The 51,126-nt window shown below is 68.2% G+C and carries 44 protein-coding genes, 1 tRNA gene and 1 pseudogene; 11 read left to right on the top strand and 35 right to left on the bottom strand.

The window, feature by feature from the left end:
- The 4 genes from ntrC to F1599_RS18680 form a co-directional block, all read right to left on the bottom strand.
- On the bottom strand, nt 1-1,316 hold a 1,316-nt coding region (ntrC, locus tag F1599_RS18695), incomplete at its 3' end, for a nitrogen regulation protein NR(I) (RefSeq protein ID WP_223819754.1).
- A 178-nt stretch (nt 1,317-1,494) separates the two neighbouring features.
- Nucleotides 1,495-2,646: a nitrogen regulation protein NR(II) gene (glnL, locus tag F1599_RS18690; protein ID WP_150084108.1), complete on the bottom strand. Its 1,152-nt coding sequence runs from the start codon at nt 2,644-2,646 to the stop codon at nt 1,495-1,497.
- A 10-nt stretch (nt 2,647-2,656) separates the two neighbouring features.
- Nucleotides 2,657-3,295 (bottom strand): DUF4124 domain-containing protein, encoded by a 639-nt coding sequence (locus F1599_RS18685; protein ID WP_317845755.1) that lies wholly within the window; start codon nt 3,293-3,295, stop codon nt 2,657-2,659.
- A gap of 138 nt (nt 3,296-3,433) precedes the next feature.
- Nucleotides 3,434-4,849: a 3-hydroxylaminophenol mutase gene (locus tag F1599_RS18680; protein WP_150084107.1), complete on the bottom strand. Its 1,416-nt coding sequence runs from the start codon at nt 4,847-4,849 to the stop codon at nt 3,434-3,436.
- Between the two features lie 531 nt (nt 4,850-5,380).
- Between F1599_RS18680 and F1599_RS18675 the strand changes: the two genes are divergently transcribed.
- Nucleotides 5,381-5,845, top strand: coding sequence for a rhodanese-like domain-containing protein (locus F1599_RS18675; protein WP_149319141.1), 465 nt, complete (start codon nt 5,381-5,383; stop codon nt 5,843-5,845).
- A gap of 108 nt (nt 5,846-5,953) precedes the next feature.
- On the opposite strand, the gene F1599_RS18670 is transcribed toward F1599_RS18675, so the two are convergent.
- From F1599_RS18670 to hrpA, 6 genes are all read right to left on the bottom strand, one after another.
- Nucleotides 5,954-6,778 (bottom strand): competence/damage-inducible protein A, encoded by an 825-nt coding sequence (locus tag F1599_RS18670; protein ID WP_149319142.1) that lies wholly within the window; start codon nt 6,776-6,778, stop codon nt 5,954-5,956.
- A 13-nt stretch (nt 6,779-6,791) separates the two neighbouring features.
- Nucleotides 6,792-7,664 (bottom strand): EI24 domain-containing protein, encoded by an 873-nt coding sequence (locus F1599_RS18665; RefSeq protein WP_006579613.1) that lies wholly within the window; start codon nt 7,662-7,664, stop codon nt 6,792-6,794.
- A gap of 345 nt (nt 7,665-8,009) precedes the next feature.
- Nucleotides 8,010-8,984 (bottom strand): sterol desaturase family protein, encoded by a 975-nt coding sequence (locus tag F1599_RS18660; protein WP_150084106.1) that lies wholly within the window; start codon nt 8,982-8,984, stop codon nt 8,010-8,012.
- Nucleotides 8,984-9,805 carry a polysaccharide deacetylase family protein gene (locus tag F1599_RS18655; RefSeq protein ID WP_395896405.1) on the bottom strand — a complete coding sequence of 274 codons (822 nt, stop codon included), beginning with the start codon at nt 9,803-9,805 and terminating at the stop codon, nt 8,984-8,986. Before F1599_RS18655 ends, F1599_RS18660 begins: the two co-directional genes overlap by 1 nt.
- 88 nt (nt 9,806-9,893) lie before the next feature.
- Nucleotides 9,894-10,874, bottom strand: coding sequence for a YVTN family beta-propeller repeat protein (locus tag F1599_RS18650; protein WP_149319146.1), 981 nt, complete (start codon nt 10,872-10,874; stop codon nt 9,894-9,896).
- A 257-nt stretch (nt 10,875-11,131) separates the two neighbouring features.
- On the bottom strand, nt 11,132-15,043 hold the full coding sequence (gene hrpA, locus F1599_RS18645) for an ATP-dependent RNA helicase HrpA (protein WP_395896402.1): 3,912 nt from the start codon (nt 15,041-15,043) through the stop codon (nt 11,132-11,134).
- 75 nt (nt 15,044-15,118) lie between these two features.
- Here hrpA and F1599_RS26295 point away from each other — a divergent pair, with 75 nt between their 5' ends.
- The 3 genes from F1599_RS26295 to F1599_RS18635 all read left to right on the top strand — a co-directional run bounded on the left by F1599_RS26295 (nt 15,119) and on the right by F1599_RS18635 (nt 17,429).
- Nucleotides 15,119-15,262 (top strand): hypothetical protein, encoded by a 144-nt coding sequence (locus F1599_RS26295; protein WP_223819758.1) that lies wholly within the window; start codon nt 15,119-15,121, stop codon nt 15,260-15,262.
- Between the two features lie 359 nt (nt 15,263-15,621).
- Nucleotides 15,622-16,971, top strand: coding sequence for an amino-acid N-acetyltransferase (gene argA, locus F1599_RS18640; protein WP_187829255.1), 1,350 nt, complete (start codon nt 15,622-15,624; stop codon nt 16,969-16,971).
- A gap of 185 nt (nt 16,972-17,156) precedes the next feature.
- Nucleotides 17,157-17,429 (top strand): oxidative damage protection protein, encoded by a 273-nt coding sequence (locus F1599_RS18635; RefSeq protein WP_149319148.1) that lies wholly within the window; start codon nt 17,157-17,159, stop codon nt 17,427-17,429.
- A gap of 124 nt (nt 17,430-17,553) precedes the next feature.
- Here F1599_RS18635 and rpiA read toward each other — a convergent pair whose 3' ends face one another.
- Complete coding sequence (gene rpiA, locus F1599_RS18630) at nt 17,554-18,240, bottom strand: ribose-5-phosphate isomerase RpiA (RefSeq protein ID WP_149319149.1); 687 nt, start codon at nt 18,238-18,240, stop codon at nt 17,554-17,556.
- A 262-nt stretch (nt 18,241-18,502) separates the two neighbouring features.
- On the opposite strand from rpiA, the gene tal reads away from it, so the two are divergent.
- Nucleotides 18,503-19,456: a transaldolase gene (gene tal / locus F1599_RS18625; RefSeq protein ID WP_149319150.1), complete on the top strand. Its 954-nt coding sequence runs from the start codon at nt 18,503-18,505 to the stop codon at nt 19,454-19,456.
- 121 nt (nt 19,457-19,577) lie between these two features.
- Here tal and F1599_RS18620 read toward each other — a convergent pair whose 3' ends face one another.
- The 3 genes from F1599_RS18620 to rnr form a co-directional block, all read right to left on the bottom strand.
- The gene (locus F1599_RS18620) at nt 19,578-20,321 is read right to left on the bottom strand and encodes an SIR2 family NAD-dependent protein deacylase (protein ID WP_150084103.1); all 744 of its coding nucleotides are present in this window, start codon (nt 20,319-20,321) and stop codon (nt 19,578-19,580) included.
- 26 nt (nt 20,322-20,347) lie between these two features.
- Nucleotides 20,348-21,094: a 23S rRNA (guanosine(2251)-2'-O)-methyltransferase RlmB gene (rlmB, locus tag F1599_RS18615; RefSeq protein WP_150084102.1), complete on the bottom strand. Its 747-nt coding sequence runs from the start codon at nt 21,092-21,094 to the stop codon at nt 20,348-20,350.
- A 110-nt stretch (nt 21,095-21,204) separates the two neighbouring features.
- Nucleotides 21,205-23,850 (bottom strand): ribonuclease R, encoded by a 2,646-nt coding sequence (gene rnr, locus F1599_RS18610; RefSeq protein WP_149319152.1) that lies wholly within the window; start codon nt 23,848-23,850, stop codon nt 21,205-21,207.
- Nucleotides 23,851-23,920: 70 nt separating this feature from the next.
- Between rnr and F1599_RS18605 the strand changes: the two genes are divergently transcribed.
- The 4 genes from F1599_RS18605 to F1599_RS18590 all read left to right on the top strand — a co-directional run bounded on the left by F1599_RS18605 (nt 23,921) and on the right by F1599_RS18590 (nt 25,795).
- Nucleotides 23,921-24,007, top strand: a tRNA-Leu gene (locus tag F1599_RS18605).
- Nucleotides 23,967-24,581, top strand: a complete 615-nt coding sequence (locus F1599_RS18600; RefSeq protein WP_150084101.1) for a hypothetical protein — start codon at nt 23,967-23,969, stop codon at nt 24,579-24,581. Before F1599_RS18605 ends, F1599_RS18600 begins: the two co-directional genes overlap by 41 nt.
- Before the next feature lie 49 nt (nt 24,582-24,630).
- Nucleotides 24,631-25,065, top strand: coding sequence for an Rrf2 family transcriptional regulator (locus F1599_RS18595; protein ID WP_149319153.1), 435 nt, complete (start codon nt 24,631-24,633; stop codon nt 25,063-25,065).
- A gap of 109 nt (nt 25,066-25,174) precedes the next feature.
- The gene (locus F1599_RS18590; RefSeq protein ID WP_150084100.1) at nt 25,175-25,795 is read left to right on the top strand and encodes an NAD(P)-dependent oxidoreductase; all 621 of its coding nucleotides are present in this window, start codon (nt 25,175-25,177) and stop codon (nt 25,793-25,795) included.
- A 172-nt stretch (nt 25,796-25,967) separates the two neighbouring features.
- Here F1599_RS18590 and F1599_RS18585 read toward each other — a convergent pair whose 3' ends face one another.
- The 16 genes and pseudogenes from F1599_RS18585 to ndk form a co-directional block, all read right to left on the bottom strand.
- Nucleotides 25,968-26,531 (bottom strand): phosphoribosyltransferase, encoded by a 564-nt coding sequence (locus F1599_RS18585; RefSeq protein ID WP_006577131.1) that lies wholly within the window; start codon nt 26,529-26,531, stop codon nt 25,968-25,970.
- A gap of 131 nt (nt 26,532-26,662) precedes the next feature.
- Complete coding sequence (locus F1599_RS18580; RefSeq protein WP_149319155.1) at nt 26,663-28,003, bottom strand: adenylosuccinate synthase; 1,341 nt, start codon at nt 28,001-28,003, stop codon at nt 26,663-26,665.
- Nucleotides 28,004-28,099: 96 nt separating this feature from the next.
- On the bottom strand, nt 28,100-29,251 hold the full coding sequence (locus F1599_RS18575; RefSeq protein WP_150084099.1) for an ATP phosphoribosyltransferase regulatory subunit: 1,152 nt from the start codon (nt 29,249-29,251) through the stop codon (nt 28,100-28,102).
- A 201-nt stretch (nt 29,252-29,452) separates the two neighbouring features.
- A complete protein-coding gene (hflC, locus tag F1599_RS18570) occupies nt 29,453-30,343 on the bottom strand; it encodes a protease modulator HflC (protein ID WP_149319157.1) in 891 nt (296 codons plus the stop codon).
- 13 nt (nt 30,344-30,356) lie between these two features.
- The gene (gene hflK, locus F1599_RS18565; protein ID WP_149319158.1) at nt 30,357-31,715 is read right to left on the bottom strand and encodes an FtsH protease activity modulator HflK; all 1,359 of its coding nucleotides are present in this window, start codon (nt 31,713-31,715) and stop codon (nt 30,357-30,359) included.
- 357 nt (nt 31,716-32,072) lie between these two features.
- A pseudogene (gene hflX, locus F1599_RS18560) lies at nt 32,073-33,242 on the bottom strand (GTPase HflX); the annotation flags it as partial.
- A gap of 173 nt (nt 33,243-33,415) precedes the next feature.
- Entirely contained in the window at nt 33,416-33,655 is a 240-nt protein-coding gene (hfq, locus tag F1599_RS18555) for an RNA chaperone Hfq (RefSeq protein WP_006577126.1), read from the bottom strand.
- 230 nt (nt 33,656-33,885) lie between these two features.
- Nucleotides 33,886-35,229 (bottom strand): ribosome biogenesis GTPase Der, encoded by a 1,344-nt coding sequence (der, locus tag F1599_RS18550; RefSeq protein ID WP_149319159.1) that lies wholly within the window; start codon nt 35,227-35,229, stop codon nt 33,886-33,888.
- A gap of 275 nt (nt 35,230-35,504) precedes the next feature.
- Complete coding sequence (gene bamB / locus F1599_RS18545; protein WP_370639584.1) at nt 35,505-36,674, bottom strand: outer membrane protein assembly factor BamB; 1,170 nt, start codon at nt 36,672-36,674, stop codon at nt 35,505-35,507.
- Between the two features lie 113 nt (nt 36,675-36,787).
- A complete protein-coding gene (locus tag F1599_RS18540; protein ID WP_150084098.1) occupies nt 36,788-37,420 on the bottom strand; it encodes a YfgM family protein in 633 nt (210 codons plus the stop codon).
- A gap of 65 nt (nt 37,421-37,485) precedes the next feature.
- Nucleotides 37,486-38,877, bottom strand: coding sequence for a histidine--tRNA ligase (gene hisS / locus F1599_RS18535; protein WP_149319162.1), 1,392 nt, complete (start codon nt 38,875-38,877; stop codon nt 37,486-37,488).
- 64 nt (nt 38,878-38,941) lie between these two features.
- Nucleotides 38,942-40,228: a flavodoxin-dependent (E)-4-hydroxy-3-methylbut-2-enyl-diphosphate synthase gene (gene ispG / locus F1599_RS18530; protein ID WP_150084097.1), complete on the bottom strand. Its 1,287-nt coding sequence runs from the start codon at nt 40,226-40,228 to the stop codon at nt 38,942-38,944.
- Between the two features lie 64 nt (nt 40,229-40,292).
- Nucleotides 40,293-41,312, bottom strand: coding sequence for a RodZ domain-containing protein (locus tag F1599_RS18525; RefSeq protein WP_150084096.1), 1,020 nt, complete (start codon nt 41,310-41,312; stop codon nt 40,293-40,295).
- A complete protein-coding gene (locus F1599_RS18520) occupies nt 41,305-42,168 on the bottom strand; it encodes a tetratricopeptide repeat protein (RefSeq protein ID WP_223819752.1) in 864 nt (287 codons plus the stop codon). The genes F1599_RS18525 and F1599_RS18520 overlap by 8 nt, the downstream gene beginning before the upstream one ends.
- Complete coding sequence (rlmN, locus tag F1599_RS18515; protein WP_150084095.1) at nt 42,165-43,313, bottom strand: 23S rRNA (adenine(2503)-C(2))-methyltransferase RlmN; 1,149 nt, start codon at nt 43,311-43,313, stop codon at nt 42,165-42,167. The genes F1599_RS18520 and rlmN overlap by 4 nt, the downstream gene beginning before the upstream one ends.
- Before the next feature lie 54 nt (nt 43,314-43,367).
- Nucleotides 43,368-43,793, bottom strand: coding sequence for a nucleoside-diphosphate kinase (gene ndk, locus F1599_RS18510; protein WP_149319166.1), 426 nt, complete (start codon nt 43,791-43,793; stop codon nt 43,368-43,370).
- 336 nt (nt 43,794-44,129) lie between these two features.
- Here ndk and F1599_RS18505 point away from each other — a divergent pair, with 336 nt between their 5' ends.
- Nucleotides 44,130-44,834 carry a Bax inhibitor-1/YccA family protein gene (locus tag F1599_RS18505; RefSeq protein WP_149319167.1) on the top strand — a complete coding sequence of 235 codons (705 nt, stop codon included), beginning with the start codon at nt 44,130-44,132 and terminating at the stop codon, nt 44,832-44,834.
- Nucleotides 44,835-45,027: 193 nt separating this feature from the next.
- On the opposite strand, the gene rlmD is transcribed toward F1599_RS18505, so the two are convergent.
- The gene (gene rlmD / locus F1599_RS18500) at nt 45,028-46,545 is read right to left on the bottom strand and encodes a 23S rRNA (uracil(1939)-C(5))-methyltransferase RlmD (protein WP_370639583.1); all 1,518 of its coding nucleotides are present in this window, start codon (nt 46,543-46,545) and stop codon (nt 45,028-45,030) included.
- A 70-nt stretch (nt 46,546-46,615) separates the two neighbouring features.
- Here rlmD and F1599_RS18495 point away from each other — a divergent pair, with 70 nt between their 5' ends.
- Nucleotides 46,616-47,476: an endonuclease/exonuclease/phosphatase family protein gene (locus F1599_RS18495; protein WP_150084093.1), complete on the top strand. Its 861-nt coding sequence runs from the start codon at nt 46,616-46,618 to the stop codon at nt 47,474-47,476.
- Nucleotides 47,477-47,539: 63 nt separating this feature from the next.
- Here the strand turns inward: F1599_RS18495 and F1599_RS18490 are convergent, their stop codons facing one another.
- From F1599_RS18490 to F1599_RS18475, 4 genes are all read right to left on the bottom strand, one after another.
- Complete coding sequence (locus F1599_RS18490) at nt 47,540-48,382, bottom strand: 3'-5' exonuclease (protein WP_150084092.1); 843 nt, start codon at nt 48,380-48,382, stop codon at nt 47,540-47,542.
- On the bottom strand, nt 48,379-49,545 hold the full coding sequence (rpoS, locus tag F1599_RS18485) for an RNA polymerase sigma factor RpoS (RefSeq protein WP_149319171.1): 1,167 nt from the start codon (nt 49,543-49,545) through the stop codon (nt 48,379-48,381). Before rpoS ends, F1599_RS18490 begins: the two co-directional genes overlap by 4 nt.
- A gap of 6 nt (nt 49,546-49,551) precedes the next feature.
- Nucleotides 49,552-50,412 carry a peptidoglycan DD-metalloendopeptidase family protein gene (locus F1599_RS18480; RefSeq protein WP_150084091.1) on the bottom strand — a complete coding sequence of 287 codons (861 nt, stop codon included), beginning with the start codon at nt 50,410-50,412 and terminating at the stop codon, nt 49,552-49,554.
- An 8-nt stretch (nt 50,413-50,420) separates the two neighbouring features.
- Nucleotides 50,421-51,126: protein-L-isoaspartate(D-aspartate) O-methyltransferase (locus F1599_RS18475; protein ID WP_150084090.1), on the bottom strand; the 706-nt coding region annotated here is incomplete at its 5' end.

The following is a 51,126-nucleotide window of genomic DNA, read 5'->3' as shown; positions in this document are numbered from 1 at the left end:
GCCGCGCCGTCGGCGGCAAACCCGCCCGGCCCCGCGGCGGCCATGCCACCGGCCATGCCGCCAGCCGACGCGCCAACCATGGCGCCCGCATCGGCCGCATCGCCGCCGGGCTCGGCGACGCGCGCGACGCTATAGTTCGCCATGCCGGCCTGCCCTTCCGGCGCGCCGCCGATCATCTCGCGCGGCAGGTCCTTGACCTCGATGGTCTGCGCGGGCGCCATCACGGTCAGCCAGTTGCACAGGTTTTCCAGCTGCCGCACGTTGCCCGGGAACGGCAGCGTGCTGACATAGGCCAGCGCCTCGTCGGACATGCGCTTCGGCTCCACGCCCAGTTCCTTGGCGCTCTTCTGCAGGAAATGCCGCGCCAGCAGCGTGATGTCCTCGGGCCGTTCACGCAGCGGCGGCAGCCGCAGCCGGATCACGTTCAGGCGGTGGAACAGGTCCTCGCGGAACAGCCCTTCCTTGACGCGCGTTTCGAGGTTCTGGTGGGTGGCGGCGATCACGCGCACATTGGCGCGCAGCGGGTTGTGGCCGCCGACGCGATAGAAGTTGCCGTCCGACAGCACGCGCAGCAGCCGCGTCTGCAGGTCGAACGGCATGTCGCCGATTTCGTCGAGGAACAGCGTGCCGCCCTCGGCCTGCTCGAAGCGGCCGCGGCGCATGGTCTGCGCGCCGGTGAAGGCGCCCCGCTCGTGGCCGAACAGTTCGGACTCGAGCAGGTCCTTCGGAATCGCCGCGGTATTGAGCGCGATGAAGGGGCCGTTGGCGCGCGGGCTGTGCTTGTGCAGCGCGCGCGCGACCAGCTCCTTGCCGGTGCCGGACTCGCCGGTGATCAGCACCGTCACGTTCGACTGCGACAGCCGGCCGATCGCGCGGAACACGTCCTGCATTGCCGGCGCCTGGCCTAGGATTTCGGGCGCGTCGAGCAGGCGGTCGTCCATCTCCTCCTCGCGCAGGCTTTCCTCCAGCGCGCGGCGGATCAGTTCGACGGCCTTGTCGACGTCGAAGGGCTTGGCCAGGTATTCGAAGGCGCCGCCCTGGAAGGCCGCCACCGCGCTGTCCAGATCGGAGTAGGCGGTCATCACGATCACCGGCAGCCCCGGATGGCGGCCCTTGATCGCCTGCAGCAGATCGAGGCCCGAACCGCCGGGCATGCGGATGTCCGAGATCAGGACCTGGGGCTCGTCGTCCTCGAGCGCCGACAGGACGTCGCGCACGTTGGTAAAGCTGCGGGACAGCAGGCTCTCCCGGGCCAGGGCCTTTTCCAGGACCCAGCGAATAGATTGATCGTCGTCGACTATCCAGATCGGCTTCATGTGCGTCGCTTGTCTGCTCGGTGTTTCGGAGGTCCGCCTTCGCTGCGCTGTCCACCCGGCGTGGGGGCCATGGGCCGTAAGGCCGCAAGCCCTCAAGCCCTCGAGTCCTTAAGCCCTTAAGCCCTTAAGCCCTCAAGCCCTCAAGCCCTCAAGCCCGTCCGGGGCCGTCCCGGGTCGTTCAGCGCAGCGGCAGCAGGATGCGGAAATCGGTACAGCCGGGCCGGCTCTCGCATTCGATCAGACCCTCGTGCTGCTGCACGAAGGTCTGCGCCAGTGTCAGACCGAGCCCACTGCCGCCATCCCTGCCCGATACCAGCGGGTAGAAGATGCGTTCGCGAATATCCTCGGGAATGCCCGGACCGTTGTCGATCACATGCAAGTCCAATGCCAGCTTGTACAGCCGCTTGGCGATCGTGACCTGCCGCGCGACCCGCGTGCGCAGCACGATCTGCGCATCGCCGCGCGCGATGCGCTCGGCCAGCGCCTGCGCCGCGTTATGGACGATGTTGAGCACCGCCTGGATCAGCTGCTCGATATCGCCGGACAGCTCGGGCAGGCTCGCGTCGTAGTCGCGCACGATCTCGAGGCCGTTGGGGAATTCGGCCAGCACCACCGACCGCACGCGCTCGAGCACCTCGTGGATATTGAGCTCGCGCACGATATGCGGATGCCGGTGCGGCTCGAGCAGGCGGTCGACCAGCGTCTGCAGGCGATCCGATTCCTTGATGATGACCTGGGTGTATTCGCGCAGGCTGCGTTCGGGCAATTCGAATTCGAGCAGCTGCGCCGCGCCGCGGATGCCGCCCAGCGGATTCTTGATCTCGTGGGCCAGATTGCGGATCAGCTCCTTGTTGGCCGAGGTCAGGTCGAGGATGCGTTCCTCCCTTTCGCTGCGGACCTTCTGCTCGTTGGGCAGCACCTCGACCAGCGCGGTGCCGGGGCTCGCGTCGATGCCGCCGATCACCACATGCGCGTGCATCGGCTCGCGCAGCGGCGGTTGCAGGACCACGTCCTGGCGCCGCGCATCGACCTGGCGCGCCAGCACCGAATCGATCATCGCGTCGAGCTCGTCGGCGCGGCCGAACAGCGCCGACAGCGACAGCTCCAGCATCGACTTGCGCGAGAGGCCGAAGCTGGCCTCGGCGGCCGGGTTGGCGTAGACGATGCGCATGCCGGGCTGCGCGACCAGCAGCACGGGGTTCGGCATCATGTCGAGCCCCGCGGCGAGCGCGGCGAGCACCGGCGACGTCGGGGACGCGCTGTCCTCGTCGGCCGGCGCGCGGTCGGCGCCGCCGACCTTGCGTGAAACGCTGCGAATCAGGCGGCGCATCGATCGATCCTCAATCCTTCAGGTTGGCCAGCTCGCGCCGCAGCGCGGCCGCATTGGCCTCGCTGCGGGCGATGTCCTCGCGCAGCGCGGCGGTGCGGTCCAGATAGCGCTGGTAGTTGCGTTCGTCGCCCTGCCGCTCCGGCTGGCCCTCGTTGAATTGCGCGCGCAGCGTGGCCAGCTTGGCCTGCTCGCTGCGCAGCTCCTCTTCCAGCACGGCGCGGCGTTCGCCGTCGCGGCGGCGCTGCGTGGCCGCGTCGATGCGCGGGAAGTTCGCCGCGGTGGCGCCATCGATCGGTGCCGGATTGACACCGCCGCCGCCACCGCCGCCAACGCCCCGCGCCGCCTGCCGGGTCACCGGCACGGTCAGCACGTCGGGCAGGTCCAGCCGCTTGCAGCCCTTGCCGCCATTGCCGTTGCGGTATTCGGGCACGCCCTTCGGGCCGCTGCAGACGTAGATCTCCGAGCCGTTCGGCGCGGACTGCGCCGCGGACTGTGCCGCTGCCGGCGACGCGCCCAGCGGACCGAGCGCCGCCGCCACACCCGCCGCGATGCCCAGCAACAGGGCGGCCGATGCACCGGTCCGGGGTGGCGGCGCCGGTTCGGCACCGGGGCGGTGCGGCGGGCGGGACGAAGACAGGGTCGCGGTCATGGACGGGCGTCGCATCGGCAGGGATCGAGGTCGGAGGAAGCCCAATTCTAGCGAGCCAAACAAAAAGGGACAGCCGAGGCCGCCCCTTCCTGGTGCAACAAGCACGGTGTACTTGCAGCGGGTGCTGACAGCGCCTGCTTACAGCGAGTAGTACATCTCGAACTCGAGCGGATGGGTGGTCATGCGGAAGCGGGTCACTTCCTCCATCTTCAGTTCGATGTAGGCGTCGATCATCGTGTTGCTGAACACGCCGCCGCGGGTCAGGAACTCGCGGTCCTTGTCCAGGTACTCGAGGGCCTGATCCAGGCTCGCGCACACGGTCGGGATCTTTGCATCCTCTTCCGGCGGCAGGTCGTACAGGTTCTTGTCCGCGGCCTCGCCCGGGTGGATCTTGTTCTGCACGCCGTCCAGGCCGGCCATCATCAGCGCGGCGAAGCCCAGGTACGGGTTCATCAGCGGATCCGGGAAGCGGGTCTCGATGCGGCGGCCCTTCGGGTTCGCCACGTACGGGATGCGGATCGAGGCCGAGCGGTTGCGGGCCGAGTAGGCCAGCTTGACCGGGGCTTCGAAGCCCGGCACCAGGCGCTTGTACGAGTTGGTACCCGGGTTGGTGATCGCGTTCAGCGCGCGGGCGTGCTTGATGATGCCGCCGATGTAGTACAGCGCGAACTCCGACAGCCCGGCGTAGCCGTTGCCCGCGAACAGGTTCTGGCCGTCCTTCCAGATCGACTGGTGCACGTGCATGCCCGAGCCGTTGTCGCCGACCACCGGCTTCGGCATGAAGGTCGCGGTCTTGCCGTAGGTGTGGGCGACGTTCTGGATCACGTACTTCTGCAGCTGCGTCCAGTCGGCGCGCTGCACCAGCGTGCTGAACTTGGTACCGATCTCGTTCTGGCCCTGGCCGGCCACTTCGTGGTGGTGGACTTCGACGGGGATGCCCAGCGATTCCAGGATCAGGCACATTTCCGAACGCATGTCCTGGAAGGTGTCGATCGGGGCGACCGGGAAGTAGCCGCCCTTCTTGCCCGGACGGTGGCCGCTGTTGCCGTGCTCGAACTCACGGGCCGACGACCACGGCGCTTCTTCCGAATGGATCTTGACGAAGCAGCCCTGCATGTCGATGTTCCAGGTCACGCCGTCGAAGATGAAGAACTCGGGCTCGGGACCGAAGTAGGCGGTGTCCCCCAGGCCGGTGCTCTTCAGATAGGCTTCGGCGCGCTTGGCGATCGAACGCGGGTCGCGGTCGTAGCCCTTGCCGTCGGACGGCTCGACCACGTCGCAGGTCAGCACCAGCGTCGGCTCTTCGTAGAACGGGTCGATATGGGCGGTGTTCGGATCCGGCATCAGCAGCATGTCCGATGCCTCGATACCCTTCCAGCCGGCGATGGACGAGCCGTCGAAAGCATGGCCGCTCTCGAACTTGTCGTCACCGAAGTGCGAGGTCGGCACGGACACGTGCTGCTCCTTGCCCTTGGTGTCGGTGAAACGGAAGTCGACGAACTTGACGTCGTTTTCCTTCACCAGCTTCATCACATCTGCAACGCTCTGCGCCATGCCTATCTCCTGGTAATTCGGCTGAGTTCAGTTGGAGCCATTCACGTGCCGGCCGCCGGGGGCGCATCGCTGCCGCCTGCCGGCGGCGACCGGCCATCAAAAGGACGAAGCATGTTAGCAGAAAGCATGCCAACGTCCGCACGGATTTGGCGCGACGGTGACGCCGGCGCCGCGCAGCAGCCCGCCCGTTCCCGCAATCTGTGCATCGGCGCGGAAAGGCGCCGTTGCACCGCGTTGGCGCAAGGCTCCGACGGATGCCGGAGGCGCCGCGACGGCGGCTCGAAGGCGCGGGTGCCGGCGGCATCGGCACCGGCCGCAAACCCCAACCCGGTGCATCGCCGCGTTCGAATGCACCGACATGGTGCAATCGGCACCATGCTGGCGCCGGCGCCGGTTTTCGAGCCGGCTCGCCGGCCTGCCACTGCGGTTGCACCGCGGCCCCCGCGCCCGGCGGAGTAGAATAACGGTCTTTGCAGCAGGCGTGGCCGCGATCGGCGTCACGTCTTCCATCGATCCAAACCGTCCCTTGCAATGACCACCCGAGACGCGCTTCTGCAGGCCGCCAACGCGCGGCAACAACAGGACCAACTGCCCTACTACGGCGCGCTGACGCCGCAGCAAGCCTACGATCTGCTGATGGCCGACCCGAACGCGGTGCTGGTCGACGTGCGCACCCAGGCCGAGCTGGACTGGGTCGGCGGCCCGGACGTGCCGGAGCGCCAGTCGCTGCATGTGGAATGGTCGGGCTATCCCGGCGGCGCGCAGAATCCGCGCTTCGTCGAGGAACTGAAGGCGAAGGTGCCGCAGGACGCGCCGGTGCTGTTCCTGTGCCGCAGCGCGGCGCGCTCCAAGCACGCCGCCCGCGTCGCCACCGAGGCCGGCTACCGTTACGCGATCGATGTGCTGGAAGGCTTCGAAGGCCCGCGCGACGAGCACCACCACCGCAAGACGGTCGAGGGCTGGTGCGTGCGCGGGCTGCCGTGGCACGGGGCTTGAGGTCGCACTGAAGGCGCAGACTCTTGGCCAGTGAGTCCCTCCCTCTCCCGCACGCGGGAGAGGGGAGCAAACCCACCGCATCTTGCAGCGCAGTGGCGCAATGCCATCTCACCCCGCGCTGACGCCCGCTCCCACGTTCTCCACCACCTCGAATCCCATCGCCCGCACGCCGTCGCGCAGCATCGCGTAGGCGGCCTCCACCAGGGCTGGGGCACCCTTGACGCCCAGGTCGATATGCCGCCGCGCGTACAGCTCGCCGCGCTGGGCGTCGCCGACCGACGGCAGGCTGAACACACGCACGCCCGGGAAGGCGGTCTCGACCTGCTCCATCAGCGGCGTCAGCGTCGACTCCGGCGCCTCGAACACCAGGAAGGCGCGCTCGACGTGCTGCACCTGGTGGAACAGGTGCGAATACTGGTTGTCCAGCACCCACTCCATCATCGGCCACGCCATCACCGGGAAGCCCGGCATGAAATGGTGGTCGCCGATCGAGAAGCCCGGGATCCGGTTGTAGCTGTTGGGGATGATGCGGGCGCCGCGCGGAAACTCGCCCATCTTGAAGCGATGCTGGTTCTCCGGCAGCGACAGATCCGCCTTGACCGGATCGCCGCCCGCGGTTTCAGCGATGCGCTGCGCGATCAGCTCCCTCGCCTCGGGATGCAGCTCCAGCGGCACGCCCAGCGCCGCCGCCGCGCACTGGCGCGTATGGTCGTCCGGCGTGGCGCCGATGCCGCCGGTGCAGAACACCACGTCCGGGCCCGCCAGCGTGCGGCGCAGCGTCGCGGTGATGCGCTCGCGCTCGTCGCCGACATACTCGGCCCATTGCAGCGCCAGTCCGCGCTCGGCCAGCAGCGCGATCGCGCGCCGCATGTGCTTGTCCTCGCGTCGTCCCGACAGAATCTCGTCGCCGATCACGATCAGGCCGAAACCCATGATGCCCCTCTTTTCAGGATGATTCGATGCGGCGCACGTCAGACGGCGCCAGTTCAATGACGTCCGGCCCGGCCGGCGGCGGCGCCACCGATTGCCGCTCGGCGCGCAGCTGCCCGAGCGCATGCAGGCAGTAGTGGCCGAACCACAGCGCCGAGAAGATGAAGATCAGCGCGTAGAGCCACAGCGCGCCGGCCAGCACGAACGGAAACAGGAAGATGATCGCCGCCGAGGACACCCACAGCAGCGTCGGTGCCGAGCCCAGCAGGCCGACCACCACGCCGATGATCAGCAGCGGCATCCGGTGGCGCCGCATGATGGCCTTGCGCTCGTCGGCGCTGGCATGGTCGGCCAGCGCGTCGTAGGTCATCACGCGATAGGTCAGCCAGCCCCACAGCAGCGGCGGGACCAGCGCGAAGAACGGCGGCACCAGCCACAGCGGCAGCGAGATCAGCACCAGCAGCAGGAACACGCCGGTGCTCGACAGCGAATGCCAGACGCTGCCCAGCACGCTGCCGCCCTTGCTCTTGGCCAGTTCCGGATAGCTGCGCTCGAGGAAACGCACCGCCGCGGGCACCGACCACAGGCCGATGAACAGCAGCAGCGAGGCCACCGCCAACGGAATCGTCAGCGCGACCACGAACAGCGGCGCCACCACCGCGCGCAGCGACGACAGGCCGAACCAGTCAAGCGCGCCGTAGATCCAGCTGGTAAAGATCGAGGTTTCGAGGAAGCCGCGCGCGGCGGTCATCACCGGATCCCAGGTGAAATACAGCAGGCCGCCCCAGAACACGGTGGCCAGCACGAAGGGAATCACGGTCAGCGCCAGCATGCGCGGATGCAGCTGGCTGATCAGCGCGCGGACGAAGGAGCGGACGAGGTCGTTCATGCGTAATGCGAAGGTGGAGACGGAGCGGCTGCGGGTCCGCCGACCGGGTCGGTCGATCAGGTCGGACGCCCCGGTCAACCGTCCAGGTCGGGCGGCGCGCGCCGCGCGCGGCGGCGCGGCAGCGGCTCGCCATCGGGGCGATTCAGGTGGGACAGACTAGCACACGTGCCGGCAACGCATCGTGTCGGAGCGGCATCGTCCGCGCAGACGACGTCCGTGCAGCGACCTCCGCGCCGGCGAATTCCATGGCGGCGAATTCCATGGCGGCGAATTCCATGGCGGCGAACTCCGTGGCGGCGATCTCCGTGGCGGCGATCTCCGCGGGGAGACGGCCGCGGCCACCGCCTAGGCCCGCCGGAACCAGCGCTTGATGCCGTACCACTGCTGCTGCAGCAGGCCGGCGCCGTAGTCGCGCCCGCGTCCGGCCGGCGGCGGCAGCTGGTCGCGGATGCCGGTGGGCTGGTAGTCGTCGACGAAGCGGGCGGTGCCGAACAGCATGTCCCACCAGGGGAACAGCACGCCGTAGTTGCAGCCGCCCAGCCGCGCCGGCTGTCCGTGCGCCTCGTGCCCGATGCCGATCGCATGGTGCGTGCGATGAAAGCGCGGCGACACCAGCAGGCGCTCGCCGATGCGGCCGAAATGCAGCCGCACGTTGGCATGCTGCAGGCTCTGCATCAGCTGCGACAGCGCCACCAGCAGCAGGAACTGCGACGGCTCGACGCCGATCGCCAGCGCGGTCACCGCGAACACCAGGCTGCGCAGCAGATCGTCGAGCAGGTGGTTGCGGTTGTCGCTCCACAGCGTCATCTGGCGCTGGCTGTGATGGACCGCATGCAGGCACCACCACCAGCGCACGGTATGCGACAGGCGGTGATACCAGTAGCCGAGCAGATCGAACAGCAGCAGATAGACCAGGAAGCTGACCAGCGGCTCGCTGGTGACCCCCGGCCACCAGTCCTCGACATTGATCCGCTGCCAGCCGGCCAGGTGCAGGCGTCCTTCGATCGCGTCGACCACCGGATCGAGCGTGAAGAACAGCACCAGCCGGAACAGGCCGAGCCGGTGGATCATCGTGTAGAGCATGTCGGTGCGGATCGCCGCGCGATCGGTGACCGGCTCGACCGGACGCAGCCGCTCCAGCGGCCACAGCAGCGCCACCATCACCGTGAGCTGAAGCAACCCGACCACCAGCCATTCGGTGCCGGTGAAGGCGTCCTCGGCATAGCCGCCGAGGCCGAGCGCGTAGACCACCGGCAGCACCACGTGCTGGAACAGCGCGCCCTCGAGATCGCCGAGCCAGGCGTCCAATGTCTGCAGCATCAGTTGGGCCCTCCCCTGGCGCCGGCCGGCCTGGCCGAGCGGTAGTCCGGATGCTCGCGCAGCGTGGCGAAGCAGAAGCCCTTGCGGCGCAGCCCCTCGATCAGCGGCTCCAGCACGGCCGGCGCCCACGGATCGCGGCGCGACCAGATGCCCAGATGCGCCATCGCGATATCGCCGTCGCGCAGGTCGCGCAGCGCCCGGTTCAGCAGCGCCGTGTTCGGATAGCGGTCGGAGTCGAGTTCGTCGCCGAGAAAGCCCGCCTGCGCCCAGCCGACATGGCGATAGCCGCATTGGCGCGCCCAGGCCAGCGTCTGCGGCGCGGTGCGGCCGCCCGGCGCACGCCACAGCGGCGCCATGCCGACGCCGGCCAGCCGCCGCAGCGCCGCGGCGCTGCGGTCCAGCTCGGCGCAGAAGGCGGACTGGTCCATCGCGATGTCCTGGCCGGCCCTGGGGCCGAACTGCGGCCGCATCACGACCTTGCCGCCGCGCGTGCTGCGCAGGTACACGTGATCGAAGGTATGCGAGCCGAACGCATGGCCGTCGGCGGCCAGCGCCTTCCAGTACGGCGCCCAGCCCGCGTCAAGCGAATGGTCGCCGCGCACGGTCGGCTCGTTGGCGAGGAAGAAGGTCGCGCGCACGCGCTGGCGGCGCAGCACGTCGGCGATCAGCTGCGCCTGGCTCATGCTGCCGGTGTCGAAGGTCAGGTACAGGGTGCCGGCGCGGCAGTCGTCGGGGGCGGCATGGGCGGGTGGCGAGGCGGCGCAAGCCAGCGCGGTCAGCGCGGCCAGCAGCACTCGCGCCAGCCGCTGGCCTGTGCCCACCGATCTTCCCTCTCCCAGCGGCGGCAGAGACGGGCAAACCGCCAGGGTTGCCGGGGAATGCGCGTTACCGAGCCTCATGCCGCCCTCGTCAATACAGCGGCGCCCGCGTGCGGAAATAGATGCCGTGCGGCGAGCGGCCGACGCGGATGGTCTTGACCAGCTTGCGGCTCGGCACGTCGATCACGCCGACCGAACGCGCCCAGCGGAAGGTCACCCACAGCGTCTTGCCGTCGGCGGCCAGCTCCATGTCGTCCGGCCCCGGCGGCAGGCCGGTGATGTCGCCGACCTTGGTCAGCGTCTGCTGGTCCAGGATGCTGATGGTCCCCGAGACCCGGTTGGTCAGCAGCAGATGGCGCTTGTCGCCGAGCGCGCGGAAGTTGTGCGCGCCCTTGCCGGTCTGGATCTGCTTGACCACCGCGCGGGTGCGCCAGTCGATCACGGCGACATAGTCGGCGCCGGTCATGCCGACCAGCAGATAGCGCTGGTCCGGCGTCAGCCAGATGCCGGCCGGCGCCGAGCCGGCCTCCATGCGCCACAGCAGCGTCTGCGTCGGCAGGTCGATCGCCGCCACCTCGTTCGAGTCCTGCAGCGTCACGAAGGCGATGCGGCTGTCGGCGGTGAAGGCGATATGGCTGGGGGTGCGGCCCAGCGGCAGCTGCCTGGCCGCCTTCAGCGCGCGCCCGTCCCAGCGGTACAGGTCGACGCGGTCGAGCCGGTTGCCGGTGACCACGAACCATTTCTGGTCCGGCGAGAAGCCGATGTGATACGGGTCGTCGATGTCCGGCACGCGCTGCTGGACCCGCCCGCTGACCGGATCGAGGAAGACCAGGTCGTTGCCGACCGCGTTGGCGACGATCAGCGAGCGGTCGTCCGGCGTGGCGATCAGGTGGTGGGGCTCCTTGCCGACCGGAAAGGTCTCCAGCACCTTCTGGCTGTCGCGGTCGATCAGGGTTACGGTTGCATCACCCGAATTGAGCACCACGACCACTTCGGCGTGGGCTGGAAGCGCCGCCGCGCCAAGACAGGCCCAGGTGAAACAGGCAGCGACGACACGGCGAAAGGCGGGCATATGCAGGGCGAACGGAACGGTTGGCGGACCGTTCTGGACGGTCGGCGGAAGGGTTCGAACAAGGAATCGAACAGGAATCGAGCAAGGAAACGGAACGGGTGGAACGGCGGGGGTCCGGCCGGGAATCTCGCTCCAAAGCGCGCCCGCCTGACCGGCCGTCCAGGCGGCCGCTCATGCGACCGCCAAGGCCCACGCATTCTAACGTCGAGCCCCACCGTTTCGATGACCGGACGCGCCAAAATCGTGCGCAGGCCGTCCTACCGTTGCATCGACTCCCACACCTTCTGCAGACGCTTGACAGACATCGGCACCGGCGTTCGCAATTCCTGCGCGAACAGCGCGATGCGCAGCTCCTCCAGCATCCAGCGGAATTCCTCCAGCCGGGCATCCTCGCCGCCCCGGGCCTGCCGCCGCTGCTTGTCCGCGCGTTGCCACTGCTGCAGCAGCGGCGCCATCTCCTGCTGCCGCTGGGTATCCCGGGCCGGATCGCCCTTGAGCTTGTCGATCCGCATCGCGATGCCCTTCAGATAGCGCGGGAAATGCACCAGCCTGTCGTAGGGGGTCTCGCTGAGGAAATGCTTGCCCATCAGCTGCGACAGCTGGGCCTGCATGTCGGCATGCGCGGCGGCGAAGGGCTTGGCCTGCAGCAGCTTGCGCGGCAGCGCCGCGTATTCGGCCAGGATGGTGCCGGCCAGCCGGGCGATCTCCTGCGACAGCAGGCCGAGCCGCCCGCGGCCCTCCTCCTTGCGCGCGGCGAACTCGGCCTCGTTGCGCGGCAGCGGCGCCTGCATGCAGGCGCGCTCCAGCGCCAGCGTCACGATCTGGTCGCGCAGCATGTCCTGCGTGCCCAGCGTCATGTACTGCATCGCCATCTGCGACAGGCCGGGGATGTTCTTCTGCACGAACTTGACCTGCTCGCGCAGCTGCAGCGCGAACAGCCGCCGCAGCCCGGCGTGGTGCAGCCGCTCGGCCTCCTGCGGGTCGTCGAACACCTCGACGTCGCAGTGGGTGTCGCGATCGACCAGCGCCGGATAGCCGAACAGCGTGCGGTTGCCCTTGCGGATCTCCAGCAGCTCGGGCAGCTCGCCGAAGGTCCAGCCGGTCAGCCCTTCGTATTGCCCCGCCTCGGCGACCGGCGCCTCGCGCGCGACCAGGCTCTGGAACGACTGCTGCGCCTGCCCGCCGAGCTCGGCGCGCAGCTGGGCCAGGTTGCGGCCCATGTCGAGCTGGCGGCCGTGCTCGTCGACCACCTTGAAGTTCATGAAGTGGTGGGCCGGCAGCGTCTCCAGCTTGAAGTCCGCGCGCCGGATCATGGTGCCGGTCTGCTCGCGGATATCGGCGATCAGCACGTCGATCAGCTCGCCTTCGGCGAACGGCCGGCGCTCGACGAAGCCCGCGGCATAGTCGGGCAGCGGCACGCAATGGCGGCGCAGCTTCTGCGGCAGCGACTTGAGCAGCAGGTGCACCTTCTCCTTGATCATGCCCGGCACCAGCCAGTCGGCGCGTTCGGGCCGGATCTGGTTCAGCGCGTACAGCGGCACCGTCAGCGTGACGCCGTCGCGATGGCTGCCGGGCTCGAAGTGGTAGCTCAAGCCCATGTCGACGCCGGCGACGTTCAGCGTCTTCGGGAACAGGTCGGTGGTGATGCCGGCCGCCTCGTGCCGCATCAGCTCTTCGCGGTTCAGGTACAGCAGCTTGCGGTCGCGCGCGCTCTCGGCCTGGTACCACTGCTCGAAGCTGGTCTGCTGATGGATGTCGGCCGGGATGTGGCGGTCGTAGAAGGCGTAGATCAGCTCGTCGTCGACCAGCACGTCCTGCCGGCGCGCCTTGTGCTCGAGGTTCTCGATTTCCCGGACCAGGCGCTGGTTGTGCGCGAAGAACGGCAGCCGCGTATCGAACTCGCCCTCGACCAGCGCGCGGCGGATGAACAGTTCGCGCGCCTCCCGCGGATTCATCGGGCCGTAGTGCACGCGCCGGTGCTGGTAGACCGTCAGCCCGTACAGCGTGGCGCGCTCCATCGCCAGCACCTGGCCGGCCTTCTTTTCCCAGTGCGGATCGCTCCAGCTGACCTTGAGCAGATGGCGGCCGACCTGCTCGAGCCAGTCCGGCTCGATGCGCGCCAGCGTGCGGGCGAACAGCCGGCTGGTCTCGACCAGTTCGGCGGCCACCAGCCAGCGGCCCATCTTGCGCGCCACCAGCGAGCCGGGCCACAGATGGAACTTGATGCCGCGCGCGCCCAGGTACTCGCGGCCGCGGCCGTCGGCCTCGTCCAGCTTCTGGCCGATATTGCCGAGCAGGCCGGTCAGCAGCGCCTTGTGGACCTGCTCGTAGGTCGGCTCGCTGTCGTTGAGCTTCCAGCCCTGCTCCGCGACCGTGGTCAGCAGCTGCGAATGGACGTCGCGCCATTCGCGCAGCCGCAGGTGCGACAGGAAGTTGGCGCGGCACTGGTCCTGCAGCTGGCGGTTGCTCTTCTTGTGCGCGACCGCGTCCTCGAACCACTTCCACAGCTTGACCCAGCCGAGGAATTCGGAGCGTTCGTCCATGAACTTGCGGTGCGCCTGGTCGGCGGCCTCCTGTGCCTCCTGCGGCCGGTCGCGCGGGTCCTGCACCGACAGCGCGCTGGCGATGATCAGCATCTCACGCAGGCAATGCTGGTCGCGCGCGGCCAGGATCATGCGGGCCACGCGCGGGTCCAGCGGCAGGCGCGCGAGCTGGCGGCCCAGCGGGGTCAGCGCATTGCCCTCGTCGACCGCGCCGAGCTCCTGCAGCAACTGATAGCCGTCGGCGATCGCGCGGCCCAGCGGCGGCTCGATGAAGGGAAACGATTCGATCGCGCCGAGGCGCAGCGCCTTCATCCGCAGGATCACCGCGGCCAGCGACGAGCGCAGGATCTCGGGATCGGTAAAGCGCGGGCGCGCGGCGAAATCGGCCTCGTCGTAGAGGCGGATGCAGACGCCGTCGGCGACGCGGCCGCAGCGGCCGGCGCGCTGGTTGGCGGCGGCCTGCGAGATCGGCTCGATCTGCAGCTGCTCGACCTTGTTGCGATACGAATAGCGCTTGACGCGCGCGAGGCCCGTGTCGACCACATAGCGGATGCCGGGCACCGTCAGCGAGGTCTCGGCGACGTTGGTGGCCAGCACGATGCGGCGCGCGTTGGAGGGCTTGAACACGCGCTCCTGCTCCTGCACCGACAGCCGCGCGAACAGCGGCAGGATCTCGGTGTGGGGCGGATGGTGCTTGCGCAGCGCCTCGGCGGCCTCGCGGATCTCGCGCTCTCCCGGCAGGAACACCAGCACGTCGCCGGGACCGAGCCGGCTCAGCTCGTCGACCGCGTCGACGATGCCGTCGTACAGGTCGCGCTCGCGCGCCTGCGCGGACTTGAACGGACCGTCGCCCGACCTGCTGCCCTTGTCGGTTCCCTTGTCGGCCCCCTTGTCGCCGCCCTTGTCGGCCCCCTTGTCGCCGCGGCCGCCGTCCTCGGCGATCGGCCGATAGCGGATCTCGACCGGATACAGCCGCCCGCTGACCTCGATCACCGGCGCCGGCTTGCCGCCGCTGCCGAAATGTTCGGCGAAACGCTGCGCGTCGATCGTCGCCGAGGTGATGATCACCTTCAGGTCCGGGCGGCGCGGCAGGATCTCCTTCAGGTAGCCCAGCAGGAAATCGATGTTGAGGCTGCGTTCGTGGGCCTCGTCGATGATGATGGTGTCGTAGGCGCGCAGCAGCGGATCGGTCTGCGTCTCGGCCAGCAGGATGCCGTCGGTCATCAGCTTGATCGACGCGCCTGGCGACATGGTGTCGTTGAAGCGCACCTGGTAGCCGACGTGCTCGCCCACCGGCGAACCGAGCTCCTGCGCGATGCGCTTGGCGGTCGAGGTCGCGGCGATGCGGCGCGGCTGGGTGTGGCCGATCAGGCCGCCCTGGCGCCTGGCCTGGCCGTCCTTGCCGCCGGCGGTACGTCCGCCCTCCGGGGCATCGGCGGTCTCGGTAGCGTCGTTGCCCTCTGCGGCATCTGCAGTCTCGGCGGCATCGGCGCGTGCCGGTCCGCGGCCGATCGACAGACAGATCTTCGGCAGCTGGGTGGTCTTGCCCGAACCGGTCTCGCCCGAGACGATCACCACCTGGTGCTGCTCGATCGCGCGCGCGATCTCGTCGCGCCGCGCCGACACGGGCAGCGCCTCGGGGAAGGTGATCGGCGGCAGCGGATTGGCCGGCGCGGTGCGGCGCGGCGACCGGCGGCTGGCTTGACCGGCAGGCTGGCCTTCGGGGCGACGTGCGGGCTGATCTTCGGGGCGACGTTGAGGCTGGCCGTCGGAGCGACGTCCGGGCTGGCCGTCGGGGCGACGTTCGGGCTGGCCGTCGGGGCGACGTTCGGGCTGGCCTTCTGAGCGACGCTCGGGCTTGCGTTCGGACGAGCGTTCGGACGGGCGTTCGGACTTGTCTTCGGTCGGGCCCTGGGACGAGCCGTGGGATGGACCCTGGGACTGGCGTGCGGACTGCGGTCGGGACGGCCTGCGGCGCGGGGCTGCGGGTGGGACGGGGCGTTGTTCGGACATTGGCGGGGATTATAATCCGCGCCATGAACGCCAGAACCGCCACGACCCCAACACCCGGCGCGCACAACGACGCGGCCGGCGATCCCCTGCCCGACCCCGCCGTGGCCCCTGACGCCGACTCCGCAGCCCACTCTGCCGATCCGCCGGCCGCGACCGTGGCCGTTCCTGCCAGCACGCCCGATGTGCCCAGCCTGACGAAGGCCCCGGCCACGCCCGAGCGCGCCGCGCCCGGACCGGACCGCCAGCAGTTCGTCGACTGGTTGCGCGCGGTCGCGCCGTATATCCATACCTTCCGCGGCAAGACCTTCGTGATCGCCTTCGGCGGCGAGCTGGTCAAGGCCGGCATGCTGAACGCGCTGGTCAACGACGTCGCGCTGCTGCACGCGATGGGCATGCAGATCGTGCTGGTCCACGGCTCGCGCCCGCAGGTCGAGGAACAGCTGGCGCTGCGCCAGGTCGAATCGCGCTTCGTCGACGGCCTGCGCATCACCGACAACGCCGCGCTCGAATGCGCGAAGGAAGCCTCGGGCGAGCTGCGCCTCGATATCGAGGCCGCCTTCAGCCAGGGCCTGCCCAACACGCCGATGGCCGGGGCGCAGCTGTCGGTGGTGTCCGGCAACTTCGTCACCGCGCGGCCGGTCGGCATCGTCGAGGGCACCGACTACCAGCACACCGGCCTCGTTCGCAAGATCGACGGCGACTCGGTGCGCATGTCGCTGCAGCACGGCAAGATCGTGCTGCTGTCGCCGCTGGGCTTCTCGCCCACGGGCCAGGCCTTCAACCTGTCGATGGAGGACGTGGCCAGCGCGACCGCCACCGCGCTGAAGGCCGACAAGTTGATCTTCATCACCGAGGTGCCGGGCGTGCTCGACCCGGTCGGCAAGCTGATGCCCGAGATGTCGCTGCGCACCGCGGTCGAGCGTCTGCAGAACAACCACCTGCCGCCCGACGTGGCCTACTACCTGCAGCATCTGGTCAAGGCGCTCAAGGGCGGCGTGCCGCGCGCGCACCTGATCCCCTTCGACCTGGACGGCTCGGTGCTGCTCGAGCTGTTCCTGCACGACGGCGTCGGCACGATGATCTCGGACACCGACCTGGAGAGCCTGCGCGAGGCCACGCTGGACGATGTCGGCGCGATCGTGCAGCTGATCGCCCCGCTCGAGCAGGACGGCACGCTGGTGCCGCGCGGCCGCCATCTGATCGAGCGCGATATCGGCAACTTCTCGGTGATCGAGCACGACGGCGTGCTGTTCGGCTGCGCCGCGCTCTATCCCTATCCGCGCGAAGGCATGGCGGAGATGGCCTGCCTGACGGTGTCGCCCGATGCCCAGGGCACCGGGGACGGCGAACGGCTGCTCAAGCGCATCGAGCGGCGCGCGCGCGCGCTCGGCCTGGATCGGCTGTTCGTGCTGACGACCCGCACCGAGCACTGGTTCCTGAAGCGCGGCTTCGTGCGCGCCAGCGTCGACGACCTGCCCGAGGACAAGCGCAAGCTGTACAACTGGCAGCGCAAGTCGATGGTGCTGATGAAGAAACTGTAAAACTGCAAGCACGGTAGGGGCGGCCCGCGGCGGACGCGGCCGCTTCGTTACAATAGCCGCCGTACGAACGCCGCCGGCAAGCCCACGGCATTGCGCACGAGAGCGCCCACGGCATCGCCCACCATAGCGCGCCCCACGGCGCGGCTCGCCGCGATCCCACGAACAGAAGACAGAAGGAGTCCCCCATGGCCCGCATGGTCCATTGCGTCAAGCTGAACAAGGAGGCCGAGGGCCTCGATTTCCCGCCGCTGCCCGGCGAACTGGGCAAGAAGATCTGGCAGAACGTGTCGAAGGAGGCCTGGGCCGGCTGGCTCAAGCACCAGACCATGCTGATCAACGAGAACCGCCTGAACATGGCCGACGCACGTGCGCGCCAGTATCTGCTGAAGCAGACCGAGAAGTACTTCTTCGGCGAGGGCGCGGACCAGGCGGCGGGGTATGTGCCGCCGCAGGGCTGAGCCGGCTGCCCGGCCTGTCCCCTGCCCCTTTTCCCCGCCGATCGGGAAAGAGGGGTGGGAAGAACAAAAGGCGCCTTGCGGCGCCTTTTTTAGTTTGGGCGTGCGCTTTCGCGCTGCCGCGGGCTCAGAAGTCCGTGCGCCGCACGCCGTCGGCCGTGCCCAGCAGCAGCACGTCCGCGCCGCGCAGCGCGAACAGTCCCACCGTCACCACGCCGGGCAGCTGGTTGATCGCCTGCTCCATGCCCTTCGGGTCGCCGATGGCCAGGCCGCTGACGTCCAGGATCACATTGCCGTTGTCGGTCTTGTAGATGCCGCCTTCCTTGGTCATGCGCAGGCGCGGCTGGCCGCCCAGCGCCGCCAGCTGGCGCGCGACCGCGGCCCGCGCCATCGGAATCACCTCGACCGGCAGCGGGAACTGGCCCATCACGCCAACCAGCTTGCTGGCGTCGGCGATGCAGACGAAGGTGCGCGCCACCGAGGCGACGATCTTCTCGCGCGTCAGCGCGCCGCCGCCGCCCTTGATCATCGCGCCGCTGGCATCGATCTCGTCGGCGCCGTCGACGTAGACCGGAATCTCGTCGACCTCGTTCAGGTCCAGCACCTTGAAGCCGTGCTGCTGCAGGCGGCGCGTCGAGGCCTCGGAGCTCGATACCGCCCCGGCGAAGCGGTCCTTGAAGCGCGCCACCGCATCGATGAACAGGTTGGCGGTCGAACCGGTGCCGACACCGAGCACCGCCCCTTCGGGGACTTCCTTCTCGACATAGTCCGCGGCGGCCTGCGCCACCTGCGCCTTCAGTTCATCCTGGGTCATTGCCTGCTGCCTTGGGCCCCACCGTAGACCGCGGTGCGGTACGGTGCGGAGCCGGAAAAGTCGGTTGCGGAAACCGCGTAGTGTAACGGATTGCGCCCGGGCCGCCAGGGGTCGCACAATGGGCCGGTACAATGAGCCGACGCGGTCCCCGAGGTGGACCCACGACACGCTGCACCGATATGGCCTTGCACCGATGCAGCCATGACCTGGCCCCTACGCGGTGTCCCCGTTCCGATTTCTTTCCCGTCCGACGCAATCCATCATGAACCAGCTAGCGCAACTGAAGCAGTTCACCACCGTGGTGGCCGATACCGGCGACTTCCAGGCGATGAAGCAGTACACGCCGCAGGACGCCACCACCAATCCGTCGCTGATCCTGAAGGCCGTGCAGAAGCCGGAGTACCGGCCGCTGCTCGAGAAGGCCGTGCGCGATCATCACGACGCCGGCGTCGATGCCGTGATGGACGCGCTGCTGATCGCCTTCGGCGGCGAGATCCTGAAGATCGTGCCGGGCCGGGTGTCGACCGAGGTCGATGCGCGGCTGTCCTTCGATACCGCGGCGACCGTGGAAAAGGCGCGCCACCTGATCGCGCTGTACGAACGCGCCGGCGTGCCGCGCGAACGCGTGCTGATCAAGATCGCCTCGACCTGGGAAGGCATCCGCGCCGCCGAGGTGCTGCAGCGCGAAGGCATCCGCTGCAACATGACGCTGCTGTTCTCGCTGGTGCAGGCGGTGGCCTGCGCCGAGGCCGGCGCCCAGCTGATCTCGCCCTTCGTCGGCCGCATCCTGGACTGGTACCGCAAGCAGGCCGGCGACAAGTGGAACCCCGATGCCAACAGCGGCGATGCCGATCCGGGCGTGCATTCGGTGCGGCAGATCTACGACTACTACAAGCGCTTCGGCTACAAGACCGAGGTGATGGGCGCGAGCTTCCGCAATACCGACCAGATCCTGTCGCTGGCCGGCTGCGATCTGCTGACGATCAGCCCCGAGCTGCTGGAGCAGCTGGCGGCCAGCACGGCGCCGGTCGAGCGCAAGCTGTCGGTGGACGACGCCCAGGCGGGCCATATCGCGCGCGTGCATTGCGACGAGCCGGCCTTCCGCTGGCAGCTGAACGAGGATGCGATGGCGACCGAGAAGCTGGCCGAGGGCATCCGCGCCTTCGCGGCGGATGCGATCAAGCTGGAACGGCTGATCGCCGAGACCTTCTCCTGAAGGATGACGGGCGAGGCGCCGCCTCGCCCCCGGGGCCCTTTGACCTGACCACGCGCGTCCGGGCTTGCCCCAGGCGCGCTTCGCCTTGCCCCAGGCGGGCCTGGACTTGCCGGGGCTCGCGTCAGCCGTCCGCCCGGTCCCACAGCATCGGCAGGCATTGCCCCGCCGGGGCCGACAGCACCAGGTCCGCGGTGGCGTCGAGCGCCGATGGCTGCGGATTGACGACGATCACGCCGGCGCCATGGTCCTTGGCCAGGCCTGGCAACCCGGCCGCCGGATAGACCATGCCCGACGTGCCGACCACCAGGCACAGGTCGCAGGTCTGCGCTGCATGCTCGGCGCGGTAGCGCGCCACGCGCGGCAGGTCCTCGCCGAACCACACCACGCCGGGCCGCATCAGCGCGCCGCAATGGATGCAGCGCGGCGGGCTGCGGCCGTCGTCCGGCGCGGCCTCGCAGCGGCCGCAGCCGTCTAGCCATTTGTTGGCGAACAGGTTGCCGTGCAGCTCGATCACGTCGGTGCTGCCGGCGCGCTGGTGCAGCCCGTCGACATTCTGCGTGACCAGGGTCACCTTCTTCTGCGCGGCCAGCGCGACGATCGCGTGATGCGCGGGATTGGGCTGCGCCGCCGCGACCAGCGCGCGGCGATGCTGGTACCAGTCCCACACCAGGCCGGGCTGGCGGCGGTAGGCATCCTCGGTGGCCAGTTGCTCGGGATCGAAGCGGGCCCACAGGCCCGTCAGCGCATCGCGGAAGGTGGGCACGCCGGACTCGGCGGAAATGCCGGCGCCGGTCAGCACCAGGATGTCGCTGGCCGCCGCGATGCGTCGCCGCGCGTCGGCGAGGCCGGCGGCATCGATCAGCATCGCGCCCCCTTCATCGGACGGTCCGCTCAACGCGCCGCCGCGCGGCGCTGGCGCACCGCTTCATAGAGGCAGACGCCGCTGGCGACCGACACGTTCAGGCTTTCGACGCCGCCGGCCATCGGGATCGACACCAGCTCGTCGCAGGTCTCGCGCGTCAGGCGCCGCATGCCCTCGCCTTCGGCGCCCATCACCAGCGCGGTGGGGCCCTTGAACTCGATGTCGTAGACCGTGCGCTCGGCGCCGTCGGCGGTGCCGACCACCCAGATGCCGCGCTCCTGCAGTTCCCGCAGCGTGCGCGCCAGATTGGTGACAGTGATATACGGCACGGTCTCGGCCGCGCCGCTGGCGACCTTGGCGACCGTCGCGTTCAGGCCGACGCTGCGGTCCTTGGGCGCGATCACCGCATGGGCGCCAGCGCCATCCGCCACGCGCAGGCAGGCGCCGAGATTGTGCGGATCGGTGACACCGTCGAGCACCAGCAGCAGCGGCGTGCCTTCGATGCCGTCGAGCAGTTCGTCGAGATTGAGCGCCAGCGACACGTCCTCGGCGCGGGCGACCACGCCCTGGTGGCGGTCGGTGCCCGCCATGCCGCGCAGGCGCTCGGCATCGACCGGGTGGAGACGCACGCCGAGTCCCTCGGCGAGGCGGATGAAGTCCTGCATGCGGCGATCGCGCCGGGCGGACTCGATATAGACGTCGGAGACGCCGGCCGCGTCCTGGCGCAGGCGCGCGGTGACGGCGTGAAAGCCGATCAGAAGTTTTTGTTTGGCCATGGGCGGGATTGTACCCGCCCATGGCCCGCCGGCCGGCGCGGCCCTGGCGCCGGCTTGCCGCAGGCCAGCCATCGGCCTGCCGCTGGCTTATTGCCGGCTCACGGCCCGCCTCAGCGCGTCCGCGTCGACTTCTTCGACGCGGTCTTGTGGGCCGTCTTGCCGGCGGCCTTGCCGGTCCGCTTGGTGGTCGACCTGGCGGTCGACTTGGCCGCGGTCTTGCCGCTTGCCTTGCGCCCCACGCCGGCCGGCTTGGGCTTGGCCGCGCGCTTGGACGGCTTGCCGGTACCGCCGGTGCCCCCTTCGGGCCGCGCCTTGACCGGCGTGATCACCGCCTCGAACACCGGCTGCTCCTCGAACACGCGATCGAGCGTCTCGTCGAACGACTCCTCCGGCTTGGAGGTGCCGCCCAGCAGCGCGGCCAGCTGGCGGCCCTTCTTGCGCGCCGGCAGCGCGTGCGCGGCGGGCACATGCGGCGCCGGCTCGGTGGTCGGGCGCGCGCGCAGGCTCTTGGCCGACGGCTCCTGCACCAGGCGGAAGTCGATCTTGCGGGCGTCGAGGTCGACGCGCGAGACCTGCACGCGCACGCGGTCGGTCAGCCGGTAGCGGATGCCGGTGCGCTGCCCGCGCAGCTCGTTGCGCGCCTCGTCATACTCGAAGTAGTCGCTGCCCAGTTCGGTCACGTGGACCAGCCCTTCGACATACAGCTCGTCGAGCTGGACGAAGATGCCGAACGAGGTCACCGCGCTGACCGTGCCGGCAAACTCGTTGCCCAGCTTGTCGCGCATGAAATAGCACTTGAGCCAGGCCTCGACGTCGCGCGAGGCCTCGTCGGCGCGCCGCTCGTTGGCCGAGCAGTGCAGCCCCAGTTCGTCCCACACCGCTTCGTTGCGGCGGGCGCGGCCGGCCATCTTCTCGGCGCGCGCGGCCTCGTCCTTGGCCTGCATGCGGCGCGCCTTCGGCGAGATCGCGGTATTGAGCGCGGTGCCCGGCGCGAAGGCGGGCTGGTACTTGGTATGGGCCAGCACCGCCTTGATCGCCCGGTGCACCAGCAGGTCCGGATAGCGCCGGATCGGGCTGGTGAAGTGGGCGTAGGCCTCGTAGGCCAGGCCGAAGTGACCGATGTTGTCGGGGCTGTAGACCGCCTGCTGCATCGAGCGCAGCAGCATGGTCTGCAGCAGCGGCGCATCGGGACGCGCCTTGATCTTGTCCATGACCTCGGCGTAGTCCGAGGCCTGCGGCTTGTCGCCGCCGCCCAGCGACAGGCCCGAGGTCTTCAGGAACTCGCGCAGCGCCTTGAGCTTTTCCTCGCTGGGCCCGGCATGGACCCGATACAGCGCCGGGTGCTTGAAGCGCTCGAGGAAGTCGGCCGCGCAGACGTTCGCGGTCAGCATGCATTCCTCGATCAGCCGGTGCGCATCGTTGCGCGTGCGCGGCAGGATCTGCTCGATCTTGCCCTGCGCATTGCAGACGATATAGGTCTCGGTAGTGTCGAAGTCGATCGCCCCGCGCTCGCGGCGCGCCTTCAGCAGGACCTGGTACAGCTCGTACAGGTTCTGCAGATGCGGCACCAGCTCGGCGCGCTTGTGGGCTTCCGGCCCCTTGGTGTTGGACAGCACCGCCCAGACCTCGTTGTAGGTCAGGCGCGCGGCCGAATGCATCACGGCGGGATAGAACTGGTAGGCCTTCAGCTCGCCCTTGGCGGTGACCACCGCGTCGCAGACCATGCACAGACGGTCCACCAGCGGGTTCAGCGAGCACAGGCCGTTCGACAGCTTCTCCGGCAGCATCGGAATCACGCGGCGCGGGAAGTAGACCGAGGTGGCGCGGTCCAGCGCATCGGCGTCCAGCGGCGTGCCGGGACGCACGTAGTGGGAGACGTCGGCGATCGCGACGATCAGGCGCCAGCCCTTGGCGCGGCCGATCTTGACCGGCTCGCAGTAGACCGCGTCGTCGAAGTCGCGCGCGTCCTCGCCGTCGATCGTCACCAGCGGCACGTCGCGCAGGTCGATGCGGTGTTCCAGGTCGGCATCGCGCACCTCGTCGGGCAGCGCGGCGGCCTCGCTCAGCGCGGCCGGCGAGAACGCATGCGGCACGCCGTACTTGCGCACCGCGATCTCGATCTCCATGCCGGGGTCGTCGATCTCGCCCAGCACCTCGACCACGCGGCCGACCGGCTGCACATAGCGGTCCGGATATTCGACGATCTCGACGCTGACGACCTGGCCGACCTTGGCCTTGCCCTGCGCGCGCGGCGGGATCAGGATGTCCTGGCTGATGCGCTTGTCCTCGGGCGCCACCACCAGCACGCCGCCCTCGCTGAGCAGGCGGCCGATGACGAAACGGTTGGCGCGCTCGACGATCTCGACGATCTGCCCTTCGGGGCGGCCGCGGCGGTCGTAGCCGATCACGCGCACCTGGGCACGGTCGTTGTGCATCGCCTTCTGCAGCTCGCGCTCGGGCAGGAAGATATCGTCCTCGCCGTCGTCGCGGATCAGGAAGCCGAAGCCGTCGCGGTGGCCCTGCACGCGGCCGACCACGAAGTTGGGCTGGTGCGCCAGCTCGTAGCGGCCCTTGCGGTTCAGTTCGATCTGGCCGTCGCGTTCCATCGCGGCCAGCCGTTTCTGGAAGCCGTCATGCTCCTTGCGCGTGACGGCGAGGGCCTTGGCGATATCGCCGGCCGACAGTGGCGAACCGGAGGTACGCAGGACGCCGAGGATTTCTTCCCGACTCGGGATCGGATAGTTGTTCTGATTCAATTTCTTCTAAAGAGGATTTGACAAATCGATTGTCGTCGCTATAATGAGCGCTTCGGTTGTTTCGACACCTGCCCAGGTGGCGGAATTGGTAGACGCACTAGGTTCAGGTCCTAGCGGTGGCAACACTGTGGAGGTTCGAGTCCTCTCCTGGGCACCAGATCAAAAAACCCGCATCGCTTTCCGGCGCTGCGGGTTTTTTCTTTCCCGCCTGCATCTGCATTTCCATCCGGATCGCTTGCGCGTTCTGCTTTGATCGGGCCATTGGCGCTCCAGTTCGGCGCCGTGTGCGCCGGTTGCCCCGGATCCCCGGGATCGCGTCCCGAAAAATTCCGACCATGTGCCGACCTTGCGCGGCCGACGACCATCTTTCACTGCTTGCGGCGCGCCTGCTGCCGGTCGAACCAGCGTTCGAACCACCGCTCGAACCGATCGCGACTGCACCGCCCCTTGCGCCGGGCGCGACCGTCATCGCCGCACCTCGACATCAAGGCGCAGTGTATCAGCTTCAGTGGCGCTTCCGGCATTCCTTTGACATGGCGGCGGCTTGGATCCCATGCCGATTGCCCGCCTTCTTCCGCGCCTTCTTCCGCGCCTTCTTCCCCGCCCTATTCCGCGCCCTATTCCGCGCCTTCTTCAGCGCCTTCTTCAGCGCCCTCTTCAGCGCCTCCTTTCGCGCAGTATTCCCCGCTGCTCGACCGACTCCCCGGCCCAAATATCCGCGCCATGGTTGACAGCGCACGCATATGTAACTACGATGGTTTCACTTCAACGCTTCCCGCCATGTCCACCAGCAGCCGATTCGCCGTTGCCGTCCATATCCTGACCTTGCTGGCCAGCGCCGACGCGCCGCTGCCGTCCTCGCTGATCGCCGGCAGCGTCGGCACCAATCCGGCGCTGATCCGCCGGCTGATCGGCGTGCTGGCGCAGGCCGGACTGGTCTCGACCGCGATGGGCGCGGCCGGCGGCGCCTCGCTGGCGCGGCCCGCGGACACCATCACGCTGCGCGACGTATTTCGCGCGGTGGAGTCCGACAGCCTGATCGCCTTGCATGCCGGCGCGCCGAATCCGGCCTGCATGGTCGGACGCGAGATCACCGGCGCGCTGACCCGCATCACCGACAAGGCGCAGGCCGCGATGGAGGAAAACCTGGCGCAGACCACGATCGCCGGCATGCTGGCCGACGTCGAGCGGTCGGCGCGCGCGCGGCGGCGCTGAATTTTTTTGTCCGCATATGTAACTACGCTGGTTTCATATGTGCGTGCGTCGCCTCGCTTCGTCTTTCGTTCTGCTTCCTCGCGAAGCCAACCTGTGAAGGAGTTCCACCATGCAAATCGCCATCCTGGGTGCCACCGGACGCATCGGCAGCCGCATCGCCGACGAAGCGCTGCGCCGCGGCCATACCGTCACCGCCATCGCGCGCCACGCCGGCACGCTGGCCGATCGCCCCGGCCTGAAACGGCTGGACGCCGATATCACCGATCTCGCCAACACCGCGAAGCTGGCGCCGGCGCTGGCTGGCCACGACGCGCTGGTCAGCGCGGTGCGTTTCGCGCAGGCCGGTCCCGAGCCGCTGCTGCAGCTGGCCCGCCAGGCGGGCGTGAAGCGTGTCGTGGTGGTCGGCGGCGCGGGCAGCCTGTATGTCGCGCCGGGCGTGCAACTGGTCGACACGCCGACGTTTCCCGAGGCCTACAAGGCCGAAGCCCTCGCCGGCCGCGACTTCCTGAACGCGCTGCGGGCGGAGCAGGAACTGGACTGGACCTTCCTGTCACCGTCCGCGCTGCTCGAACCGGGCGAGCGCACCGGCAGCTATCGGATCGGCAAGGACGAATTGCTGGCCGACGCCGACGGCAAGAGCTGGATCTCGATGGAGGACTTCGCCGTCGCGCTGGTCGACGAACTGGAACGGCACGCGCATTCGCGCGAGCGGTTTACGGTGGGGTATTGAAGGGATGGGGGGATGGAGCGTGGGCGCAGGTGGTGCGCCGCCCTCTCCCCCGGCCCATCTCCCGCAAGCGGCAGAGGGGAGAAAACCGGCGGGACGCTCGGCTCTGCCTATGGTGTTCCCCCTCTCCCGATTGCCGGCGAGGGCCGGGGAAAGGGAGAGGTCCGAACGCCGATCAGCCCTGACCGCCCTCGCCCTCGGCCCGCTTGCCGCGCTTGAGCCAGGCGGCGAGATTATGCGGACGCAGCGTGTCGTATTCCTCGAACGGCTGATGGATCCAGGGATTGGTCGGCAGGAAGCTGACGTGGTAGTCGGGCTTGACCTTCGAACAGGCCTTGTACCACAGCACCGCCGAACGGACCTCGGTCACCGCGGGATAGCGCTCCTGCAGATGGCGGCCGACGCGTTCCAGCGTCACGCCCGAGTCGACCAGATCGTCGACCAGCAGGATGCGGCCGCTCAGCTCGCCGCGCGTCATCGTGATGTACTGCGCGATATCGAGATCACCCTGCACCGTGCCGGCCGCCTCGCGGTAGCTGCTGGTGGCCAGGATGGCCAGCGGCACGTCGAAGATGCGCGACATCTGGTCGCCGACGCGCAGGCCGCCACGCGCGAGACACAGGATCTTGTCGAAACGCCAGCCCGACTCGTGCACGTTCAGTGACAGGCGGGCAATCAGCCGGTGGTATTCGTCCCACGAGATCCACAGGTTCTCGTCATCGTTCTGAGGCAGGGTCATCGCTTGCTCTTCGTTGCTGCTTTGTTATGGGGTCTTCCCGTGCGGGGGATACAGTAAGGCCCGCTTGCGCGGGCCGGATTTCCATCGATCGCCGCGGCGGGGCCGCGGCTGCGTCGGATCAGATCACCGAATCAGATCAGATACGGATGGCGCAGCAGAATGGTCTCGTCGCGGTCCGGACCGGTCGAGATCATGTCGATCGGAATGCCGACCACTTCCTCGATGCGCTTCAGGTACTGGCGCGCGGCCTCGGGCAGCGCATCCCAGCTCTTGATGCCGAAGGTCGATTCGTTCCAGCCGGGGAAGTCCTCGTAGATCGGCTCGCAGCGCGCCACGGCGTCGGAGCCGCGCGGCAGCATGTCGATCTGCTTGCCGTCCAGCATGTAGCCGACGCACAGGCGGATCGTGTCGAGACCGTCGAGCACGTCCAGCTTGGTCATGCACAGGCCCGACACGCCGTTGATCTGCACCGAGCGCTTCAGCGCGGCGGCATCGAGCCAGCCGGTGCGGCGCGGACGGCCGGTCACCGAACCGAACTCCTTGCCGACATTGGCCAGGCGCACGCCGACCGGGTCCTGGCGGCGCGGATTGTCGTTGTCGTACAGCTCGCTGGGGAACGGGCCCGAACCGACGCGGGTGCAATACGCCTTGGTGATGCCCAGGATGTAGTGCAGGCGGCCGGGACCCACGCCGGCGCCCGCGGTGGCGGCGCCCGCCACGCAGTTGCTCGAGGTCACGAACGGATAGGTGCCGTGATCGACGTCGAGCAGCGTGCCCTGCGCGCCCTCGAACATCAGGTTCTGGCCGGCGGCGTTGACCGCGTACAGCTCGGCCGACACGTCGGCGACCATCGGCGCCAGGCGCGGCGCATAGGCCAGCGCCTCGTCCAGCGTCTGCTGGAAGTCCACGGCCTCGGCGCCCAGGTACTGGGTCAGCATGAAGTTGTGGAAGTCGAGGTTCTCGCGCAGGCGCTCGGCGAATTGCTGCGGATCGAACAGGTCCTGCACGCGCAGCGCGCGGCGGGCCACCTTGTCCTCGTAGGCCGGGCCGATGCCGCGTCCGGTGGTGCCGATCTTGCCGGCGCCGCGGCGCGTCTCGCGCGCGCGATCGATCGCGACGTGGTACGGCAGGATCAGCGTGGCCGCTTCGGAGATGCGCAGGCGGTTCTGCACCTGCAGGCCGGCCCCTTCCAGTTCCTCGATCTCGCGGAACAGCGCCTCGGGCGACAGCACCACGCCGTTGCCGATATAGCAGACGGTGCCTTCGCGCATGATCCCCGACGGGATCAGCCGCAGAATCGTTTTCTTGCCGCCGATGATCAGGGTGTGGCCGGCGTTGTGGCCACCCTGAAACCGCACCACGCCCTTTGCATGATCGGTAAGCCAATCGACGATTTTTCCTTTGCCTTCGTCACCCCACTGGGTGCCGATCACGACGACGTTGCGTCCCTGGCTTACTGCTGAAGCGGACATGTTGAACTGGTCAGAAGGTTAAAAACGTATTCTACTCTTGTTGCGGGCCGATCCCCGATCTTGCAGGGAGAACCGCTCAGTCCGGCGAACCGGCGCTCAGCGCGGCACCACCACCCAGCGGCCGCCGTCGCGCACCAGCTGGCGGTCGCAATTGAACTCGTCAAGCTCGTGCGTGTGGCCCGGCAACGACTGGATCACGATCTCGCCGCCCTCGCGCAGCGCCGCGATCGCGGTGCGCAGCGCGGGATCGGCGTCCCACGGCGCGCAGATCGCCAGCGCGCGGACCTCGACCGGCGACAGCGCCGCGACCTCGCGCAGGTCCAGCGAAAAGCCGGTGGCCGGACGCGCGCGGCCGAAGGCCTCGCCCACCTTGTCGTAGCGGCCGCCGCGGGCAACGTGGTTGGGCAGGCCCGCCACGTAGGCCGCGAACATGACTCCACTGTGATAGTGGTAACCGCGCAGATCGGCAAGGTCGATGTTGACCGTGGCATCGCGCACCTCGCCGGCCAGGAAGGCCAGCTCGTCCAGGGCGCGGCCGATGGCCGGGCTGGCGGGCAGCACCGCGCGGGCCCGCTCGATCACCTCGGGGCCGCCATACAGCGTGGGCAGCGCCAGCAGCGCGTCGCGCTCGACCTGGGGGAAACCGGCGGTCAGCTCGCGCAAGGCCGGCACATCCTTGTTCTCCAGCGCGTCGAACAGGACCTGTTCGTTGCTTCGCGCGGGCGGCAGGCCGTCGAGCAGCGCCGCGACGATGCCGGCATGGCACAGGTCCAGCCGCACCTCGCCCAGCCCCGCCGACTGCAGCGCGGCCAGCATCAGGTTCTGGATCTCGACGTCGGCCTCGAGGCCAGCATGGCCGTAGATCTCGGCGCCGACCTGGATCGGCTCGCGCGTCGCGTGAAAGCCCGCCGGGCGCGCGTGCAGCACGTTGCCGGCGTAGCACAGCCGCGTCACGCCGGGCCGGTTCAGCAGGTGGGCGTCGATACGGGCCACCTGCGGCGTGATATCGGCGCGCAGGCCCATGGTGCGGCCCGACAGCTGGTCGACCAGCTTGAAGGTGCGCAGGTCCAGGTCGTGGCCGGTGCCGGTCAGCAGCGACTCGATGTATTCCAGCAGCGGCGGCATCACCAGCTCGTAGCCGTAGGTGCGGAACAGATCGAGCATGCGGCGGCGCAGCTCCTCGATCTTGCGGGCCTCCGACGGCAGCACGTCGGCGATGTTCTCGGGCAGGAGCCAGTGGTTGGACATGGTGCTTCTCTGATTCGTGTGGGTCGCGGGCCGGGCGCGGGCGGCTCGCACAAAATGGATCGGTCAGCGGACGGCATCGATGGCGCACCGTCCCGCGGGCGAACAAAACCCCGGCAAGCCGGGGTTCGGGCACAGCGGACTGCCGCACTGTCGCGCGATCGCGCTATCGCGCCATCGCACCCGCGGAGGCCGGCACGCTCGCTAGCGCCGGGTCGCCGTCTGCGCGCCGCCCGACGAGCGCATGTAGCGGAAGAATTCGGAGTCCGGCTCCAGCACCAGCACGTCGCGCTTGTCGCGGAAGGTGTTGCGATAGGCTTCCATGCTGCGCCAGAACTGCGCGAACTGCGGATCGCGCCCGAACGCCTCGGCGTAGATCTGCGAAGCGCGGGCATCGCCCTCGCCCTTGATCTTCTGCGCCTCGCGATAGGCCTCGGCCAGCACCACCTCGCGCTGGCGGTCGGCGTCGGCGCGGATCTTCTCGCCCTCGGCCGCGCCGGTCGAGCGCAGTTCGTTGGCGACGCGCTTGCGCTCGGCTTCCATCCGGCGATAGACCGACTCGCTGATCGCCGGCAACAGGTCGACGCGCTTGAGGCGCACGTCGAGAATCTCGACGCCGACCGACTTGCCGTACTCCGTCATGCTGTTGCGGATGTTCTGCATGACCTGCTCGCGTTCGCCCGCCACCACTTCGGCGACGGTGCGGCGGCCGAACTCCTCGCGCGCGGCGGCGTCGATCCGCTGCGTCATGCGGTCCTGCGCGCCGCGCAGGTTGCCGCCGAAGGCGACGAAGAAATTGCGCGGATCGGTGATTCGCCATTTGACGAACCAGTCCACCATCATGCTTTTCTTCTCGGCCGTCAGGAAACGCTCGCCGGCGGCCACGTCGATGGTCTGCAGGCGGCGGTCCATGAAGACCACGTTCTGCAGCGGCGGCGGCAGCTTGAAATGCAGGCCGGGGTCGCGCACGACCTGCTTGATCTCGCCGAAGGCGAACACCACGGCGTACTGCCGCTGGTCGACCACGAACACCATCGAGGAGGCAATCGCCAACACGATGAAGAGGCCGATGGCATAGGAAATCAGTCGGTTCATCTGGGTTCTCTCCTCAACGGGAATCGCGATCGCGATTGCGCAGCGCTTCGCGCGACCGCGTATCGGCGCTGGCGTCCGGTACCGGCGCCGGCGTGGCCGGCGGCGGCACCGCACCCGCCCCGCGGGGATCGGCCTGCGACTGCGCCATCAGCTTGTCGAGCGGCAGGTAGAGGAGATTGTTGCCCTGGCTCGTATCGACCAGGACCTTGCTGGTATTGGCGTAGATCTGCTGCATCGTTTCCAGATAGATGCGGTCGCGCGTGACCTGCGGCGCCTTGGCGTACTCGGATTGCACCTGGCGGAAGCGCGAGGCATCGCCCTCGGCCTGCGCGATCGCGCGGGCCTTGTAGGCCTGCGCCTCTTCGGCCAGGCGCGCGGCGGTACCCTGGGCGCGCGGAATCACGTCGTTGGCGTAGGCCTGGCCTTCGCTGATGGCGCGCTCGCGGTCCTGGCTGGCCTTGTTGACGTCGTCGAAGGCGGCCTGCACCTGCTCGGGCGGCTGCACGCTCTGCACGTTCACCGAGATTACGCGGATGCCAGTCTTGTACGCCGACAGGATCGCCTGGATCGACTTGGCCAGGCCCTGCGCGATCTGCTCGCGGTTCTCGTACAGCACCGAATCCATCTTGTTGCGGCCGACGATCTCGCGCACCGAGGTCTCGGCCGCCTGGGTCACCAGCTCCTCGTCGCCGCCGCGGTCGGTCTTGTTGAAGAACAGGAATTCGGTCGCGTCCTGGATGTCGTACTGCACCGTGAAGCGGACGTCGATGATGTTCTCGTCCTGCGTCAGCATCGACGAGTCCTTCAGATTGCTGTCCTTGATCGAGGTCGAACGGCCGACCTCGACAGAACGCACCGCCGACAGGTTGACGATCTCGGCCGACTGGATCGGCCACGGCATGCGCCAGTTGATACCGGGGCCCGTGGTGTACTTGAACTTGCCGAACTGCAGCACCACCGCTGTCTGGCCTTCCTGCACCATGAAGAAGCCGCTGGCCAGCCAGATCGCGATCACCGCGACCGCGATCACGCCGGCGCCGATGCCCGAACCCTTGCCGGGCGTGCGCGTGCCGCCGCCGAAGTTCTGGTTGTTGTTGCCGCCGCCGTTGTCCTTGCGGCCCAGCAGGCTGTTCAGGCGGCGATTGAAGTCGCGCCACAGCTCGTCCAGGTCCGGCGGACCATCCTGCGGGCGCTGGTTCTGACGGCCGTTGTCGCGTCCGCCGTCGCGCCCATCCTTGTCCTCGTCGTCCTTGTCGCCACGGCCCCAGCGGGGATCGTTCAGCGAAAGAATCGCGCGCAGACGCTGCCAGCTGCTCGGCCGACGGGCGCCTCGGGCAAGGCTTGTATCAGAGGTCCGGGAGAACTGGGGCATGTAGGGCACGGTTCCGGGAAAGTTGTAACGAGGGGATTCTAGCAGTCATCGACGCCACTTTTGCTCATTTGATGCCGGAGGCGGCGCCTGACGCCGCCCGCATCAGTCGGCGCCGCGATCGGGAAGGCGGCGAGGGGTCGGTGCTTCGGGGGTCAAATCGGGGTCGGAATCGGGGTCGGAATCGAGAGCCGAAGCCCGGTCGGACGCCGAACCGGAATCGGCGTCCGAAGCGGGATCGGCGTCCCGGGCAACGGTATCCGCCTCGGCGTTGCGATCGGCAAACCCGACGCCGTCGCCTCCGTCCGCGCCATCGGCACCATCGGCGCCATCGGCGCCATCGCCCTCCCACTGGCGGCGTTCGTGCAGGTCCTGCAGCCGCGGATCGGCGGCTTCCGGCGCGGCGGGCCGCTCCGCCAGCCAGCGCGCGGCCTCGACGATCGCATCGCGCAGGCCGTCCAGCCCGATGCCGTCGCGCGCGCTGATGAAGACCCGCACCGGCACGCCGTCCTCATTGCGTTCGATGCGCGGGCCATGCTCGAGCAGTTCGGGCGCCGCGTCGATCTTGTTCATCACGACGATCTGCGGAATGTCGGCCGCATCGATCTCGGCCAGTACCCGATTGACCTGTTCGATCTGCTCGTGGCGCACCGGGCTGGCGGCATCGACCACATGCAGCAGCAGATCGGCATGCACGGTTTCCTCGAGCGTGGCGCGGAACGCCGCCACCAGCTGGGTCGGCAGGTCGCGGATGAAGCCGACCGTATCGGACAGCACCACATTGCCCAGGCCGTCCAGATAGAGCCGGCGCGAGGTCGTATCGAGCGTCGCGAACAGCTGGTCGGCGGCATAGGCACGGGCCTTGGTCAGCGCGTTGAACAGCGTCGACTTGCCCGCGTTGGTATAGCCGACCAGCGAAATGCTCAGCGTCTCGTTGCGCGCGCGGGCACGGCGCTGCGTGCTGTGCTGGCGCTGCAGCCGCGACAGATCCGTCTTGAGCCGCTTGGCGCGGTCGTCCAGCATGCGGCGGTCCAGTTCGAGCTGACGCTCGCCGGGGCCGCCGCGCATGCCGATACCGCCCTTCTGCCGCTCCAGGTGGCTCCAGGCGCGAACCAGCCGCGAGGCGCGGTATTGCACCTGGGCAAGTTCGACCTGCACCTTGCCGACATGGCTCTGCGCGCGCTGGCCGAAGATATCCAGAATCAGGCCCGTGCGGTCGATCACGTGCCGGTTCAGGAAGCGTTCGAGATTGCGCTGCTGCGCGGGACTCAACGCGTGGTTGAACACCACCACGTCGGCATCGAGCGCGTCGGCCGCTTCCTTCAGTTCCTCGGCCTTGCCCGAGCCGATGAACAGCGCCGGGTCCGGACGCGAACGCTTGCCGGTCAGGGTATGCACCGGCGTGGAACCGGCGGTGGACGTCAGCAACGCCAGCTCGCTCAGGCTCTCTTCGAAATCGTGCTTGCCGAAATCGACGCCGACGAGAATGGCGCGGGTGGGTTCGGAGGGGGAAGTGGCTCTAGGTTGCAAGCTTGGGGCGCACAGTGGCGCGGGAAAAAACCGGGATCAGAAACAGGAAGGCGCGCTCCGCAAAACGCGACGATACAAAGAACGATGCCGCGCCAGCACCGGAGGGCGCTGGCGCGGCGTCGGAGCGTGATTGCCGCGCATGCGCGCGGCCGGAAATGCGAGCGGCGTCGGAATCAGCCTTCCGCGGAGTCGTCGACGCGGAAATTGACCGCGCGCGCGGGAACGACAGTGGAAATCGCATGCTTGTAGACCATCTGCGTCACCGTGTTACGCAGCAGGACGACATATTGGTCGAAGGATTCGATATTACCTTGCAGCTTGATGCCATTGACGAGGTAGATGGAAACCGGCACGTGCTCCTTGCGCAGCGCGTTCAGGAACGGGTCTTGTAGCAATTGCCCTTTGTTGCTCATGGCACACTCCAAATTTATAGATTTAGTGATCAATGATGGGGATCGATATCCCCGGTTTCAAGTCGGACGACGCAAGATCGCGTCAAAAAAAATCAAAACGGTACCAGGCCGGCATCAACCAGCGGGGGCTCCCGCTAGTGTGAATTTAGCCGCAGTTCCAAACGAACGCAAACGAAACTTCGGCGCCACAGACGGGGCTGCGGCGCCCCCATCTGGCCGCCTTTTCCGACTCAATCCTTCGAGTCCTTGTACGGGTTTTTGTTCGTACGAAATTCGATTCGAAGCGGTGTGCCCTTCAGGTTGAAGGCCGCGCGGAAACGCCCTTCCAGGAAACGCCGATAGGTCTCGGGCACCGCGTTCAGCGAATTGCCGTGCACGACGATGATCGGCGGATTGGAACCGCCCTGGTGCGCGTAGCGCATCTTGGGGCGCGTCGCACCGACGCGGCGCGGCTGCTGGAACTCCACCGCGTCGTGCAGCACGCGCGTGAGCTTGGGCGTCGGCATCTTGATCATCGCCGCGGCGTACGCGTCGTCGACCGAGCGCAGCAGCGGGCCGATGCCGGTGCGCTCGCGGGCAGAGATGAAATGGAAATTGGCGAAATCCAGGAACTGCAGCTTGCGCTGCAGATCGTGCTTGATCCGGTCACGGGTATGGCCGTCCAGCCCGTCCCATTTATTGACGCCGACCACCAGTGCGCGCCCCGACTCGACGATGAAGCCGGCGATATGCGCGTCCTGCTCGGAGACGTCCTGCTGGGCGTCGAGCAGCAGCACCACCACGTTGGCATCGGCGATCGACTGCAGCGTCTTGACGACCGAGAACTTCTCGATCGCCTCGAACACCTTGCCCCGCTTGCGCAGGCCCGCGGTATCGATCAGCGTATAAGGCTTGCCGCCGCGCTCGAACTCGACATAGATCGCATCGCGCGTGGTGCCCGGCATGTCGAAGGCGATCACGCGCTCCTCGCCGATCAGCGTATTGACCAGCGTGGACTTGCCCACGTTGGGGCGGCCGACGATCGCGATCTTGATGCCGCGCGTGTTCTGGTCCTCGGGCTCGGCCAGCTCGGGACGCTGCTCGACCGCAGCCTCCAGCGCCTCCTCGACCAGCTCGCGCACGCCATCGCCATGAGTGGCCGAAATCGCATAGGGGTCGCCCATGCCGAGCTCGTAGAAGTCGGCCGCGACCGCGGTGTACTTCATGCCCTCGGCCTTGTTGACGGCCAGCATCACGCGGCGTCCGGTCTTGCGCAGATAGTCGGCGATGACCAGGTCCTGCGGCGCCAGGCCCAGGCGGCCGTCGACGATGAAGATGACGACGTCGGCCTCGACCACGGCCTGCCGGGTCTGCTTGGCCATTTCGGCGACGATGCCTTCCTTGGCCACCGGTTCGAAGCCGCCGGTATCGATGACGATGTACGGACGGTCGGCGCCGCGCCCCTCGCCGTAGTGGCGGTCGCGGGTCAGGCCCGGCAGGTCCGCGACGAGCGCGTCGCGCGAGCGGGTCAGGCGGTTGAATAACGTCGACTTGCCCACATTGGGGCGGCCGACGAGTGCGATCACTGGTTTCATGCAAATCGTGGAGGGCCACGCCGGGCGCGGTGCGCCAGGCATGCCTCCGAAGAATCAGGTTGGTCCGACAGCCTGGCGCAACGCGCCGGGCCGGCAATCCTGTCGGGTGAAATCAAGCCGCGGGCCACTGGCCCGCATGACGCATGTGGCCGGCACCGCCATCGCGGCGGGCCGGCCATGCTGTCGGGTCCCGGCGGTCGCGCGCACCGACAGGTGAGCGCGCGGTCGCCGGTGGGACGCCCGCGGTGGCGGCCGTCCCTGTTTGGGTCAGCGCTTCAATCCGGAATATAGCCGTAGACGTCGCCCCCTCGGGTCTGCACCACCAGGGTCTGGCCCGCCACCACCGGTGCGGCGGTGATCGGGCTGCTGCCGGCCCGCACGCGCGCGACGAACTTGCCGTCCTCGCGCGACAGGAAATGCAGGTAGCCCTCGAAGTCGCCGATCACCACCGAGCGGCCCAGCGCCAGCGGCATGCCCAGCGGCCGGTTGCGCAGCTGTTCGTTGCGCCAGCGCTCGTTGCCGTTCTGCCGATCGAAGGCATACACCACCGAATGCTCGTTGGCGGCGAACAGCGACACGTCGTCCTGGGTCGGGCCGACCGGCGACGAGAAGTCCTTGCCCCACTGCGGCTGGCCATTGGCGAGCTCCAGGCAGGCGATGCGGCCCTGGAAGGTGGTCGCGCAGACCTGGCGGCCGTTGATCATCGGCAGGCCCGTCACGTCGTTGAGCCGCTCGATCTCGGACACGCCCTTCGGATACGAGATCGTGCTCTCCCACCGCAGCACGCCGTTGGACGGTGCCAGCACGCCCAGCTTGCCGCCGGGGAAGCCCATCACGATGCCGTCGCCGGCGAACACCATGCCCATCGCGGCGCGCAGGTTCAGCGGCGTCTGCGCGCGCTGGTAGATCCAGCGGCGTTCGCCGGTCTGCGCATCGAGGCCCAGCACGCGCGTATCGGTGGTGCGCACCACCACGAGGTCGTGGCCAACCAGCGGCGAGGACAGGATCTCGCCATTGATCTGCTTCTTCCACAACTGCTTGCCGCTGGCGTCGAAGGCGAACACCACGCCCTTCTCGCCGGCGACCGCGGTCACATTGCCGTCGCTGCCGGGGCCGGTGGTCAGGTCGACGTCGGTGTCGACCTTCCACAGCGTGCGGCCGCTGGTGCCGTCGAGCGCCATCACGTCGCCGCCGTGCGACGACACATAGACCTTGTCGCCGACCGCGACAGGCTGCAGCGAATACGGGCCGCTCTTGCCGACGCTGGCGCGCCAGGCCTCCTTGACCGTCAGCGTCTGCGTGACCGGCTGCAGCTGGGCCGGCGGATTCTTGTCGGCCTTGCCGAACAGCGAGCAGCCAGCCAGGGCGGTGGCACAGGCAACGACGAGCGCCTGGGTCAAGCGAACAGGGCGAAAGATCCGGGCAGCGCCGTTAGGCATCGACATCATCTGGTTGCGTTCCTGAAAAAAGGTGGGAAGCGAAGTGGGAGCGGGTCGGGGCAAATTCGCTGGCAGTCGATGCACCGACCGGGCCGGCGCATCGACTGCAGCATCCTCGCTTATGCGGTGCCCAGGGCGTCCAGCTTGAACTGGATGATCTGGCGCATGCCGGCCTCGTCGACGCCGAGCTTGTCGAGCGCCTGGCGGTAGGCCGCGCGCGCCTCGTCACGCTTGTCCTGCGCCGCCAGCAGGTCGCCGCGGCGATCCGCATACAGCGCGACGAACGGGCTCGGCGGCTCGGCCTTGAGCAGCGCCAGCCCCTGGTCGTAGGCTTTCTCGTCGAGCAGCACGCCGGCCAGGCGGATACGCGCGAGGTGCTGGTACTCACCGTCGCCATGATCGACCGCCCATTGCAGCTGGCTCTTGGCGCCGGCCAGATCGCCGGCCTCGTACAACACCTTGGCGGCGACCAGCGCCGTCATCTGGCCATAGGCCGTCTTGCCGTACTTGTCCTCGAGGTCGCCGGCCGCGCGCTTGGTACGCTCGACATCGCGCGCCTCGGCGGCCTTCAGCACCTGCTCGTACAGCACCGCGGCCTCGCCGGCCTGCTTGCGCTGCCACCAGTTCCAGCCATTCCAGGCCGCGAAGGCCAGCAGGCAGGCAATCATCAGCCAGGTCAGGAAGTTGCCGTACTGGCGCCACCATGCCTTGATGTTTTCAAGCTGTTCCTGCTCTTCCAGATCGTAAGCCATCTCGTGGTTTCAACCGCGTTGGTTTGTCGTCAGGCAAGCGCGCATCGTGCAGCGCGCCTGCGTCATCATTGAAGGTCTTCGCCGGACTCGCCACCCATGCCGGCGACCATCGATTCGACCAGATAGTCGACCAGGTCCTCGGCGGGCACCGTCGCCTGCTGGCCGTTGTTCTCGGTTTGCCCGTCCGCCGCCCGCAGGGCCTTGACCTGCACCACGCCGGCGGCCAGTTCATCCTCGCCAATGATAACGGCATGGGAAGCCCCGCTCGCGTCGGCCCGCTTCATCTGCGATTTGAAGCTGCCGCTCTTGCCATCCGCGGTGGCGTGCACGACCACATCGAAACCGGCATCGCGCATGCGCTCCGCCGCGATCATCGCCTGCTGCGCCGCGGCCTCGCCCTGGTGCACGACATAGACGTCGCACGCGTCGGCCTGGCGTGCCAGCCCTTCCTCGCGCATCAGTTCGATGATCCGCTCGATCCCCATCGCCCAGCCGCAGGCCGGCGCCGACTTGCCGCCCATCTGCGCGATCAGCGGATCGTAGCGGCCGCCGCCGGCGATGGTGCCCTGCGCGCCGAGCTTGTCGGTGATCCACTCGAACACGGTCAGGTTGTAGTAGTCCAGCCCGCGCACCAGGCGCGGATTGATCGTGAACGGAATATTGTTGGCCTTCAGCAGACGCTGCACGCCCTCGAAGTGGGCCAGCGAGGCCTCGCCGAGGAAGTCGATCAGCTTCGGCGCGTTCGCCGCCATCTCCTGCAGCGCGGGATTCTTGGTGTCGAGCACGCGCAGCGGGTTGGTGTACAGGCGCCGCTTGCCGTCCTCGTCCAGGATGTCCTGGAAGCCTTCCAGATACTTGATCAGTTCCTGGCGATGGGCCGCGCGCTCGTCGGCCTGGCCCAGCGAATTGATCTCCAGCCGCACACCGGTCAGGCCCAGGTCGTCCCACAGGCGCTGGCACATCAGGATGATCTCGGCGTCGACATCCGGACCGGCAAAGCCGAGCGCCTCGGCGCCGAGCTGGTGGAACTGGCGATAGCGGCCGCGCTGCGGGCGCTCGTGGCGGAACATCGGGCCGGTGTACCACAGGCGCTTGGGACCGTCGTACAGCAGGTTGTGCTCGATGGTGGCGCGCACCACCGCCGCCGTGCCCTCGGGACGCAGCGTCAGTTGCTCGCCGTTCAGCGAATCGGTGAAGGAATACATCTCCTTCTCGACGATGTCGGTGACCTCGCCGATGCCGCGCACGAACAGCTGGGTCGGCTCGACGATCGGCGTGCGGATCTGCTGGTAGCCGTAGGCGCGCAGCATCGCGCGGGCCGCCTGGTCGAACTGCTCCCACAGCGGGGCGTCGGCGGGCAGCATGTCGTTCATGCCCTTGACGCCCTGCAGTGCGCGGGCCTTGCCCTGGTTCTGGGCGCCGCCGTTGGCCGGCGCCGGATTCTCGGATGCGTTCATGGTTGTCATTCTGTTGCTGGGTCGCGGGCGGTCCGTTGCCGGTCAGCGGCCGATCTGTCGCCGATCACCGGCCCACATTGGCCGCCGTGCTGCCCTTCCCGTAGTGCGTGCGCACATATTCGTCGACCATCGCCTGGAACTCCTCGGCAATCCGCTCGCCGCGCAGCGTCTTCACCTTGACGCCGTCGACGAACACCGGCGCCGCCGGCGATTCGCCGGAGCCCGGCAGCGAGATGCCGATATTCGCGTGCTTGCTCTCGCCCGGGCCGTTGACGATGCAGCCCATCACGGCCACGTCCATTTCCTCGACGCCGGGATACTCGGTCTTCCATACCGGCATCTGCGCGCGCAGGTACGACTGGATGCTGGCGGCCAGTTCCTGGAACACCGTGCTGGTGGTGCGGCCGCAGCCCGGGCACGCGATCACCATCGGCGTGAAGTTGCGCAGGCCCATGGTCTGCAGGATCTCCTGCGCGACATGCACTTCCTTGTCGCGCGACGCGCCCGGCTCCGGCGTCAGCGAGATGCGGATCGTGTCGCCGATGCCTTCCTGCAGCAGCACCGACAGCGCCGCCGTCGAGGCGACGATGCCCTTGCTGCCCATGCCTGCCTCGGTCAGGCCGAGATGCAGCGGATAGTCGCAGCGGCGCGCCAGCTCGCGGTAGACCGCGATCAGCTCCTGCACCTGCGACACCTTGCACGACAGGATGATCTGGTCGCCCGGCAGGCCGATTTCCTCGGCGCGCCGCGCGGAGTCGATCGCCGACGTGATCAGCGCCTCGATCATCACGCTCTGCGCCGGCCACGGTTCGGCGCGCTGGCCGTTCTCGTCCATGATGCGCGCCAGCAGATCCTGATCCAGGCTGCCCCAGTTGACGCCGATGCGCACCGGCTTGCCGTGCCGGCATGCCATCTCGATCATCTGCGCGAACTGCGTGTCGCGCTTGGCGCCCTGGCCGACGTTGCCCGGGTTGATGCGGTACTTCGACAGCGCCTGCGCGCAGGCCGGATGGTCCTGCAGCAGCTTGTGGCCGTTGTAGTGGAAGTCGCCGACCAGCGGCACGTCGATGCCCATCCGATCGAGCTGGTCGCGGATGGCGGGCACCGCCGCAGCGGCTTCGGGCGTATTGACCGTGATGCGGACGATCTCCGAGCCGGCGCGCGCCAGTTCCTTGATCTGGATCGCGGTGCCGACCGCATCGACGGTGTCGGTATTGGTCATCGACTGCACGCGCACCGGCGCGTCGCCGCCGATCGTCACCACGTTGTCGCCCCAGACCACGCGCGCCTGCCGGGTGCGGCGGCGCGGCAGCGATCCGGGCAGTACGGGCAGACAGGCCTGTGCGTTCATGGGGTTACCTCGTTGCATTGGCGTGCGGTCGACGAATGGAAACGATCGGGGACCGACGGATAAATCAGGGCAGCGTCAGGCGCGCCACGTTGTTGCGGTTGGCCGCCTGCAGATCGACCGGCTCGCCGTTGCGGGTCATCGCCGCGACGCCCTTGACGTTGCCGATCACCACCTTGTACGGCGCCGTGCCGCCGCCGGCGACCTCATCGCCCGCCTTGGCGGTGCCGCCCAGCACGACCTTGCCGCTGGCGTCGCGAACCTCATACCAGGTCGGGGCGCTGAAACGCAGCTGCAGTTCGCCGGAGGCCGACGCAGCCGTGGCTGCTGCGGCGGCAGGCGCTGCCGCTGCTGCCGTGGCAGCCGACTCATTGGACGCGACCGGCGCACCGGTCACCGGAGCCAGCGGGGTCGCCAGCGTGGCGGATGCACTGGCGGTGCCGCCGGCGGTGGCGCCTTCCGCGCCGGTCATCGCGCCCGGCGCCTCGCTGGCGGCGCCGCCCATCACATGCGGCAGCACCGCGGTCACGGTGCCCGAGGTGCCCGATTCGGTCTCGACCGCCGTTTCCGCGCCGGATTGCGTGAACTGCTGCTCGCGTGCATCGAGCCATTGCTTGACATGGTCGACGCCGAACAGGGCGCCGGCACAGACCACGGCCGCGACCAGCGCGAGCCAGACCCAGCGCCCGCCGGTACCCGACGTGCCGCTGCTGCGAAAGCGCCGGCGGTCGTCGAAGCTCGCGTTCAGGCTGCCCTGGCGGCGGATCGCCACCTCGGGCGCCGGCGGCGCGGCCTGGGCATGGAAACGGGCCAGCAAGGCGTCGATGTCGACCTGCAGCAGGCGCGCGTAGGCGCGCATCAGACCCTTTGCGAACGTCAGATCGGGCAAGGCGTCGACATTGCCGGACTCGATCGCATCGACCTTTTGCGCCGGCACCTTCAGCCGCGCACCGACGTCGTGTATCGACAGCCCCTGGGCCGCGCGTGCCTTCGCCAGGCTCGCGCCGATCTCCTGTGCGACCGCGTTGGCGCTGCCGCTCGCATTGGTCGAGACGGCCTGGCCCTCGGCGCGCTCGTGCTCATTCATCCCGTGCTCCTTGTTGGTATGCGCTTTCCCGCGAGTCCGGGAAGCGCCTATGTAATTGCGCCAGCAATGCCTGCTGTGCGGCCGCGTCTCCCTCGCGGTGCGCAATGCGCGCGCCCAGCCAAAGCGATGCCGGAGTGGCGAAGCGTCCTGCATTGACCTGCGCCACCTCGGCGCGGGCCCGCGGCAGATCGCCTTGTTTCCAATACAGCAGCCCGAGTTGCGTGTGCGCGGCGGCCCGGGTCGCGGCGTCCGCGGAATCCGCGGCGGCCGTCGTGTCCGGCCGGGCCAGCGCCGAGGTCAGGCTGCGGTGCGCCGACTCCAGATCGCCCTGGCGCAGCTGGCAGGCGCCCAGGCTGGTCAGCATCCTGGCTGCACCGCCGGACGAAGAAGCCGTCACCGCGGCCGTCACCGCGCGCTGCAGCTGGGCCAGGCCTTCGGCGTAGCGCCCCTGCTCGCACAGCAGCCAGCCATAGTTGTTCAGCAGATCGCCGTCGTCCTGGCGGCGCGACAGGGCGGCACGAAAGCTCTGCTCGGCCTCGGCGGGCCGCCGCAGCGCCATCTGCGCCAGCGCCTGGACGTGATAGGCATCGGTCAGGGCCGGATCGAGCGCGATCGCCTGTCGGGCCTCATCGAGCGCGATCGCGCCCTGGCCGGCCTGCAGATATTGCGTGGCCAGCTGCAGCCGCAGCGCGGCGCGCTCGCGCGCATCCGCCGGTGTCGGGCTGGCGTCCCGTGCCTGCGGCGCCTGTTGTCCCGGGGTGGCCCGGGTGCCGGATGTGCCCGTCGACTGGCACGCCGTCAGCAGTGCCAGCCCGGCCAGAACCACGGCGGGCAGACCGGCAGGCAGACGCCTCATGCAGATCGCGCCTCCCCGCCCGGCGCCGCCACTACCGGCGGAATCTTGCCGAAGCGGCCGCGCTCGGCAAGCCGGGTGCGATCCTGCACGCGGCCCTCGGCGGCGAGCTGGCCGCAGGCGGCGTCGATATCGTCGCCGCGCGTCTTGCGGATCGTCGTCACGATGCCGGCGTCCATCAGCACCTGGGCGAAACGCCGGATCTGCTCGTTGTTCGAGCGCTTGAGCCCCGATTCGGGGAAGGGATTGAACGGAATCAGGTTGAACTTGCATGGCACGTCGGCCACCAGCTTCAACAATTCCCGCGCATGCTCGACGCCGTCGTTGACGCCGTCCAGCATGCAGTATTCGAAGGTGATGAAGTCGCGCGGGGCGAACTCCAGATAGCGGCGGCAGGCCGCCATCAGCTCGGCCAGCGGGTACTTGCGGTTCAGCGGCACCAGCCCGTCGCGCAGGGCATCGTTCGATGCGTGCAGCGACACCGCCAGCGCGACCGGCAGGTCCTTGGCCAGGCGGTCCATCATCGGCACCACGCCGGACGTGGACAGCGTGACCCGGCGGCGCGACAGCCCGTAGGCGTTGTCGTCAAGCATCAGCCGCATCGCCGGCACGACCTGGTCGTAGTTCAGCAGCGGCTCGCCCATGCCCATCATCACCACGTTCGAGATCACGCGATCGTCCTTCGGGCCGCGCCCCAGCTGGGTGCGCATCGCGAATTCGGCCATCCACAGCTGGCCGATGATCTCGCCGGTGGTCAGATTGCGCGAAAAGCCCTGCTTGCCGGTCGAACAAAACCGGCAATTGACCGCGCAGCCGGCCTGCGAGGAAACGCACAGCGTGCCGCGCGTTTCCTCGGGGATGTAGACCATTTCGACCGCATTGCCGTTGCCCACGTCGAGCAGCCACTTGCGCGTGCCGTCCGCCGACACGTGGTCGGTGATCACGGACGGCGCGCGGATTTCGGCGCGCGTGGCCAGCTTCTGGCGCAGCGACTTGGCCAGGTCCGACATCTCGTCGAACTGGCTGGCGCCGAACTGGTGGATCCAGCGCTGCAGCTGCCGCGCGCGAAACGGCTTCTCGCCGAGCTCGCCGCAATACGTGGCGAGCCCGTCCGCATCCAGATCGAGCAGGTTGACGAGAGCGTTCATGACGGCAGCGGGGGCTTCGGGTAGCAGTCTAGTGTCCGGGTTCAGGCCAGACAATCAGCGCGAGTAAACGTTCATGCCGGGGAAGAAGAACGACACTTCGACGGCCGCGGTTTCCGGCGCGTCGGAGCCGTGCACGGCGTTGGCGTCGATGCTGTCGGCGAAATCGGCGCGGATCGTGCCCTTCTCGGCCTTCTTCGGATCGGTGGCGCCCATCAGCTCACGGTTCTTGGCGATCGCGTTCTCGCCTTCCAGGACCTGGATCATCACCGGGCCCGAGATCATGAAGTCGACCAGATCCTTGAAGAACGGACGCTCCTTGTGGACGGCGTAGAACTGCTCGGCTTCGCCGCGCGACAGGTGCGCCATCTTGGCGGCCACGATCTTCAGGCCGGCGGCCTCGAAACGGGCGTAGATCTGACCGATGACGTTCTTGGCCACGGCATCCGGCTTGATAATCGACAGGGTGCGTTCGATCGCCATAAAAACTCCGAAAAATGAAGGGGTTACCAAATTGGGAAACACAAGATTCTAGCACGAGACCCCAATCGTTTCGAGAGCCGGCGGCGGGGAAACGATCGGGGCGGCGTCCGGCAGATTATCGCGGCGCACGGTCGCCGCGATATGGGACAAAGGGACGGGAACACCGGGCCGCCCGGCTGATCCAAGGCAACGAAAGCGCCTCATGTGTTCCTCGACGGTTTCGCGATTTTTAGTGCTCGGTAAATCACTCTGCACTTGCAATCGTGCAAGGACGATGCCACATTGGCGAGGTGTCCGCCGGCGCTTCCGGCACCGCCCTTTGAATGAGGAGTCATCATGAACGACAAGCTGAATACCTATGGTTTCGGCAATGCCGGCGCGACGGCGGGAGCCGTCACCGTCCGCAATCGGGTCCTGCGCAATACCTATTGGCTGCTGGCGCTCTCGATGGTGCCGACCGTGCTCGGCGCCTGGATCGGCGTGGCGACGGGCTTCAGCTTCATGGCCGCCAGCCCGGGCCTGTCGCTGATCCTGTTCCTCGCGATCGCCTTCGGCTTCTTCTTCGCGATCGAGAAGACCAAGAACAGCGCCATGGGGGTCGTGCTGCTGCTGGCCTTCACCTTCTTCATGGGCCTGATGCTGTCGCGGATCATCGGCTCGGTGCTGCAGTTCTCGAACGGACCGGCGCTGATCATGTATGCGTTCGGCGGCACCGCGGCGGTCTTTGCCACGATGGCGACCGTCGCCACGGTCAGCAAGCGCGATTTCTCCGGCCTGGGCAAGTTCCTGTTCGTCGGCGTGATCCTGCTGATCCTGGCCAGCGTGGCCAACATCTGGCTGCAGCTGCCCTCGCTGATGATCACCGTCTCCGTGATCGCGATCGGCATCTTCTCGGCCTACATGCTGTACGACGTGCAGCGCGTGGTGAACGGCGGCGAGACCAACTACATCACGGCGACGCTGGCGATCTACCTGGACGTCTACAACGTCTTCGTCAACCTGCTGGCGCTGCTGGGCATCTTCGGCGGCAGCCGCGAATAGGCGACCGCCTCACCGCCATGACGAAGGGCCGGCAATGCCGGCCCTTTTTTATTGCCCCACGCGGTTGCCCTGTCGCTGGCCCCGGGCCGGCGGTTCGGGCCGGCGGTTCGGGCCGATGGTCCCGGCCAATCCCGCCGCCCATCGCCCGCCCCCGCCCCCATCGCCCCGGACAACCGCCCCGAGGATCGCCCGATCAGGCCCGCTCGAACACCGCGATCGACTCCACGTGCGAGGTGTGCGGGAACATGTTGACCACGCCGGCGCCGCGCAGCCGGTAGCCGGCCTCATGCACCAGCAGGCCGGCGTCGCGCGCCAGCGTCGCCGGATTGCATGACACATAGACGATACGGCCCGGCAGCACGTCGCTGCCAGCCTGCGCCAGCTCGGCCAGCGCCTTGCTGACGGCCAGCGCGCCTTCCCGCGGCGGATCGACCAGCCAGCGGTCGAAACGGCCCAGCGCCGAAATGTCCTCGGCGCTGACCTCGAACAGGTTGCGGCAGGCAAAGCCGACCTTGTGCGCCAGCCCGTTGTATTCGGCGTTGGCCAGCGCCCGCGCCGTCAGCGCCTCGCTGCCCTCGATGCCCATCACCTCCCGCCCCTGCGTCGCCAGTGGCAGCGTGAAATTGCCGATGCCGCAGAAGAGGTCCAGCAGCCGGTCGCCCGGCTGGGCGTCGAGCAGCCGCAGGGCCCGCTTGATCAGCACGCGGTTGATCTGATGGTTGACCTGGGTGAAATCGGTCGGCTTGAACGGCATGCGGATGCCGAATTCCGGCAGCGTATAGGCCAGTTCACGATCGAGCGGATAGAACGGCACCACCGTATCCGGGCCCTTGGGCTGCAGCCAGAACTGCACGTTGTGGCGGTCGGCGAAGGCCCGCAGCAGGTCGCGGTCGGCATCGTTCAGCGGCTCGAGGATCCGCAGCACCAGCGCGGTGACATCCTGACCGACGGCCAGCTCGATCTGCGGCATGCGGTCGCGGATCGACAGCCCGGCGACCAGCTCGCGCAGCGGCACCAGCATCGCCGACACATGCGGCGGCAGCACCTCGCACGACGTCATGTCGGCGACATAGCTGCTCTTGCGCTCGTGAAAACCGACCAGCACCCCGCCCTTCTTGACCACGTGGCGCACCGTCAGGCGGGCGCGGTAGCGATAGCCCCAATCCGGTCCAGCGATCGGCCGGAACACCATCTCGGGCCGTATCTTGGCGAGGTGCCACAGGTTGTCTTCCAGCACGCGCTGCTTGATCGCGAGCTGGGCGCGCGCGTCGAGGTGCTGCATCGAACAGCCGCCGCAGACGCCGAAATTCGGGCAACCGGGCTGCACCCGCATTACCGACGGTTCACGGACCTCGACCAGATGCGCCTGCTCGTAGCTGGGCTTGCGCCGATAGCTCTGGTAGGCCACCGTTTCGCCCGGCAGCGCACCCTCGACGAAGATCACCTTGCCCGGCGTCCCGTCCTCGTTGACCAGCCGTCCCACGCCGCGCGCCTCCATGTCGAGGCTGTCGATCTTCACGGTCGGATGGGCCTGGGCCTCGGCGCCGGCGGCCGATGCGGCGGCGCCGCCACGCTTGCGGTTGGGAGCGGGCGAGGCGGCCGGTTGCTGCACCGGCTCAGGGGCGGATTGCGGGGAAGACACGGCTTGAGACACCAGCGGGACCTGACGTATTGTTTTGCGAAAGCGCGATTGTAGACCAGTCGCCGCGATCGGAACCGGCACGAACGGAACGGCAGCGATGCCGCCATCGTGCGCAGAACCGCCCCGGCGGAGGCAAGCGATGGAACTGATCAGTTGGAACATCCAGTGGGGACGCGGCTGCGACGGCGAGGTCGATCTCGCCCGCACCGTATCGACGCTGCGGGCGCTCGCCGACTTCGACGTGCTGTGCCTGCAGGAGGTGACGCGCGGCTTCGGCGAGATGCGGGGCAACCCGGGCGCGGACCAGGTGGCCGAGCTGGCCGCGCTGCTGCCCGGCTACCATCTGCTGTTCGCGCCAGGCGTCGACCGTTTCGGGCCCGATGGCGTGCCGCGCCAGTTCGGCAACGTGATCGCGACGCGCCTGCCGGTATGCGAGGTATTCCGCCATGCGCTGCCGTGGCCCGCCGATCCGACCGTCGCATCGATGCCGCGCGTTGCGCTGGAAGCGACCGTGATCGCCGGCACCCAACGGCTGCGCATCATCTGCACGCATCTGGAGTATTACTCGGCCCTGCAACGCAACGCACAGGCCGAAGCGTTGCGCGCCTGGCATGCCGAGGCCTGCGGGCATGCGGCAAGGCCGGGACCGGCGGAACAGCGCTTCGGCCCGTTCACGCCGGAGGCACGTCCACCCAGCGCCATCCTGTGCGGCGACTTCAACAGCAAACCCGGTGACACCGCCTACCTGCGCCTGACCGCGCCCTTCGACGACGGCACGCCGGCGTGGCGCGATGCCTGGCTGCATCTGCATCCGGGCCGGCCGCACGCGCCGACCTGCGCGCTCTACGACAAGGCGCAGTGGGACGAGCCGCCCTTCGCTTGCGACTTCATGCTGGTGACCGAGGATCTGCTGGAACGGGTGGTTCGTTGCGAGGTCGACGGCAGCACGCAGGCATCGGACCACCAGCCGGTGCTCCTGTCGCTGCGGGACTTTGAATAAGGGACAACCGGGAGCAACGCGGAGACGAACCGAGGGGCAAGAAACTGGCGGCGACGCGACTGTTCAGTCGATCTCTTCGTCGTCGGCCACGCGGCTGGACGGCTGCAGCTGGAAGGCGCGCAGATATTCCATCCATTGCGGCCCGGGCAGTTCCGCCAGCGATTCCTGCACCAGTTCGACCTCGGCATCGAACTCGCGCGGCGTCAGGCCGCCGCGCATCATCTGGAAGCGGCAGTACATCAGATACGTGTTGACGACGTCGGTCTCGCAATAGGCCCGGATCGCGCCGATCTGCCCCTGCTGGAACGCTTCCCACACCTTGCTGCCGTCCATCCCCATCTTGCCGGGGAAGCCGCACAGCTTGGCGAGGTCGTCCAGCGGGGCGCTGGCACGCGGCTGGTACATCGCCAGCAGATCCATCAGATCCAGATGCCGCATGTGGTAGCGGCTGATGTAGTTGTTCCACTTGAAGTCGCGGCTGTCGTCGTCGCGGCCCTCGCCCATTTCCCAATAGCGGGGCGCAGTGACGCCGTGGACCAGCCCGCGATAGTGCAGCACCGGCAGGTCGAAGCCGCCGCCGTTCCACGACACCAGTTGCGGACTGTAGCGCGCGATCAGTTCGTAGAACCGCTGGATCAGCGTCGCTTCGCCATCGTCCTCGCTGCCGAGCGAGCCGACGTGGAACAGCGCGGTGCCGTCGCGCTGCGTGCGGCGCAGCACGCAGGAGATCGCGACCACGCGTTGCAGATGCAGGGGTAGAAAATCGCTGCCGGTCTTTTCGCGGCGGGCGGCGAAGGCCAGCTCCGCAACCTCGGCATCGGTGAGGCCCGGCGGATGGTCGTGCAGACGGCGCAGGCCGGCGACATCGGGAACCGTCTCGATGTCGAATACCAGCACAGGCGTCATAGAACCGCGTCCTTGCGCACCCCTTGCGAAGCGAAATGCCGCTTGAGCTTGACCAGCGCTTCCTGCTGGATCTGGCGCACGCGTTCGCGCGTCAGGCCCATTTCCTCGGCCAGCTCTTCCAGCGTGGCCGGCTCGATATGGTTCAGGCCGAAGCGGCGCTCGACGACATAGCGGTGCTTTTCGGACAGCCGCGCCAGCCACAGCTTCATCAGGTTCTCGAGCTCGCGGTGCGCAACCTCCTGATCCGGCGCGGCATTGTGTTCGTCCGACAGGAAGTCGAGCAGGCTCGAGCCTGGATCGAGATCGAACGGCGTATCGAGCGAGGTCGTGTGTTCGTTCAGTGCGAGGACGTCCTGCACTTCGTCGGGAGTCTTGCCGAGCAGATGCGCGATGTCCTCGAGACTGGCATCGCGTCCGTCGGTACCGCCCTTCTCCAGATGCCGCTTGGCGCGCAGCACCTGATTGAGTTCGCGGATCACGTGCACCGGCAGGCGGACCGTGCGCGCCTGGTTCATGATCGCGCGCTCGATGCTCTGGCGGATCCACCAGGTGGCATAGGTCGAGAAACGGAAGCCGCGCGAGGGATCGAACTTCTCGATCGCATGCATCAGGCCGAGGTTGCCCTCCTCGATCAGATCGAGCAGCGGCACGCCGCGATTCAGATAGCCCTTGGCGATGCTGACCACCAGCCGCAGGTTGCGCTCGATCATGACCTGACGCGCGGAGAAATCGCCGTCCTTGGCCAGCGTCGAGAAATGGAGTTCTTCGGGAGCCGACAGCAGCGGCTTGATGCTGATGCGGTTCAGATAGTGCTGAACGGTATCGGCGGCGAGCTCGGTATGCAGGGCACTGCGGAATTCGTCCTGCTCGGTGGCGACCGCTTCGGTCGCGCCCTCTTCCTCGTCGCTCTCGCGCTCGCCTTCGTCATCGTCGCGCGCGACCGCGTCGCCGTCGTCGGCCATCAGATCGGTCTCGCGCAAACCGACCGAGCCCGCGCCGGGCGCGATCGGTTCGTCGGTCAGGGGAATCAGCTCGGCCGCCAGATCGTGATCGTAGCCATCGGCTTGACCGTCACGATGTGCCACACCAGAACGTGCTTCCGGTTGCTTGGCACGACGGGTGCGGCTGACGGTTCCGGAGGAGACTGTTTTCTGGCGTGGCATGAACCCTCACTGTGGCGGCAAATACCGCATCGGATCGACCGGTTTCCCGTTCCTGCGAACTTCGAAATGCAGTTTCACGCGATCGGCATCGGTATTGCCCATCTCTGCAATTTTCTGACCCCGGCGGACCGTTGCCTGTTCGGTCACGACGACCTTGTCGTTGTGGCCGTAGGCAGTAAGAAAAGTCTCGTTGTGTTTGATGATGACAAGATTCCCGTAGCCGCGCAAGGGGCCTACGTGAATCACCCGACCGTCGTCCGCGGCGAGCACCGCATCGCCGCGCTGACCGCTGATATCGATGCCCTTGTTGCCCTTTTCGTCGAAGCGTCCGAGCAGCGAACCGCGCGCGGGCCAGGCCAGCTGGATGTTGCCGTCGGCGGGCGCGCCGGGGATCGGCGCAGCGGCCGCGGGCGCCGACGCGGCCGAGGGCGCGGTCGCGCCCGGCGTGGTGGCCGGCGGCAGCCCCGCCTGCTCCAGCGGTTGGCCTTGCACCGCGGCAGGCGCGACCGGCATCGTCGCGACGCCGGTCGCCGCGTTGACGTCCGCGCCCGGCGGCACGATGCGCAGCAATTGGCCGACCTCGATCTGATTGGCGTTGACGATATTGTTCCAGGCCGCGACATCGCGATACGACTGGCCGTTCTCGAGGGCGATGCGATACAGCGTATCGCCGCGCTTGACCCGATAGTAGCCGGGGGGCGCGGGCTCGACCGGTGCGATCGTGGTCCCGGTACCGCCGGCGGTGCGGTCGATCACGGGCGCGGGCATCGGCGAGGAAGCGCAGCCGGCCAGCAGGGCTGCCAGCAGCGAGGCGGTGGCGAGCTGGCCCGCGCGGATAAGACGTTGCGAAGTCACGGTGTTGTGCATAGTTCGACTCAGGTGGTGCCCGATTTTAATGGCACAAAGAAAACGGCTTCAAGCGCGGTGCGGTGAAAGCGATGCCGGCTCCGGCGCTCGATCAGCAGCAGTTGCTGCGTCACGGCCTGCCCCTGCTTGTGCCCGTCCGCGCCGGCGGACGCGACCGCGACCGGCGCGATCAGCCTGCCGCCGACCTCCAGCTGCTCCAGAAGCGCCTCCGGCACCTCCATGCCGGCCGCGGCCAGGATGATCGAGGAGAACGGCGCGGCCTGCGGCAGGCCGAGCATGCCGTCGCCATAGTGCAGGCGCAGATTGGGCAGCCGCAGTGCCCGCAGGTTGGCCTTGGCCTGTTCGTGCAGCGGCCGGATCCGCTCGATCGAAAACACGTCGCGCGCGACCAGGCTCAGCACCGCGGCCTGATAGCCGCAACCGGTGCCGATCTCCAGCACGCGCTCGAGCGGCTGCGCGGGCGCCAGGCCATGGCGCAGCAGTTCGATCATGCGGGCCACCACCGACGGCTTGGAGATGGTCTGCTGATGACCGATCGGCAGCGCCGCGTCCTCGTAGGCCTGCGAGGCCAGCCCCGGCTCCAGGAACAGATGGCGCGGCACCGTGGCGATCGCCTGCAGCACGCGCTCGTCGCGAATGCCGCCGCTGCGCAGCCGCGCGGCCAGCGCGGCGCGCGCGCGGTCCGAGGCCATGCCGCCGCCGCCCACGCTGGCC

The sequence above is a fragment of the Cupriavidus cauae genome (assembly GCF_008632125.1).
Lineage (GTDB): Bacteria > Pseudomonadota > Gammaproteobacteria > Burkholderiales > Burkholderiaceae > Cupriavidus > Cupriavidus cauae.
Note: the sequence above shows the minus strand (reverse complement) of the source record. Positions and strands in the feature narration are given on the sequence as shown.

Coding starts and splice junctions, on each gene's coding strand:
- glnL (WP_150084108.1), bottom strand. CDS start 2,646: ATGCGCCGCCTGATTCGCAGCGTTTCACGCAAGGTCGGCGGCGCCGAC.
- F1599_RS18685 (WP_317845755.1), bottom strand. CDS start 3,295: ATGACCGCGACCCTGTCTTCGTCCCGCCCGCCGCACCGCCCCGGTGCC.
- F1599_RS18680 (WP_150084107.1), bottom strand. CDS start 4,849: ATGGCGCAGAGCGTTGCAGATGTGATGAAGCTGGTGAAGGAAAACGAC.
- F1599_RS18675 (WP_149319141.1), top strand. CDS start 5,381: ATGACCACCCGAGACGCGCTTCTGCAGGCCGCCAACGCGCGGCAACAA.
- F1599_RS18670 (WP_149319142.1), bottom strand. CDS start 6,778: ATGGGTTTCGGCCTGATCGTGATCGGCGACGAGATTCTGTCGGGACGA.
- F1599_RS18665 (WP_006579613.1), bottom strand. CDS start 7,664: ATGAACGACCTCGTCCGCTCCTTCGTCCGCGCGCTGATCAGCCAGCTG.
- F1599_RS18660 (WP_150084106.1), bottom strand. CDS start 8,984: ATGCTGCAGACATTGGACGCCTGGCTCGGCGATCTCGAGGGCGCGCTG.
- F1599_RS18650 (WP_149319146.1), bottom strand. CDS start 10,874: ATGCCCGCCTTTCGCCGTGTCGTCGCTGCCTGTTTCACCTGGGCCTGT.
- F1599_RS18635 (WP_149319148.1), top strand. CDS start 17,157: ATGGCCCGCATGGTCCATTGCGTCAAGCTGAACAAGGAGGCCGAGGGC.
- rpiA (WP_149319149.1), bottom strand. CDS start 18,240: ATGACCCAGGATGAACTGAAGGCGCAGGTGGCGCAGGCCGCCGCGGAC.
- tal (WP_149319150.1), top strand. CDS start 18,503: ATGAACCAGCTAGCGCAACTGAAGCAGTTCACCACCGTGGTGGCCGAT.
- F1599_RS18620 (WP_150084103.1), bottom strand. CDS start 20,321: ATGCTGATCGATGCCGCCGGCCTCGCCGACGCGCGGCGACGCATCGCG.
- rlmB (WP_150084102.1), bottom strand. CDS start 21,094: ATGGCCAAACAAAAACTTCTGATCGGCTTTCACGCCGTCACCGCGCGC.
- F1599_RS18595 (WP_149319153.1), top strand. CDS start 24,631: ATGTCCACCAGCAGCCGATTCGCCGTTGCCGTCCATATCCTGACCTTG.
- F1599_RS18590 (WP_150084100.1), top strand. CDS start 25,175: ATGCAAATCGCCATCCTGGGTGCCACCGGACGCATCGGCAGCCGCATC.
- F1599_RS18585 (WP_006577131.1), bottom strand. CDS start 26,531: ATGACCCTGCCTCAGAACGATGACGAGAACCTGTGGATCTCGTGGGAC.
- F1599_RS18580 (WP_149319155.1), bottom strand. CDS start 28,003: ATGTCCGCTTCAGCAGTAAGCCAGGGACGCAACGTCGTCGTGATCGGC.
- F1599_RS18575 (WP_150084099.1), bottom strand. CDS start 29,251: ATGTCCAACCACTGGCTCCTGCCCGAGAACATCGCCGACGTGCTGCCG.
- hflC (WP_149319157.1), bottom strand. CDS start 30,343: ATGAACCGACTGATTTCCTATGCCATCGGCCTCTTCATCGTGTTGGCG.
- hflK (WP_149319158.1), bottom strand. CDS start 31,715: ATGCCCCAGTTCTCCCGGACCTCTGATACAAGCCTTGCCCGAGGCGCC.
- hfq (WP_006577126.1), bottom strand. CDS start 33,655: ATGAGCAACAAAGGGCAATTGCTACAAGACCCGTTCCTGAACGCGCTG.
- der (WP_149319159.1), bottom strand. CDS start 35,229: ATGAAACCAGTGATCGCACTCGTCGGCCGCCCCAATGTGGGCAAGTCG.
- bamB (WP_370639584.1), bottom strand. CDS start 36,674: ATGTCGATGCCTAACGGCGCTGCCCGGATCTTTCGCCCTGTTCGCTTG.
- F1599_RS18540 (WP_150084098.1), bottom strand. CDS start 37,420: ATGGCTTACGATCTGGAAGAGCAGGAACAGCTTGAAAACATCAAGGCA.
- hisS (WP_149319162.1), bottom strand. CDS start 38,877: ATGAACGCATCCGAGAATCCGGCGCCGGCCAACGGCGGCGCCCAGAAC.
- ispG (WP_150084097.1), bottom strand. CDS start 40,228: ATGAACGCACAGGCCTGTCTGCCCGTACTGCCCGGATCGCTGCCGCGC.
- F1599_RS18525 (WP_150084096.1), bottom strand. CDS start 41,312: ATGAATGAGCACGAGCGCGCCGAGGGCCAGGCCGTCTCGACCAATGCG.
- F1599_RS18520 (WP_223819752.1), bottom strand. CDS start 42,168: ATGAGGCGTCTGCCTGCCGGTCTGCCCGCCGTGGTTCTGGCCGGGCTG.
- rlmN (WP_150084095.1), bottom strand. CDS start 43,313: ATGAACGCTCTCGTCAACCTGCTCGATCTGGATGCGGACGGGCTCGCC.
- ndk (WP_149319166.1), bottom strand. CDS start 43,793: ATGGCGATCGAACGCACCCTGTCGATTATCAAGCCGGATGCCGTGGCC.
- F1599_RS18505 (WP_149319167.1), top strand. CDS start 44,130: ATGAACGACAAGCTGAATACCTATGGTTTCGGCAATGCCGGCGCGACG.
- F1599_RS18495 (WP_150084093.1), top strand. CDS start 46,616: ATGGAACTGATCAGTTGGAACATCCAGTGGGGACGCGGCTGCGACGGC.
- F1599_RS18490 (WP_150084092.1), bottom strand. CDS start 48,382: ATGACGCCTGTGCTGGTATTCGACATCGAGACGGTTCCCGATGTCGCC.
- rpoS (WP_149319171.1), bottom strand. CDS start 49,545: ATGCCACGCCAGAAAACAGTCTCCTCCGGAACCGTCAGCCGCACCCGT.
- F1599_RS18480 (WP_150084091.1), bottom strand. CDS start 50,412: ATGCACAACACCGTGACTTCGCAACGTCTTATCCGCGCGGGCCAGCTC.